Origin of the sequence: Mariniflexile gromovii, from assembly GCF_017814435.1 — a bacterium.
Taxonomy (GTDB): Bacteria; Bacteroidota; Bacteroidia; order Flavobacteriales; family Flavobacteriaceae; genus Mariniflexile; species Mariniflexile gromovii.
The window spans coordinates 173015-230685 of the sequence record NZ_JAGJCB010000003.1; the positions used below are offsets into that span (position 1 = coordinate 173015).

Here is a 57671-nt window from a genome sequence, read left to right on the forward strand (position 1 = left end):
TTTAGATTTAAAATCAATTTCTGTACATGCTAAAGCTGCAGGTGTACCATTTATTGTAGATAATACTGTAGCAACACCCGCTTTATTAAACCCTATTGAGCATGGGGCAAACATCGTTATACATTCCTTAACCAAGTATATTGGCGGACAAGGAACATCGTTAGGTGGAGCCATCATTGATGCTGGTACGTTCGATTGGGCTAACGGGAAATTCCCAGAATTCACCGAGCCTTCAGCAGGATACCACGGTTTGGTTTATCACGAAGCTTTAGGCGCAGCAGCTTATACATTTAAATTAATTTTAGAAGGATTAAGAGATTTTGGAGGTGCTTTAAGTCCGTTTAACGCCTTCCAAATCATTCAAGGTTTAGAAACTTTACCAGTAAGAATTAAGCAACACAGCCAAAATGCTTTAGAACTTGCAAAATGGTTGGAGGAACAAGATGAAGTAGCTTGGGTAAACTATCCTGGGCTGGGCTCTAGTAAATATAAAGATTTAGCAGATAAATATTTACCAAAGGGACAAAGCGGCATCATTACCTTTGGAGCAAAAGGTGGATTTGATGCAGCTAAAACCATAGCAGATAATTCTAAATTATTTTCATTGTTGGCAAATATTGGAGATACCAAATCGCTTATCATTCACCCAGCAAGTACCACGCACCAGCAATTAACGGATGCTGAACAAGATGCAGCAGGTGCACCAAAAGATTTAATTCGTTTGTCTGTTGGATTGGAAGATATTGAAGATTTAAAAGCCGATTTAAAAGAAGCTTTTTCGAAAATTTAATTCAAATTAATAAGACCTGTCAGGTTTTTAAAACCTTGTAGGTCTTAAAAATAAAAAAATCGTTGAAAGTAAATTTGCAACATATCATTATTAAAAACTTTACCACCGAAAGTAAAGTGCTTAATCCCGAAATAAAGTTAAGTTACCAACTATTTGGTAAGCCTTTAGGTACGGCACCTGTGGTGTTGGTAAATCATGCCTTAACAGGGAACAGCAATGTAGCTGGTGAAGATGGTTGGTGGAGCGACTTGGTGGGCGATGATAAGGTAATCGATACGAAACTTTACACCATATTATCTTTCAATATTCCAGGAAATGGGTTTGATGGTTTTGTAATAGAAAACTATAAAGATTTCGTAGCGCGCGATATTGCAAATATCTTTTTAATTGGGTTGAAAGAGCTTAAAATTGAAAAATTGTTTGCACTCATTGGTGGGTCGTTAGGTGGTGGTATTGCTTGGGAAATGGCGGTGTTGAACCCAGATATTACAGATAATTTAATACCTGTGGCAACCGATTGGAAATCCACCGATTGGTTGATAGCCAATTGCCAAATTCAAGAGCAATTTTTATTGAATTCTAGAAATCCGGTGCACGATGCCAGAATGCACGCTATGTTGTGTTACCGCACACCAGAATCTTTCAACGAACGTTTTCAGCGTTCTAAAAACGAGGAATTAGAGATTTTTAATGTAGAAAGCTGGTTGTTGCATCACGGTAATAAACTGCAAGAACGGTTTCAACTTTCTGCTTATAAATTAATGAATCAGTTGTTAAAAACCATTGATGTTACCAAAAACAGACCAACCGATTTCAATGTGTTGGAAAATATACATGGTAATATTCATATAGTGGGAGTTGATTCCGATTTATTTTTTACAGCTGAAGAAAACAGGCAAACACACAAGCAATTGGCGGTGTCAAACCCGAATGTTACGTATAATGAAATACATTCGGTGCACGGGCACGATGCTTTTTTGATGGAATACGAGCAATTAGAAAAAATAGTAGAAGGCATTTTTGTGCCAAGTTCTAAAAAGAGAAGAATGAAAGTATTAAAGTTTGGAGGGAAATCGTTAGCAAATGGCGATGGTTTGAATACCGTTATTTCCATCATAGAAAATAAGGTGAAGGAAGGTGAGAAAATTACGGTAGTAGTTTCGGCAAGAAGTTCCGCTACCGATGATTTAGAGGACATTCTGAACAAAGCCGCTAAAGGGCATCCGTATAAAGAAATATTGCAAGTATTTAAAAACTATCAAACGGAACCATTAAAGGATGTTGATTTTTCAGCTGAATTTTCAGTTTTAGAAAAATTGTTCGAAGGGGTTAGTTTATTAGGCGATTACAGCAAAAAAACCAAGGATGAAATTTTAGCTCAAGGTGAATTGCTATCGGTAAAATTGATTGCTAGTTTGTTGAATAAGAAAAACATAAAGGCTGCAGTAGTTGATTCCAGAACCTTAATTAAAACAAATGATGCCTTTGGAAATGCACAACCTATATCGCAACTTTCAAAAGACAACGTTAAAAAATATTATAAAGAAGCAGGTAACGATGTTGTAAATGTGGTTACTGGTTTTATAGCGTCTAATTCAAAAAATGAAACCACGACGTTAGGTAGAAATGGCAGTAATTATACAGCGGCACTTTTAGCAAATTATTTAGATGCTGAAGAGTTACAAAATTACACCCATGTTAACGGTATATATACAGCAAACCCCGATTTGGTGGAAGATGCCAAAAAAATACGCGAATTATCGTTTAGTGAAGCCAATGAGTTGGCTAATTTTGGCACCACCGTACTGCATGCCAAAACCATCATTCCGTTGGTTGAAAAAAACATCAATCTTCGTATTTTGAATACGTTTAATCCTGAGGATGAAGGTACTTTAATTACGGCAAAACCAAATTCAAAAGAAGTAACATCATTATCGGTTTTAGATAATGTGGCGCTTTTAAATTTAGAAGGTCGTGGTTTGTTAGGGAAAAGTGGTGTGGATGCTAGAATATTTGGTGCTTTAGCGAGTAAGGATATCAGTGTGAGCATCATTTCTCAAGGCTCTTCAGAACGTGGTATAGGTTTAATTATTAATGCAGACCAAGCAACCCAAGCGGTCATAGCTTTGGAACGTGAGTTTGAAAACGATTTCTATTCACAAGACGTTAATAAAATTGCGGTGGTTGATGATGTTTCGGTCATTTCTATTATTGGTATCGAATTGAGTTCATTCCACAAACCATTCAACGCACTTATAAAAAACCAAATTACGCCGTTGTTGTTCAACAATACGGTTACTGGTAAAAACGTGAGTTTGGTGGTTAAAAAAGACCAACTTCATAAAGCTATGAATGTAATTCATGGTGAAATTTTCGGAATTTCAAAGAAAATAAACATAGCCATTTTTGGTCATGGTGGTGTTGGTAGCGCTTTGATTAATCAAATTTTAAAATCGAGAGACGATATTGAAAAACGAAAAGGCATCAACCTAAATGTTTTTGCAATAGCCAATTCTAAAAAACTACTTCTGAATAAAAGAGGTGCAGATAAAAATTGGAAGGAAGCCATAAAAACATCAGAATTGGAGAGTTCAATTGAAGATGTGATTGCTTTTGCTAAAACACATCATTTGGAAAATTTAATAGCGGTTGATAATACGGCTAGTCCTAAATTCCATAACAATTATGTGCCGTTGGTTGAGGCTGGATTCGATTTGGTGTCTTCTAACAAAATAGCCAATACCATTTCGCATAAATTTTATACCGATTTACGAGCACAGTTAAAAGAACACAATAAGCAATATTTATATGAAACCACGGTTGGCGCTGGTTTACCGTTGATAGATACTATTAAATTATTACACGAATCTGGTGAAAATATTACCAGAATTCGAGGGGTTTTCTCTGGAACATTGAGCTATTTGTTCAATAACTTTTCGGTACAGGACAAACCATTTAGCAGCATTGTACAAGAAACGATTGATAAAGGTTTTACTGAACCCGACCCAAGAGAAGATTTTTCAGGAAACGATGTGGCTAGAAAATTATTAATTTTGGCGCGCGAACTGGATTTACAAAATGAATTTGAAGATGTGTCGGTTCAAAATTTAATTCCAGAAGCTTATAGAGATATTTCCGTGGCTGAATTTTTAAGTCTGTTGAACGTGTTAGATGCTGAATTTCAAAAGATAAAAGAAGCCCAAAAACCTGGATATGTTTTAAGATATATAGGCGACTTATCGGGCGATTTGTCTCAAGACAAAGGAAATTTAGAAGTAAAATTAGTTTCCATTCCAGGAGATAGCACATTGGGGCAAATTAAAGGAAGTGATGCTATTTTTGAAATATTTACAGAAAGTTATGGGGAGCAACCTATCGTTATTCAAGGTGCAGGCGCAGGGTCCGAAGTAACAGCAAGAGGCGTTTTTGGTGATATTTTAAGATTGTCTAAGCATATAAATTAATACAATTTAAGGGTAGTTGAGACCTAAAAGAAGATAAAAATGAGCGAGGAAAGAAAAAAATTTGAAACTTTAGCAGTAAGAACGCAATCGGAAACAACTCAGTTTTCTGAGCATTCTGTACCGTTATATTTAACATCAGGATTTGTTTTTGACGATGCCGAAGAAATGAGAGCTTCTTTTGCAGAAGAAAAACAGCGCGACTTGTACAGTCGTTATAGTAATCCAAACGTTAACGAGTTTGTTGATAAAGTATGCTTAATGGAAGGCGCAGAAGCTGGTTTTGCTTTTGCTAGTGGTATGGCGGCAGTTTTTTCAACGTTTGCAACATTACTGGATGCGGGCGATCATGTGGTGTCTTGCAGTTCAGTATTTGGTGCTACCCATGGTTTATTTACAAAATACTTTCCGAAATGGAATATAGAGTGTTCTTATTTCAATGTAAATGAAGTAGAAACCATTGAAAGTTTAATTAAATCGAATACCAAGTTTTTGTATGCAGAAACACCAACCAACCCTGGTGTTGATGTGTTGGATTTAGAATATTTAAGTACTATTTGTAAAAAACACAACATTTTGTTGGTGGTTGATAATTGTTTTGCAACACCTTATTTGCAACAGCCTATAAAATTTGGTGCCGATTTGGTAATCCATTCTGCTACAAAACTCATGGACGGACAAGGACGTGTACTTGGTGGCGTTACGGTTGGAAAAAAAGAATTGATACGAGAAATCTATCTGTTTTCAAGACTTACAGGGCCTTCAATGAGTCCTTTTAATGCATGGGTGCTGTCAAAATCATTAGAAACATTAGCAGTTAGAACCGAAAAACATTGTGAAAACGCGCTGAAATTGGCAACATTTTTAGAAGCCCACCCTAAAGTAACATGGGTGAAATATCCATTCTTAAAGTCGCATCCTAAATACGACATTGCAAAAAAGCAAATGTTGTTAGGTGGGAATATCATAGCGTTTGAGGTAAAAGGAGGTTTAGAAGGCGGAAGGTCTTTTTTTGATACCATAAAAATGTGTTCACTGTCGGCGAATCTAGGGGATACGCGAACCATTGTAACCCATCCAGCAAGCACTACACATGCTAGGGTAGAACCTGAAGTAAAAGCTGCGGCTGGTATTACCGATGGTATGGTACGTGTTTCGGTAGGTTTAGAGCATATAGATGATATTATTTCCGATTTGAAACAGGCTTTAAATTAAAAACCGACTTGGTAAATGACTAAAATCTTGATTTTTATATTGTCTTTATCTTTTATGCAGTGTAAAAGTCAAGTGAATTTGAATACGGTAGCTTCTGAAAGCATAAGAAAAAAACAAGATTCGATAATTAAAAAATATGTTACTAATTGTGCAGAAAAGTTTAATTATAAGCATCAAATGTTTGAATGGCAAAATTGTTTAGATGAAGGCTTAAAAGCAGATAGTACGATTGCTTATTTATGGCAGCAAAAAGCAATGCCATATTTTAAAGCCCGTAAGTATGAAATTGGAATGAACTATTTGGATAAAGCTGTTTTTTATGATTCAAGAAGATGGTTAAGTTACAGAGCATTCATTAAATGTATTTTTGCTAAAACCTATCAAGATGCTATCATAGATTTTGAAAAATGCATCGATACAGAAGGAAATTCATATGTTATGGATCATACCTATCAATTTCATATAGCGCTTTGTAATTTGCAACTTAATCAATTTAAGAAAGCTGAAACTATTTTTTCAAAAGACATAGAAGAACAAGAAAAAGAATGGGGAGAAGCGCATTATCTTGATCTTTTTTACTACGGAATAAGTAAATATGAACAAGGGAAATGGAAAGAAGCTATTGTTCAATTTGATAAATCGTTAAAACAATATCCTAAATTCTCTGAAGTAAAATATTATAAATCTATTTGTTTGTTGAGATTGAATGATTTAGAGAATTCAAAAATTCTTTATGAACAATCCAAAGAAGATGCTATCAATGGTTATTCAATTAATGAAGATAATAACATCTATGAAACTTATCCTTATCAAGTAAGATGGTAAAATAATTATCTTATTTTTTTCTAAATTAATTACCTTAGCACCATGCTATCTAAAAAAACAAAATACGGATTAAAAGCGCTCACTTTTATTGCTAGAAGTGGAAGCGATACGCCAGTTCAGGTTGGAGAAATTGCCAGAGAAGAACAAATACCCCAAAAATTTTTAGAAAGTATTTTACTCAGTTTAAGAAAAACCGGCATTTTAGGTTCCAAAAAAGGGAAACACGGCGGTTATTATTTAAGAAAAGATCCTTCGGAAGTTTTTATGACCGAAGTAATGCGCGTTCTAGAAGGTCCTATAGCCATGGTGCCTTGTGTAAGTCTGAATTTCTATGAGAAGTGCGACGATTGCCCTGATGAAGACCGATGCAGTGTTAATAAACTCATGATTCAAGTACGGGATAGCACACTGGAAGTCTTTAAGAATACAACATTAAAAGACTTATCCGATAGGTGAAATGAAAAAAAATAAAAATATTGTTTGATAAGTAATAAAAAGTATTAAATTTGCAATTCCTACTAAATCGATAGGATTAATATAATGCTAAGTAAAATGATTGGGCACGTGTTAACAAATTCAAATCAAAACGAGAAAACTACTTATAAAACAGATAGCGCTAAAGAAAAGCCGCTTAGAAGTATTGTGAAGTCTATTAGTTGGAGAATTATAGGTACTTTAGATACTATTTTAATTTCATGGGTAATAACAGGGGAATTAGCCTTGGCGTTCTCTATAGGTTCTGTAGAGTTGGTAACTAAAATGGTACTGTACTTCTTTCACGAACGTATTTGGAATAACATTAAGTGGGGGAAATAAGTTAATAGAGATAGATGATAACGCAAGAGAACATAAACGAATTAAATACGCTTTTAAAAAACGCTAAGCCATCTGAAATTATCCAGAAGGCTTTTGAGCTTAATAAAGAAGCGGTAGTAACTACTAATTTCAGACCTTACGAAGCTGCTATTTTGCACGCCGTAAGTTCGGTTGAAGCTAATATACCAGTAGTTTGGTGCGATACGGGTTATAATACGCCACAAACGTACAGACATGCTGAGCAAGTAATAAAAGATTTAAACTTGAATATCTTTTTATATGTGCCCAAGCAAACTACGGCGCATCGCGATGTGGTTTTGGGTATTCCAAGCGTGGATGCTCCAGAACATGCTTTGTTTACCGAACAAGTGAAATTGGAACCTTTTAGACGTGCCATGGATGAGCATAAGCCAAAAGTGTGGTTTACAAACCTACGTCAAGGGCAAACCGCATTTAGAGATAGTATCGGTATTTTTAGCCTTAGTAAAGACGGTGTTTTAAAAGTGAGTCCGTTTTATTATTGGTCTGATGCCGATTTAGATAAATATTTAGAAGAAAACAAATTGCCTAACGAATTTAAATATTTCGATCCCACAAAAGCTTTGGAAAACAGAGAGTGTGGGTTGCATGCTTAAATGAGTTTGAAAGTAAAAAGTTTAAAAGTAAAAAGTCATAAATCGGAAACTATTCATGACGAGAAAAATAAGATTATGAAGAAAGACACATCAAAAATAAATTCACTAGAAAACGAAGCAATATACATTATTAGAGAAGTTGCGGCGCAGTTTGAAAAACCTGTATTGTTATTTTCTGGAGGAAAAGATTCTATCACATTGGTAAGATTAGCGGTAAAAGCTTTTTATCCGGCTAAAGTTCCATTTCCTTTAATGCATATTGATACGGGGCATAATTTCCCTGAAACTATTGAATTTAGAGACCGTTTGGTTAAAGAATTAGGTTTGGAATTAATTGTTAGAAACGTGCAAGATTCTATTGATGCTGGAAAAGTAAAGGAAGAATCTGGTAGATACGCTAGTAGAAACCAATTGCAAACTACAACACTTTTAGATGCTATTGAAGAATTTAAATTTGATGCTTGTATAGGTGGTGCGCGTCGTGATGAAGAAAAAGCAAGAGCAAAAGAACGTATTTTTTCGGTACGTGATGATTTTGGTCAATGGGATGAAAAAAACCAACGTCCAGAGTTGTTCGATATGTTGAATGGTCAAATTAATTTAGGGCAAAACGTTCGTGTGTTCCCAATTTCAAACTGGACAGAATTAGACGTGTGGTCTTATATAGAACAAGAAAATATCGAAATTCCATCTATCTATTTTGCGCACAAACGTAAAGTATTCTTAAGAGATGGCATGATTTGGTCTGCAGAAGATGAAGTTGTTTATAGAGATGATAACGAAGAAGTGATTGAAGAAATGGTGCGTTTTAGAACGGTAGGGGATATGAGCTGTACAGCGGCCGTATTATCGGAAGCTTCCACAATTTCTAAAGTAGTAGAGGAAATTAGAGATTCTACTATTTCAGAACGTGGTGCGCGTATTGACGATAAACGCTCTGAAGCAGCCATGGAAAAACGTAAACAACAAGGGTACTTTTAGCCGTAAGCTATAGGCAATAAGCCATAAGCAAATAAAAATTAAGATAAAGTCAGATTGCTTAAAGCGTAAAGCCTAAAGCATAAAGCATAAAAAAAATGGAAGTATTAAAAATTGCAACAGCAGGAAGTGTAGATGATGGAAAAAGCACCTTAATTGGGCGCATACTTTACGATACAAAATCATTAACTACCGATAAGTTAGAAGCTATTGAAAAAACAAGTAAACAAAAAGGGTATGATTACTTAGATTTTTCATTGGCTACCGATGGATTAGTGGCAGAAAGAGAACAAGGTATCACCATTGATGTGGCACACATATATTTTTCAACAAGAAAGAAAAGTTACATTATAGCCGATACACCTGGCCATGTGGAATACACACGTAACATGGTTACTGGTGCTTCAACATCACAAGCATCCATCATTTTAATTGATGCAAGAAAAGGGGTTATCGAGCAAACCAATCGTCACTTCTTCATCAATAATTTATTAAGAATTAAAGATGTTGTTGTTACCATTAACAAAATGGATTTGGTAGATTATTCTGAAGATGTTTACAATAAAATAAAAGCAGATTTCTCTGAATTAATGAGCAAGCGCGATTACCAAGACCAAAAAATCACCTTCATTCCGGTAAGTGCTTTAAAAGGAGATAATGTTGTAAACCGTTCAGAAAACATGCCTTGGTATAAAGGGGAATCTTTATTAGAGCATTTAGAAGGCTTGGATAAAAAAGATATTTACAATGTAGGTACGCCACGTTTTCCGGTACAGTATGTTATCCGTCCTAAAACCGAAGATTTTCATGATTTTAGAGGCTATGCAGGGAAAGTATACGGTGGCGAGTTAAGTGTTGGCGACAACATTTTAGTATTGCCATCAAAAACAAGATCAAAAATCAAGGATATTTATTTCTACGATGAAAAATATCAAACAGCTTCAAGACGTTCGTCGGTTACTATCACTTTAGAAAATGATATTAATGTAAGCAGAGGTGATATGATTGTTAAGGAAGGCGATTTACCAACCATTGATAAACAATTTACTGCAAATATTTGCTGGATGGATTCAACACCTTTAGAAGCGGGTTCAAAATATATGTTACAACATGGCGTGAACAAAGTGTTGGCTAGAGTAGAAAAAATTAACCATAAAATAAACCCTGATTATTCAGGTATTGAAAAAAACGTTCAAGGTTTAGGTGTAAATGATATTGCTTCGGTAACATTCAAATTCAATAAACCATTGTTCTTCGATCAATTTAAAAATCACAGAACAAACGGGTCGTTTATCTTAATTGATACTCAAAACAATCATACCGTAGGAGCAGGCTTCATTCAATAAAAAAACAAAAGTTAAAAGTTTGAAAGCGAAAAGTTAAAAAGCCATTTACTTTTCAACTTTAAAAACTTTCAACATTAAAACTTAAAAAAGAAATGCAAACTTTTAGAACAGAAATAGAAAATCCAGTTGTTGAAACCGAAATTTTAGAATTAGCTAAAAAAATCGAATTGTTCAACACAGGTAAAATTGATGAAGAAAAATTTAGAAGTCTTCGTTTAGCTCGTGGTATTTACGGTCAGCGTCAAGAAGGTGTGCAAATGATTCGTATCAAATTGCCTTACGGAAAAGTAAAAAGCAACCAATTACGCAGAATTTCTGATGTGTCAGATGAATATTCTCGTGGGCGTTTACACATTACCACCCGTCAAGATATCCAAATCCATTATGTGGATTTAAACAGAACTCCAGAGTTGTGGTCTGAATTGGATAAGGATGATATTACCTTAAGAGAGGCTTGTGGTAACACCGTTCGTAATGTAACTGCTTCAGAATTGGCTGGTATTGATCCCAACGAACCTTTTGATGTATCGCCTTATGCCGATGCGTTGTTTCGCTTTTTCTTAAGAAACCCTATCTGTCAAGAAATGGGACGTAAGTTTAAAGTATCATTTTCATCTTCTGATGAAGATACCGGACTTTCATACATGCACGATTTAGGTTTTATTGCTAAAATTGAAAATGGAGTTCGTGGTTTTAAAGTAATGATTGGTGGTGGCTTAGGTTCGCAACCGCGTCATGCCGACACTTTGTATAACTTCTTGCCTTCAGATAAAATCATTCCATTAATGGAAGGTGTGGTACGTGTTTTCGATCGTTATGGCGAACGTAAAAGTCGTGCAAAAGCAAGAATGAAATTCTTAATAAAAGACATCGGTTTAGATGGTTTTAAAGATTTGGTAGAGCAAGAACAAACGGCTATTGAGTTTAAAACAGTTGCTATTGATGCCGATGCTTATGTGGCTTCAAAACCAGTATCGGTGGAAGCACCTCAAGTAGAAATTAAAGATCAAGCGGCATTTGATTTGTGGAAATCTACCAACTTGATTCCTCAAAAACAAGCAGGTTATGTTGCTATTGGTATTAAAGTCCTTTTAGGTGATTTTTATACGGATAAAGCACGTTTGTTAGCCGATTTAGTAGAAAAATATGCAGCAGGCGAAATTCGTTTGTCATTGCGTCAAAATATAGTAATCCCTTTTGTAAAAGAGGATTTAGTGCCGTTTTTCTATACAGAATTAGAAAAATTAGGTTTTGTTGAAGCTGGTTATAACAAAGCAGTTGATATTACAGCATGTCCTGGGACAGATACTTGTAACTTAGGTATTGCAAGTAGTACAGGTATTGCCGATGAGTTGGAGCGCGTTATAAAAGCAGAATACCCACAGTATTTAAAAAACGACGATGTTGTTATAAAAATTAGTGGTTGTATGAATGCCTGTGGACAACACAATATGGCGAATATAGGTTTCCAAGGTATGTCGGTTCGTACACCAGATAAATTGGTAGCACCTGCGTTACAGGTATTATTAGGTGGTGGCAACTTAGGAAATGGAAACGGTTTGTTTGCCGATAAAGTAGTAAAAGTACCAAGTAGAAGAGGGCCAGAAGCGCTACGAAGAATTTTAAATGATTATGAAGCGAATGCCGATGGAAAATCGTTTGTAGAATATTATAAAGTAACTGGAGATAGATATTTTTATGACCTATTGAACGATCTTCAAGATGTTTCGAACTTAACCCAAGAAGATTTTATCGATTGGGGAACAGAAGAAAAATACGAGAAAGAAATTGGTATTGGTGAGTGTGCTGGTGTGGTGATCGATTTAATTGCTACCTTATTTTTAGAGAGCGAAGAAAAAATTGAAAATGCACAAAAAGCATTAAACAATAAAGTGTATTCAAGTGCTATTTATCATGCCTATACGTCTATGGTAAATTCTGCAAAAGCGATGTTATTGGCAGAGAATAAAAACACCAATACGCATGCAGGTATTGTAAGCCAGTTTGATGAATTGTTTGTAGAGAGTGGTAAATTGGATTTAGGAACTTCTTTTTCAGATTTAATTTATCAAATAAACAAAAATGCACCAACGGAAGCGTTTGCTGCTGAATACATAAAAAGTGCCAATCAGTTTTTAGAAAAAGTAAGAGCTTTTAGAGAAACAGATACAAAGCTTGAAAACAAAGCGGTTTAAATAAAAGATAATGAGTTTGAAAACCCCAAAATTAACGGTAGTAGGTGCAGGACCAGGCGATCCAGATTTAATAACGCTTAAAGCAATTAAAGCGATTGAATCGGCCGATGTGATTTTGTACGATGCACTTATAAACGAAGTGCTTCTTAAATATGCTTCGGCACATGCAGAGCTTATTTTTGTGGGGAAACGAAAAGGTTGTTATGCGTTTCAGCAAGAACAAATTAACGAACTTATTGTAACGAAGGCGAAAGAAAAAGGGCATGTAGTACGCCTAAAAGGTGGCGATCCCTTTATTTTTGGAAGAGGTGCTGAAGAGATAGACTATGTACAACAATTTGGGTTGGAAACCTTTATGGTACCCGGTATTTCATCATCTATTGCAGTACCCGCGTATCAAGGTATTCCGTTAACAAAACGTGGTGCTTCCGAAAGTTTTTGGGTCATAACTGGAACTACCAAAGCGCACCAATTGTCTGATGATGTTGCTATTGCTGCAAAATCAACCGCAACAGTTGTTATTTTAATGGGCATGGGAAAATTGGATGAAATTGTTCAAATTTTTTCAGATGAAAATAAACAGGATACACCAGTAGCTATCATTCAAGAAGGTACTACCGAAAACGAAAAATTTGGTTTTGGAACCATCAGTACGATTAGTAAAGTGGTGGAAGAAAAGAAGTTGGCAAACCCAGCAATCATTGTTATTGGCGATGTTGTAAAAGAACGCGTTCAGTTAACAGCCATTTATAAAGAATTAAACAAAGCATAGCCCTAGGCTTCATTATGGAAAGGAATAATTTATATCCTATTTTTTTAAAGCTCAACAGTCTTAATGTGCTTATTGTAGGTGGAGGCCATGTGGCTGAAGAAAAGTTAACATTCCTATTAAAATCAAGTCCCGATGCTAAGGTAACTATGGTGTCACCCATGTTTAGGGAAGCTACTGTTGAACTGGCAAAAAAAGGTGATGTTAAGTTAATAAAAAGACGTTACAATAAACGTTATTTGAAAGGAAAACACATCGTTATTGCAACTACCAATGTGCCAAGCGTCAATGTAAAAGTACACAAGCATTGTAGAAAGCGCAGTATTTTGGTGAATGTAGCCGACAACCCACCGTATTGCGATTTTTATATGGGAGGTATTGTAACAAAAGGCAATGTGAAAGTGGCAATTTCAACCAATGGAAAATCGCCAACAACAGCTAAACGTTTACGTCAATTTTTTGAGGATGTTATTCCAGAAAATGTAGACGATTTGGTTAAAAATTTAAACGAATACAGAAAAACAATAAAAGGTGATTTTGAACAAAAAGTGGAAACGCTTAACGAATTTACCAAAGGATTAATTGAAAAAAAATAAAGTTGACCTGAAAGGTTTTTAAAACCTTGTAGGTCTAAATTACAAACAAAATGATTAAGACAGATATACTTATAATAGGTGCTGGACCAACGGGATTATTCACAGTTTTTGAAGCAGGATTGTTAAAACTTAAATGCCATTTAATTGATGCGTTACCACAACCAGGAGGACAATGTTCAGAAATTTATCCTAAAAAACCTATTTACGATATACCAGGATTTCCAGAAGTATTAGCGGGCGATTTAACTAAAAACTTGCTTGAACAAGGAAAACAGTTCGAGCCAGGATTTACTTTAGGTGAGCGTGCAGAAACCATTGATAAGTTGGAAGATGGTACTTTTATTGTAACAACCAATAAAGGCACCAAACACCATGCGCCTGTGGTTGCTATTGCTGGTGGTTTGGGTTCTTTTGAACCAAGAAAACCAGGATTGGATAACCTAGAAATCTATGAAGATAACGGACTGGAATATTTCATTAAAGATCCAGAGGTTTATAGAGATAAACGTGTGGTTATTTCTGGTGGAGGTGATTCTGCTTTAGATTGGAGTATCTTTTTAGCTGATGTGGCTTCAGAAGTAACATTAATCCATAGAAGAAACGAATTTAGAGGTGCTTTAGATTCTGTGGAAAAAGTAGGCGAATTAAAAGACGCTGGAAAAATCAATTTAATAACACCTGCTGAAGTTACCGAATTACATGGTGATGGAAAAATTGAAGCCTTAACAGTTAATAGAGATGGTGAAGATTTTCGTTTAGAAACTGATCATTTTATTCCATTGTTCGGTTTGTCACCAAAACTAGGCCCTATTGCCGATTGGGGATTGGAAATCGAGAAAAATGCCATTAAAGTAAATAATGCATTAAATTATCAAACAAACATACCGGGTATTTTTGCTATTGGAGATGTGAATACCTATCCGGAAAAATTAAAACTAATTCTTTGTGGTTTTCACGAAGCTACTTTAATGTGTCAAGCAGCATACAGAATTATCAATCCAGGTAAAAAGTATGTTTTAAAATATACAACCGTTAGTGGTATAGATGGTTTTGATGGAACCCGTAAAGAAGCACCTAAAGCGGTTGTTCAGTCCATTTAACAATTTTTTTTTTTAAAAGTCTTTTATTGTTGTAAATTTCACACGTCAAAAGCGACAATGATAGATAATTTAAAATACTTTATATGGATTTGTACCATGAGTTAAATGATAGATTAGTTAAAAAGAAATATAATGTTCGTTTAAAGGACGTTGTAAGAATATTTACAAAACGATTGTTTTATTATATATTTGATGCACACGAAAATGAACTACAACCTTTAAGGAAAACTTTTTTAGATATTACAAACAATCTTGATATTAGTGATGCTGAAGCAATTTGGGATGAATTTCAAAGCAAGTTTCACAGTATTAGAACTAAGTTAGATTTAGATGCGATTGCCGTGGTAAATTTCGACCCCGCAACCAAAAGTTTAGAAGAAGTTTATTTAGCATGTCCAGGGTTTTACGCCATTTCAATTTACCGTTTAAGTCATGAACTATATGTACAAAACGTACCCATTATTCCTAGAATGATGAGTGAGTATGTACATGGTATTACAGGTATCGATATCCATCCGGGAGCAACCATTGGCGATTCGTTTTTCGTAGATCACGGAACGGGAATTGTTATAGGTGAAACATCCATTATAAAAAATAATGTAAAGATTTTTCAAGGTGTTACTTTAGGAGGTATTCAAGTGAAGAAAAGCTTGGAGTCCACCAAGCGTCACCCAACTATTGAAGACAATGTAACCATTTATGCTAATGCTACCATTTTAGGTGGCGATATTGTAATTGGCGCAAACAGTACCATAGGGGCTAACGTTTGGATTACCGAATCGGTTCCAGAAAACTCATTAGTAACTTACCAAACCGAAATAAAAATCAGACCCAAAAAGAATGGCATCCGTTAAAGGTATTTTAGATCAAATAGGCAATACGCCGCTTGTAGAAGCAAGTCATCTTATTTCAAAAAAAGGCGTAAAGCTATATCTAAAGCTGGAAGGCGATAACCCTGGTGGAAGCGTAAAAGATCGAGCAGCTTTTAATATGATTAATGAAGCCTTAAAACGAGGCGACATAAAAAAAGGCGATTACTTGGTAGAAGCAACCAGTGGTAACACAGGTATTGCTTTGGCATTCATTGCTAATCTATTGGGAGTACATATGGTATTAATCATGCCCGAGAATTCTACGGAAGAACGTGTTAAGACCATGCGTGCCTATGGTGCTGAGGTTATTTTAACACCTGCCGATACAGGAATTGAAGGCTCCAGAGATGTCGCATTTCAATTAAGGGATGAAAAAGGATACACGCTTTTAAATCAGTTTGAAAATGATGATAACTGGAAAGCACATTATAAAACTACAGGGCCTGAAATTTGGAGAGATACCGATGGCGAAATCACCCATTTCGTGTCGGCTATGGGAACTACAGGTACTATTATGGGAACCTCAAGGTTCCTGAAAGAAAAAAATAAAAACATCACAATTGTTGGTGCACAACCAGAGGATGGTGCCAAAATACCCGGCATAAGAAAATGGTCGCCCGATTATGTTCCTAAGTTTTTTGACCGTTCTAGAGTGGATGTGGTTGTAGATGTTAGCGAAAAAGATGCCAAAACCACAACCCAACGATTGGCAAAAGAAGAAGGTGTATTTGCAGGAATGAGCAGCGGAGGTGCCGTATATTGCGCTTTAAAAATAGCAGAGTCTATAGATGAAGGTGTTATTGTAGCCATTATCTGTGATAGAGGCGATCGTTATTTGTCTTCAACATTATTTGAATAACGATTTTATTTGAAACCTGTCAGGTTTTCAAAACCTGACAGGTTTGATATAGAAATTATGTAGGATAACAAAAATATAGTTAGTATTTTTGTCCACGAGTTCATAAACGTATTAATTGTGTTATCAAGAAAGGTAGAGGGAATAGACCCGTTGAAGCCTTGGCAACCTCCCGAATTTTCGGGAAAGGTGCTACGTTCTACTAGTAACTTTTAATACTAGAAAGATAACGAAAAGTGTATTTTTTTACTTTTCTTGATGACATTTAAATAGACCTATCAGGTGTTCAAAACCTGACAGGTCTGGAAATATAAAATAAAATGTCAAACATACATAAAGCTTTACAAGAACGTATTTTAGTGCTAGACGGTGCTATGGGAACCATGCTTCAACAGTATAAGTTTACTGAAGAAGATTTTAGAGGCGAGCGTTTTAAAGATTATCCCACGCCATTGCAGGGAAATAACGATTTGCTTTCTATTACCCAACCAGAAGCTATTAAAACCATTCACGGAAAATATTTTGAAGCGGGAGCCGATATTGTTGAAACCAATACCTTTTCGGGTACAACCATTGCTATGGCCGATTATCAAATGGAAGATTTGGTATATGAACTAAACTTTCAATCTGCTAAAATAGCCAAAGAAGTAGCTGAAGAATTCACAAAACGCGAACCAAACAAACCACGTTTTGTAGCAGGTTCTATTGGGCCAACAAACCGTACAGCAAGCATGTCGCCCGATGTAAATGATCCTGGTTATAGAGCCGTAACCTTTGATGAATTACGTATTGCCTACAAACAACAAGTGGAAGCGTTGATGGATGGTGGTGTTGATTTGCTGTTGGTTGAAACCGTTTTTGATACCTTGAATGCCAAAGCAGCTTTATTTGCTATTGAAGAAGTAAAAGAAGAACGAAACATTGATATCCCCATCATGTTAAGCGGAACCATTACAGATGCTTCAGGAAGAACATTGTCAGGGCAAACCGCGGAAGCATTTTTAATTTCAGTATCGCATATTCCGTTATTGTCTATCGGCTTCAACTGTGCTTTGGGTGCTAATTTGTTACAGCCCCATTTAGAAGCCATTGCCAATAAAACCGATTTTGCAATTTCTGCACACCCCAATGCTGGCTTGCCAAATGCTTTTGGAGAGTATGATGAATCTCCAGAAGAAATGGGTGAACAAATTGAGGAATATTTAAAGAAAAATTTAATAAATATCATAGGCGGCTGCTGCGGAACCACTCCAGAACATATTAAAGTAATTGCGCAAATAGCTGCTAAATATAAACCTAGGGAGTCTGTCACCCTGAGCGCAATCGAAGGGTCACATTAAGAGTTATGAAAATCAAACAAACAAAATACATGCGTTTATCCGGTTTAGAACCTCTGGTTTTAAACGAAAACAGCAATTTTATTAATGTTGGTGAGCGTACTAATGTAGCGGGATCTAGAAAATTTCTTCGGTTGATTAAAGAAGAAAAATTTGACGAAGCCTTAGATATTGCACGTCACCAAGTAGATGGCGGTGCGCAAATTATCGACATTAATATGGACGACGGACTTATTGATGGCAAAGAATCGATGGTTCGTTTTCTAAATTTAATCGCAGCAGAGCCCGATATTTCTCGTGTTCCTATCATGATTGATAGTTCCAAATGGGAAATTATCGAAGCTGGACTTCAAGTGGTTCAAGGTAAATGTGTGGTTAACTCTATTTCCTTGAAAGAAGGTGAAGAGAAATTTATTTGGGAAGCAAAACAAATAAAACGTTATGGAGCCGCGGTGGTTATCATGGCTTTTGATGAAGTTGGACAAGCCGATAATTACGAAAGACGCATCGAAATCTGTAAACGTTCTTACGATATTTTAGTCAATAAAGTAGGATTTCCTTCCGAAGATATTATTTTCGATTTAAACATATTTCCTGTAGCAACGGGAATGGATGAGCATCGTAGAAATGCCATCGATTTTATAGAAGCCACCCGTTGGGTGCGCGAAAACTTGCCAAACGTAAGCGTAAGTGGCGGTGTAAGTAACGTATCGTTTTCATTTAGAGGAAATGATGGCGTTCGCGAAGCCATGCACTCGGTATTTTTATACTACGCCATTCAAGCGGGTATGAATATGGGTATTGTAAATCCAGCCCTTTTAGAGGTTTATGATGATATTCCAAAAGATTTATTAGAGCATGTTGAAGATGTTATTTTAGACAGACGCGACGATGCTACAGAACGTTTACTGGATTTTGCCGAAACCGTAAAAGGTTCTAAAGTTGAAAAAGGAGTTGATTTAAGTTGGCGAGAAAACCCTGTTCAAGAACGCATCACCCATGCATTGGTAAAAGGAATCGATGCGTTTATTATTGAAGATGTTGAAGAAGCTAGGTTACAAGCTGAAAAACCTATCGATGTTATTGAAGGTCATTTAATGATTGGAATGAACGTGGTAGGCGATTTGTTCGGAGCTGGAAAAATGTTCTTGCCACAGGTAGTGAAGTCTGCACGAGTAATGAAAAAAGCCGTTGCATATTTAAATCCATTTATCGAAGCCGAAAAAGGTGAATTCCAAGAACCTGTTGGGAAAGTCCTGATGGCAACCGTAAAAGGCGATGTGCACGATATTGGAAAAAATATTGTGAGTGTGGTTTTGGCGTGTAATAATTACGAAATAGTCGATTTAGGGGTAATGGTACCACCAGAAAAAATTATTTCAGAGGCCAAAGCACATAATGTTGATGTAATTGGTCTGTCGGGGTTAATTACCCCATCGCTGGACGAAATGGTGTATTTGGCAAAAGAAATGGAGCGCCTAAATTTTAGTTTGCCATTACTTATTGGAGGTGCCACAACATCAAAAGCACATACAGCCGTAAAGATAGATCCGCAATATAAAAACGCGGTGGTTCATGTAAACGATGCCTCTAGAGCCGTAACGGTTGTGGGTGATTTACTGAATAAAAAATCGGCTAATGCATACGTAGCCAATTTGAAAAAGGATTATGATGAGTTCCGTACCAAGTTTTTAAAACGAGGTAAAGAGAAATCATATATTTCAATTAATGAAGCGCGTAAAAGAAAATATAAAATAGATTGGGAAACCTCTGAAATTGTAAAGCCTAACGAAATAGGTGTTCAAGTTTTAAAACAATTAAGTTTAAAGGAATTAGAACCTTTTATAGATTGGAGTCCGTTTTTTAGAAGTTGGGACTTGCATGGGAAATTCCCAGATATATTGACGGATGAGGTTGTGGGTGAGCAGGCTACTATTATGTATCATGAAGCCCAAGCTATGATAAAAGAAATTATAGCGAAGCAATTATTAAAACCAAGAGCGGTTTTCGGATTGTTTGAAGCAAACAGCATCAATCATGATGATATTTCGGTACAGAAAAAAGGAAAGGAAATTGCGGTATTTAGAACCTTGCGTCAGCAATTAAGCAAGCGCGATGGGATTCCAAACATAGCTTTGGCCGATTTTATTGCGCCGAAAGAAACAGGGAAAACCGATTATATGGGAGCGTTTTGTGTGGCTATTTTTGGTGCACAAGAACTGGCAGATAGTTATAAGGCCAAAGAAGATGATTACAATGCGATTATGGCCCAAGCCATTGCCGATAGGTTTGCCGAAGCTCTAGCGGAGTATCTGCACAAGCAAGTGCGAACCAAACATTGGGGTTATGCTGCCGATGAAGATTTAAACAATGATGATTTAATTAAAGAAAGTTATAAAGGCATTCGTCCGGCGCCAGGGTATCCAGCATGTCCTGACCATTTAGAAAAAGAAACCATTTGGGAGTTGTTGGAGGTTGAGAAAATTATAGGTGTTACCTTAACCGAAAGTTTAGCCATGTGGCCAGCAGCAGCGGTTTCAGGATATTATTTTGGAAACCCAGAAGCGAAATATTTTGGGTTAGGTAAAATTACAGACGACCAAGTAACGGATTATGCGGTTAGAAAAGGTATTACCAAAGAAAAGGCTAGAAAATGGTTGCATCCAACGATTGCCGATGAGTAATTCAACCTGCAAGGTTTTTAAAACCTTGTAGGTTTAATAAAGGCTAGACCTCACAGGTTTTCAAAACCTGTGAGGTCTGGTAAAAAAACAATATGAAAGATAAATTTATAGAATTAACATTAGGTAGTTATATTATTTCTCACGGTTATAACGCGAAGCATAAAGAAATGATGGAACATATTCCTTCGGATAATTTTTCGAAGAAATTGATACCGGTTTCTAGAATAAAATCGATTAGCGAGAAATATATTTTAACCGACTATGTTGATGGACGATGGATTTATTGGGAATATGCAGAAGACTATAATGAGTTGAAAAAACTCTTGGTTTAGTCTGCGTTAGCGATTGAAGCGACATCCTTTTTACCAAAGTAAATAGGCGTCATTACTAGGAGGTACGACGACGTAATCTGTTCAGATAAAGAGATTACCACAGAAAATCAGTAATTTTCTTCGCAATGACGTAAAAAGATATAGCGTAAAGCGCGACCCTTGTGGTAACGCCAAAAAAAGTATTAATATTAATAAGATTCCTGCTTTCGCAGGAAAAAGGAATGAAAGTAACAGATCACATAAAAAAAGCCAACGGAAAAACATTGTTTTCGTTTGAAGTAGTACCGCCTCAAAAAGGTAAAAACATTCAGGATTTATACAATAATATCGATCCGTTAATGGAGTTTAAACCACCGTTTATTGATGTAACTACATCTAGAGAAGAGTTTATTTATGTTGATAAAGGCAACGGACTTTTTGACAAACGTATTACCCGTTTACGTCCCGGAACCGTTGGTATTTGTGCGTCTATTATGCATAAATATAATATTGATGCCATTCCGCATTTGTTATGTGGAGGTTTTACAAAGGAAGAAACCGAGTATGTTTTGGTAGATTGCCATTATTTAGGTATTGATAATGTGGTGGCATTGCGAGGCGATTCTAGAAAAGATGAACCATATTTTGTTCCAACTGAAGGAGGGAATTGTTATGCTAGTGAATTGGTGCAGCAAATAACAGACTTAAACAATGGTAAATATTTGCACGACGAAATAGAGGTGGAACACAATTATGATTTTTGTGTTGGTGTGGCTGGATATCCAGAAAAGCACATGGAAGCACCGTCGTTTCAAACGGATTTAAAGCGCTTAAAAGCCAAGGTGGATGCGGGTGCAGATTATGTAGTTACCCAAATGTTTTTTGATAACAAAAAGTATTTCGATTTTGTAGATGAAGCCAGAAAAATTGGTATTACCGTGCCTATTATTCCAGGTATAAAACCTATTGCCGTAAAACGACATTTGCAAATTTTGCCACAAGTTTTTAAAATAGATTTACCAGAAGAACTTATAGAAGCAGTTGAGGCTTGTAAAGACAACGTTGCCGTAAGACAAGTGGGTATTGAGTTTGCCATTCAGCAATCGAAAGAGTTAAAAGCTGCGGGTGTGCCGTTTTTACATTATTACTCTATGGGTAAAAGCGATAATATAAAAGCCATAGCATCGGAGTTGTTTTAATTATTCTGTTACTTTTGCGTAACAGCAAACCTTTTAATGAAGCGTTTTTTAACCTACACCTTTTTTATAGTGACTTGTTTTGTTTTTTCACAAGAAAAGCAACATACATCTTACCTAGACCTTAACTATTTTAGAGGAAACATCGCGTTGCATAATAACGATATTCTGCATTTAATAAAAGGGCATCCTGAAGGTTATATTTTAAGTTGGAACAAAAAAACCTATGGATTTAATGCTTGGGAACAACGCTATAATTATCCCGATTATGGTATTACTTATATTTATCAAAACTTAAAAAATGAGGTTTTAGGGAGTAATGCATCTTTGTATGCCCATTACAATTTCTATTTTTTTAATAGGAATTTAATGTTCAGAATTGGGCAAGGTATTGGTTACGCTCCAAATCCGTACGATAAAGAAGAAAATTATAGAAACATTGCTTTTGGTACGCATTTGTTAAGTAGTACTATGGTGATGCTAAATTACAAAAAGGAACGCATTATTGATAGGTTTGGGGTACAGGCAGGATTTTCGTTAATTCATTATTCCAACGCCAATGTAAAAGCGCCGAATGCGAGTGTTAATACTATTGCTCTTAACTTGGGTGTAACATACGGTCTAGATGAAGAAGAGCCTAAATATATTACAACCATAGCCGATGGTGAAAAGGAAAAATTCACCCAAACCATAAAATATAATATCGCTTTTAGAGGTGGTGTGAACGAAAGTGATGTGGTTGGAAGCGGTCAGTTTCCGTTTTATATTGTTTCAGCTTATGCCGATAAACGTATAAACATTAAAAGCGCTTTGCAGTTGGGGGCGGATGTATTCTTTTCAAACTTTTTAAAAGAGCTTATTTATTATCAAAGTGTATCGTTTCCTGAAGAAAATGTTTCTGGTAATGAAGATTATAAACGTGTGGGCGTATTTGTGGGGCATGAACTGTTTATTAATAAAACGTCATTAGAAACTCAATTGGGATATTACGTGTATTATCCATTTGATTTTGAAGGTCGCACTTATTTTAGGGCAGGCTTAAAACGATATATTAATGATAAATGGTTTGGAGCCTTAACACTAAAATCGCACGGAGCAAAAGCCGAAGCAGTAGAGATTGGAATAGGGGTTCGATTATAATTTATATGAAAAAACTAGGTTACATATTAATTTCTGTTTTGATGATGGCTTGCAATAGTGAAAATGTAGGCGATTGTTTTCAAACTACGGGAAGTATTGTTCAGCAAGAAATAAGCGTGTCTACTTTTGATAAAATATTAGTGAATAGAGATATCGAATTAATAATTAAAGAAGGTATCGAACAAAAAGTAATTATTGAAACTGGCAAGAATTTGCTTAACGATGTTAAAGCAGTTGTAGAAGAAGGGAAATTGATTCTTACCGACAATAACACATGTAATTATGTGCGCGATTATGGGGTTACAAAAGTGTATGTAACGTCACCAAATATTACAGAAATTAGAAGTTCAACACAATACAATATTATCTCAGATGGGGTCTTAACTTACCAAAATTTAACTGTCTTAGCTGAAGATTACAGTGCACCCGATAGTTTTACAAATGGAAATTTTAAGTTGCAACTGGATAATGATAATTTTAATTTAGTATTTAACAACTTATCCAATTGTTATATTTCTGGGAAAACAAATAACTTAAATATTACTTTGGCAGCTGGCACTTCACGTTTTGAAGGTGCTAATTTAATTGCCCAAAATGTGGTATTTTGGAACCGAAGCTCAAATGACATTATTGTAAATCCACAACAATCTTTAACTGGAAGAATATCGGGAACTGGAAATGTTATTTCGGTAACAGAGCCTCCCATTGTAGATGTTCAAGAAGTATATAAAGGACGCTTAATTTTTAATTAATTCCATTGCTTGTTTCGCAATTTCTAATTCTTCGTTAGTAGGAACAACCAAAATTTTAGACTTAGACTCTTTCTGATTTATTTCTCGTATTTCTTTTGAACGTGTATCGTTTTTTTCAAAATCTAATTTGATTCCAAAAAAGTCCAAATCTTCACAAATTAACTGACGCATAAAATTTGAGTTTTCTCCAATGCCAGCGGTAAATACAATTGCGTCCAATCCGTTTAGGGCTGCAGTATAACTTCCAATATATTTTTTAATGCGATAAGCATTCATTTGTAAAGCCAAAACACAATCTTTGTTGCCTTTTGCCGCCATGGTTTCAATATCCCTTAAATCGCTGTAACCTGTCAGCCCTAGCATCCCACTTTGTTTGTTTAAAAGCGTATTTATATCTTTTAGACTGTATTTTAATTTGTCTTTCAAATAGAAAACAATCGAAGGGTCAATATCTCCAGACCGTGTTCCCATTATTAATCCATCTAATGGAGAAAACCCCATGGAGTGATCGATGCTTTTTCCATTTTTTACAGCCGTCATACTGCAACCGTTACCTAAATGAATAGTGATAATTTTAGATTCTTTTTTATCTAAAAATTCAATCGCTTTTTCTGAAACGTATTTATGGCTTGTTCCATGAAAACCATATAAACGTATATTGTGTTCGGTTAAAAATTCATTTGGAATGGCATATTTATAAGCTTTCTCAGGAATAGATTGAAGAAAAGCTGTATCAAAAACAGCTACTTGTTTAGCGTTTGGGAAAATATCTTCGGCAACTACAATACCTTCTAAATTTGCAGGATTGTGTAAGGGTGCTAAAGACGAAAGTGTTTTTATTTTTTCTTTAACTTCAGTGGTGATTTCTGTAGTGTTACTAAAATAAATACCACCGTGAACAACTCTGTGCCCAACTATTTCAATGTCTTCAGCCGATTTTACAACACCAATATTTTTATCAAAAAGATGTTGAGCTACTAATTTTAAAGCTGATTTATGGTTTGAAATTTGCGATTCCAATTCCACAGCATCTTTATCAGTTTTAAATTTAAAAATGGAATCATTAAAACCAATACGTTCTACAATTCCAGAACATAAAATGGTTTCTTTAGGCATTGAAAATAATTGAAATTTTAAGGAAGAACTCCCTGAATTTAAAATGAGTACTTGCATATTTAGTTTTCTTGAGCTTGAATGGCGGTTATAATAACGGTGCTATAAATATCGTCTACGGTGCAACCTCTACTTAGGTCGTTAACGGGTTTGTTTAAGCCTTGTAACACAGGGCCAATAGCGAGGGCCCCCGTTTCACGTTGTACGGCTTTATAGGTATTGTTACCGGTATTTAAATCGGGAAAAATTAAAACGCTGGCACTTCCTGCAACTTCAGAATCGGGTAATTTACTTTTTCCAATACGCATATCAACGGCTGCATCATATTGTATTGGGCCTTCAATTTTTAAAGTGGGTGCTTCAATTTTAACTATTTCTGTAGCTTCTCTTACTTTTTCTACATCGGCACCTTTTCCTGATGAACCTGAGGAGTAAGATAACATTGCAACTTTGGGTTCAATACCAAAATCTTTAGCAGTTTGTGCAGATGAAATGGCAATTTCAGCCAATTCTTGTGCATTTGGGTTTGGGTTGATGGCACAATCACCAAAAACCGAAATCCTGTCCGCCAAACACATAAAGAAAATAGATGATACAATGTTTACACCTGGTTTGGTTTTTATAAACTGTAAAGCAGGGCGTAAGGTGTGTTGCGTGGTGTGTACTGCGCCAGATACCATGCCATCGGCATGCCCTTTGTAAATCATCATCGTTCCAAAATATGATACATCAGACATGGCGTCTCTTGCCATTTCTAAGTTCACATTTTTATGCTTTCTTAATTCATAAAAAGTGTTTACGTAATCTTCAAAATATGGTGAACTTTGCGGATTTACAATATTTATATCATTAATGTCTAAAGGGATATCCAATTTTTCAATGCGCTCTTTTATTTTATCTACATCGCCTATCAAAGTTAAATTAACAACTTGTGCAGTAATTAATCTAGCTGCTGCATGGAGAACGCGCTCGTCGTAACCTTCAGGCAATACAATGTGTTTTTTGTTTTTTAAAGCACGTTGCAATAAATTATATTGAAACATTCTAGGTGTGAATATACCAGATTCAAAGGTTATCAATCTGTCCGCAAGTTTATCGGTATCTACGTGTTTTTCAAATGTTGAAATGGAGGTGGTTATCTTTTCATCGTTTTCAGCATATATTTTAGATTTGATATTGCCAATTTTATTGGTTACCGAATAAGTGCCTTCGTTAACACTAATAATGGGCACCACGCTAGAAAGCCCTTCAATGAGTTTTAAAATAGGCTCTTCAGGAATTAATCCACCCGTTAAAATGATACCAGAAATTTTAGGATAATTTTTGGATATATTGGCTTGTAACGCCCCTAGAATAATATCGGCTCTATCTCCTGGGGTAATTACCAACGCATTTTCTTTTAAATGGGTAAGATAGTTGCGTAGTTGCATTGCGCCCACACTAAAACTGTCTATGAGGTTGTTTAGCATGTCTTTGCCAAAAAGTACTTTGCCATCAAGTGATTTTACCACTTCTTTCACCGTAGGGCTTGATAGGGTGTGTATTTTTGGAATAACCGTAATGTTTGTATTGGCACTAATACGTTTCTGTAATAAATCTTTTAAAGCAGAAATTTCATTTGCATCTACTTTATTGGTCATGATGGAAAGTACATCAACGGAGGTTCTAAACGTATCATAAGCCAACTGAACGCCATCTACAATTTCTTTGTTTTCTTTTTTGTCGCCCTGCATCACGATAATAACGGGTAGACTTAAATTTTTGGAAATCAGGATATTCAAATCCAGTTCAATGCTAGAGTTTTCATGCGAAAAATCGGTACCTTCAACTAAAACAAAATCAAAGCGTTCTTCAAGGTATTTGTATTTTTTAATGATTTCATCCAGTACCTCGCCCGATTTTCCTTGATTGTATAAATCTAAAACTTCATTTCTGGTAAAGGCATGGGTTTTTTTATAATTGATGTCTATTTCAAAATGCGATAAAACGGTACTAATGTGGTTGTCCATTTCATCAGCATCTAAATCTCCTATAATAGGTCTGAAATAACCAACTTTGGCTGTTTTTCCTAAAAGCATACGCATTAAACCTAAAACAACAACCGATTTACCGCTGTTTGGTTCCATGGTAGCTACATAAATTCCTTTGCTCATCTTGTGTTTTTGTAGTTTTATAAAGATAATTGTTACACGCTTTTAAATATAACAATTATGCTTATTTTATTGTTAAAAATGTTGTAGCAAAGTTAATGTGTGCATTTTTTAGTAAAGATGATATTGGTCATACTTCTACTAATATTAAAAAAATGACTAATAGATTTATGAAACTATTTTGAAGTTAAATCTCTAAAAAGTGATTCTAGACTCGCGTTTTTTTGGTTCAATTGTAAAATCTTTAATTTATTGTCGTGAGCAAAATCAAATACATGCGAACGCATATCTTCGGAAGTTGAAAAGGTTATTTCATAAACAAAATCGTGGGTATTGACCACGGTTTTAACTTTTGGCAACTTTAATAAAAATGCATCTTCAACGCGGTAATCAAATTCAACAATAACAACTTGTTCTTTGTTTTCGTGTAAATCTTTAAGTTTTTTATCGGCTATAATTTCACCTTTATTGATGATGATAACGCGGTCGCACATAGCTTCAACCTCTTGCATAATATGGGTAGAAAGAAATACGGTTTTGGTTTTGCCAATGTTTTTTATGAGGTTTCTAATTTCAACCAATTGGTTGGGGTCTAAACCTGTGGTAGGCTCATCTAAAATCAAAACATCAGGATTGTGTAACAAAGCATTGGCTAAACCAACACGCTGGCGATACCCTTTGGAGAGTTGCCCAATTTTTTTATGGGCTTCAGGTGTTAATCCGGTAAGTTCGATGACCTCTTCAATGCGCTCTTTTTTAATTTTGTAAATACGCGCATTAAAAGCCAAATACTCCTTAATATACATGTCTAAATAAAGTGGATTATGCTCCGGTAAATAGCCCACACTTTGTTGTACTTGCTGCTTATTTGTGTTTACATCAAAACCATTTACGGTAGCAATGCCTGCGCTGGAATCTAGGTAAGTGGTTAAAATTTTCATCATGGTCGATTTTCCCGCACCATTAGGACCTAAAAAACCAACAATTTCTGGTTTTTCAACTTTAAAAGAGATGTTGTTCAACGCTTTTTGGTTTCCGTAAAGTTTAGAAACGCCTTCTACCTGTATTGACATATTTAAAATTATTTATTCAAAAATAATGATTATCTAATGTAATGTATGTTTTGCTGTAAAATATTTAAAACTTTTAATAAATATGAAAAAAAGGTTTTAAGCTGTTTTGATTTCTTAAAATATTAATTACTTTAGCCACATAATTATGAAGACAACAGTAGGTTATACATATTTTAGCGGTTTTTATTTTTTCTTTAGCAGAAAAAACGAGGCGTTGTATGTGTAATTTATAAACATAAATTTTAATACTAAGTCTCGATGAAAATCGGGACTTTTTTTTGTATATGATAAAAACAGTGGCCATACAGGGCGTAAAAGGATCTTTTCATCATATTGTGTCGCAGCAATATTTTGATAAGCCTGTTGATGCTATAGAATGTTCAACATTCGATCAAGTAGTCGATTCTTTAATAACCAAAGAGTGTGATGCTGCTATTATGGCTTTGGAAAATTCTATAGCAGGTTCTATCATTCCTAATTATGCTTTAATAAACAAATTTGGATTGCACATTGTGGGTGAACATTATTTAGATATTCAGCACAATTTAATGGCATTGCCCAATCAAAATATAAAGGAAATTAAGGAAGTCTATTCGCACCCTATGGCGTTGTTGCAGTGTATGGAATTTTTCAAACTGCATCCGCACATTAAATTGGTCGAAGATAAAGATACGGCCGAGGTTGCCCAACGTATACAAGAAAAACAGCTTAAAGGTGTTGGTGCGATTGCCAGTGCTATGGCTGCCGAAATTTTTGAACTGGATATTTTAGCACCTAGTATTCAAACCATAAAGCATAACGAAACCCGTTTTGTTATTGTAAAACGTTTGAATTCTGAAATACCTGAAAACCAAATAAATAAAGCGTCGGTAAGGTTTGAAGCCGATCATAAACGAGGCAGTTTAGCTGCTATTTTAAATGTGATGAGCGATTGTAAGTTGAATTTAACCAAAATACAATCCTTACCAATTGTTGAAACACCTTGGAAGTATGCCTTTTTTGTGGATGTTACTTTTGAAACTTATGAAGAGTTTAAAAAAGCTAAATCTATCATTGAGATTATGGCTCAAGGATTTAAGGTATTAGGTGAATATAAAAATGCAAAAAAATGATTCAGGCAGCAAACAGATTACATACCGTTGAAGAATACTACTTCTCAAAAAAACTGAGAGAAGTGAATTTGCTTATTGCAAGTGGCAAGCCTATTATAAATTTAGGAATTGGAAGCCCTGATATGCAGCCGCCGCAAAAAGTGGTTGATGCTTTAAATGAAGGTTTCTCAAACCCGAGTGCCCATAAATACCAAAGCTACCAAGGTTTGCCTGAATTAAGGGAAGCGATTGCTGGATTTTATAAAACACATTTTAAAGTAAATTTAAGTCCTGGAACAGAAATATTGCCTTTAATGGGGAGTAAAGAAGGTATTATGCATATTTCTATGGCATATTTGAATGAAGGCGATGGTGTATTGATACCAAACCCAGGCTACCCAACGTATGCATCGGTTACTAATTTAGTGGGTGCAGAACCTGTGTTTTATGAGCTTGATGAAGCCAATAATTGGTTGCCCGATTTTAAGGCTTTAGAAAAATTAGATTTAACTAAAGTAAAATTAATGTGGGTAAATTACCCGCACATGCCAACAGGTGCGCAACCAAGTAAGTCTGTATTTGAAGAATTGGTGGCTTTTGGAAAAAAACATAGTATTTTAATTGTTAACGATAACCCCTACAGTTTTGTTTTAAACGATAACCCAAAAAGTATTTTAGAAGTTGAAGGCGCTAAAGAGGTTTGTTTAGAATTGAACTCTTTAAGTAAAACTTTTAACATGGCGGGTTGGCGCGTAGGCATGGTAGTAGGTGATAGCAAACACATAAACAATGTTTTAAAGGTAAAAAGCAACATGGATTCTGGGATGTTTTATGGCATTCAAAAAGGAGCCGTAGAAGCATTAAAATGTTCCAATATGTGGTTTAGCGCATTAAACAGCGTTTACAAACAGCGTAGGGATTTGGTATGGCAATTGGCCGATGCATTAAATTGTACCTATGATAAAAATGCGACCGGATTATTTGTTTGGGCAAAATTACCAGCTTTTGTAAAATCGGAGGAATTCATAGATTTGATATTGAAAAACAACCATATTTTCATTACACCGGGAACTATTTTTGGTAGTAAAGGTGAAGGATACATACGCTTTTCGTTATGTGCCTCAACCGAAGTTTTAGAAGAAGCAATTGCACGAGTAAAATGAAGAACATATACATCATAGGAGTTGGTTTAATAGGCGGAAGTCTTGCTATTGATATTAAAAAGAAATATCCAGAAGTGGTTATTCACGGTATCAGTAGAAAAGATACAACGCTTGATGAAGCTTTGGCTCTTAATTTAATTGATAAAAAGGCAACCTTAGATGATATTGTTAATGCCGATTTAGTTATTATTTCCATTCCAGTTGATGCTACGGTAAAACTATTGCCATCTATTTTAGATAAAATTCCTGATACAGGTTTGGTGGTAGATGCAGGCTCTACAAAAGCCGATATTTGTAAAGTGGTAGAAAACCACCCAAAACGTAGAAATTTTTTAGCAATGCATCCTATTGCTGGAACGGAACATTCTGGACCAAGTGCTGCTATTCCCGATTTGTTTGTTGGGAAAACGAATATTGTTTGTGAGGTTGAAAAAACAACCTTCAAGCTTCAAGAAAAAGCTTTGGAGCTTTTCAAATCTATTGGCATGCGTATTCGTTATATGAATCCGGAGGCGCACGATAAGCACATTGCATACGTATCGCATTTGTCGCACATCAGTTCGTTTATGCTAGGAAAAACGGTGATTGAAAAAGAAAAAAACGAACGTGATATTTTTGATATGGCAGGCAGCGGATTTGCATCAACCGTGCGTTTGGCAAAAAGTTCGCCAGAAATGTGGACGCCAATTTTTAAACAGAACAAACAAAATGTTATAGAAACATTAGAAGAATACATCACAAACCTAACACATTTTAAAGATCTAATGAAAGGGGATGATTTTGATGCTATTTTTAATGAAATGAAAGAAACTAATCATATAAAGGATATTTTAAACGGCATTGTTTAAGGCCCCACCTAACCTCCCCAAAGGGGAGGGATGTATAGGAAGGAGTAAGTATTCCCCTCCTTTGGAGGGGTTAGGGGAGGCTTCCGCGTTAGGGATTGCAGCGGAAAACCCACAGCGACGCAGGAGCGAGGACTTGTAGCGAAAAGCCCGACCCCATAGGGGTAACGCCCAAAAGAAATGAAAAAGAGTAAATATTAATTATAAAAAATTATTTCGAAAACATGTGAACCCTCACATAGAGTAGATTTAAAGTAAATCAAAAAAAATGGAAAACAAAAAAGAAATGAGAACGTGGTTAGATGACTTGAATTTGAGTCATCCGTTGGTAATTGCAGGACCTTGCAGTGCTGAAACAGAAGAGCAAGTATTAAAAATAGCGCACGAGCTAAAAAATACAGATGTAAGTTATTTTAGAGCAGGTATTTGGAAACCAAGAACACGTCCAGGAATGTTTGAAGGTGTTGGTGCTTTAGGCCTAAAATGGTTACAAAAAGTAAAAGCGGAAACTGGTATGAAAATTTGTACCGAGGTTGCAAACGCTGCCCATGTAAAATTAGCTTTAGAGCATGATGTAGATTTATTATGGATTGGTGCACGTTCTACGGTTAGCCCATTCATTATGCAAGAAATTGCAGATGCTTTAGAAGGAACTGATAAACCTGTGTTGATTAAAAACCCAGTGAATCCAGATTTAGCCTTGTGGTTAGGTGGTATTGAGCGTATTTACAAAGCAGGTGTTAAAAATATTGGTGCTATTCATAGAGGGTTTTCAACGTATGAAAAAACGAAGTATAGAAACAACCCAGAATGGCAATTGGCTATTGAGTTTCAAAACAAATATCCAGATATTCCTTTAATTAACGATCCGTCGCATATTACTGGAAAACGTGATATGATTTTTGATGTGTCTCAAACGGCTTTAGATTTGAATTTTGATGGATTGATGATTGAAACACATTACGATCCAGATAACGCTTGGAGTGATGCATCGCAACAAGTAACGCCAGCAAGCTTAATTCAAATTATGAAAGATTTGAAAATAAGAAAAGAAACCGATCAGGAAGCAGATTACAACAAGCAATTAGATAATTTAAGAGCACAAATTGATGTGGTTGATAACCAGATTATAGAATTACTTGGAAAACGTATGAAAGCTGCCGATAGCATTGGAGCACTTAAAAAATCTAAAAACGTTGCTGTATTACAAAGCAAACGTTGGAACGAGATTTTGGGTAAAATGGTTATTGAAGGTGAGTCTCAAGGCTTGAGTGAAGAGTTCATTTTAAAAATGTTTAAAGCTATTCACCAAGAATCAATCAATCACCAAGAGAAAATTATTAACGGATAATATCAATAGAAAAACGCCCCACAACTGTGGGGCGTTTTTTTTATGCTTTATTGTTGCTTGTTTCTTTTAAAAATATATCGGGTAATAAAGATGCCTTGTCCGTCATCTTTACCACTATCACTTTCAACTGCACTGGTAACAAAGGCTAAATCCCAACCTTCTTCTACCATCGTATTTATTTTAGAAGTAATTACAGCATCATTGGCTGCAATATTCTGAAAACGAATTCCTGCTATGTTGTAAAAATTCAACAATTTAGTTTCATCAAAATCTTTTACACGAATGTCGCCACGATCCGATTTATTTCGGCTGTTGTCATCTTCCGTTTGTGTTGAGGTGTATTCTTTGTAATTTTTGTCTTCATTGGCACTAATAATTCTAGAACGCCCCAGTCCGCTGGGTACTATAGATTCTACACTTGTAATGACTTTGTATTCTACTTGAGAATAGGAGTCGAGGCATAAAACCAGCCCGAAAGCAATAAATAATAATAATTTTTTCATGATTGTTTTTGATTTTTGAAATTATGCACCTAATATACACTTTTAGTTAAATTGAAAAGTTGTTAATTTGTAATACTTAAATAAATTGAATGACAGGACTCGTTTATAAATCTACAGGAAGCTGGTACACCGTTAAAACCGAACTGGGCGAAACGTATGAATGCCGTATAAAAGGTAAATTTAGAATACAAGGCATAAAAAGTACCAATCCCATTTCGGTAGGCGATGTTGTAGATTTTGAGTTGGAAACAGATAATAATCAAGTATCGGGTGTTATTTATAACATACATGATAGAGCCAATTACATTGTTCGGAAATCGGTTAACCTTTCCAAGCAAACCCATATTATAGCCTCTAATATCGATCAGGTTTTTTTAATGATTACCATTAATAACCCGCCAACCTTAACAAGTTTTATTGATAGGTTTTTAGTAACTGCCAATGCCTATTCCATAAAAACCGTATTGCTGTTCAATAAGATTGATGCTTATGATGAAGAAACTTTAGATGAAGTTCGGTATTTAGCACATGTTTATCGAAATATTGGTTACGAATGTATTGGTGTTTCCGCGGTTACGGGTAAAAATGTGGATAAGGTAAAAGCGTTAATGCACAATAAAGTGAGTATGTTCTCGGGCCATTCAGGAGTTGGAAAATCTACCCTTGTAAACACGATTGAACCTACATTGAATCTTAAAACCAAAGAAATTTCAACACTTCATAGTCAAGGGCAACACACCACAACCTTTGCAGAAATGTTCGATCTTAGTTTTGGTGGAAAAATTATAGACACGCCAGGGATAAAAGGTTTTGGGGTTGTTGATATGGATAAAGAAGAAATTGGCGATTATTTCCCGGAAATTTTCAAACTAAAACGAGATTGTAAGTTTAACAATTGTTTGCATATCCAGGAACCTAAATGTGCTGTAAAAAAGGCCTTGGATAATGATGAAATTGCATTTTCGCGCTACCGCAGTTATTTGCAAATTGTTGAAGGTGAAGATGAGCATTACAGAACGGATAATTGGGAGAAGGAATGAAGATCGTTATTCAAAGGGTTTTAAAGGCTAGCGTAACTATTGAAAAGGTGAAGGTTGCCGAAATTTCAAACGGACTCCTTGTGTTATTGGGTATTGTGGATGATGATACTCAAGAAGACATCAAATGGTTATCAAACAAAATAGTAAATCTTCGCATATTTGGTGATGATGATGGTGTTATGAACAAATCTTTATTAGATGTAAATGGCGATGTGATTGCCGTAAGCCAATTTACCCTGCATGCAGCAACTAAAAAAGGCAATCGCCCCAGTTATATAAAGGCAGCAAAGCCAAATATTGCCATTCCGCTTTACGAAGCTTTTGTAAAACAAGTAGAAGCCGATTTAGGAAAACCCATTCAAACTGGCCAATTTGGTACCGACATGAAAGTGGAATTACTTAACGATGGCCCCGTAACCATAATCATCGATTCTAAAAACAAAGAATAATGGCTTCCATTTTCGGCCATAGTGTGGTTGGTTTCACCTTAACAAAAGTTATGGACACCAAACATACAAAATGGTTACTCTTAGCAGCTATTTTTTCAACCATTTTACCGGATTTTGATGTTATAAGCTTTCATTTCGGTATTCCGTATCTACACCCTTTAGGGCATCGTGGGTTTACACATTCCATATTGTTTGCCTTTTTATGGGCATGTGCTTTAACTTTTACTTTGGGTAAACAACGTAAACTCATTTGGTTTTCGGTTATTTTTTTATCAACGCTGTCTCATGGCGTTTTAGATGCTTGTACCTCAGGTGGGAAGGGTGTTGGCTTTTTTATTCCTTTTGATAATGTGCGCTACTTCTTTCCTTTTAGGGAAATAAAAGTGTCGCCACTTGGTATTGGTAAGTTTTTTTCAGAACGGGGATTGAAAGTAATTTTTAGTGAATTCAAGTATATAATGCTACCTTGTTTTATCATATTGATTGTAAGATTTTTAGTTTTTAAGCCAAAAGACAGGTATTACAACCAAAACTGATTTTTCTCATGTAAATTATTGAAGTAATATTTTATATTTAGGACTTTAACCAACCTAAACTTAATATATGCAGGTAAAGCACATTGTATTATACTTTATTTTATTCGCTAGCATACAAATTTATTCACAAGAAAATTTATACACCAGTTTTTCAATTCCTATTAATTTAAAGGAAAATGCCAATGCTGTTATTCGTTCCAGCGAATTAAATATCACCATGAATGCCATTGATGATATGACGGTTTATGAAAAACGGATTATAACCATTTTAAATAAAGAAGGGAATGGTAGCTTAGACGCTTTTGTGCATTATGATAACAATGTGAAAATTAAAACCTTGGAAGTTTTAGTTTTTAACCAACTTGGAGCTGTTATTAAAAAAATAAAAAAGAACGATTTTAAAGATGTAAGCGCTGTTGATGGCGGTACATTGTATAGTGATTCTAGGGTTAAATATTTAGAGTATACGCCCATTTCGTACCCTTATACGGTTGAGTTTATTTGCGAAATAAATACTAAAAACACTGCCTTTATACAGTCTTTTACACCCGTTAATGATTATTTTTTAAGTGTGGAAAAGAGCTCGTACACCATAAATTTTCCAAGTGATATAACTATTAGAACCAAAGAGAAAAATTTAGAAGGGTTAGATGTGTTTAAAGAAGAATTACCAACTAAAATAATCTATAGTGTAAAAAACATGGAAGCTATTAAGCCAGAACAGTATAGTCCAGCTTTAATTGATGTGCTTCCAACAGTGATATTTGCTTCTAATCGATTTGTGTATGAAGGAGTATCGGCAACGGCGGATAATTGGATGAGTTTTGGAAAATGGGTTTATCAAGATTTATTGAACGATACAAGTGATTTACCAGAAAGCACTATTAATATGATTCAAAATCTTGTTAAAGAAGAAGAGAATGAAATAGAAAAAGCAAAAAAAATATATCAATATGTTCAAGATAAAACACGTTACATAAGTGTGCAAGTAGGTATTGGTGGATGGAAGCCTTTTAAAGCTTCAGAGGTTGATAAACTTAGTTATGGCGATTGTAAGGCTTTGACTAATTATACAATGACTCTTTTAAAAGCTGTGGGAATTGAATCTTATTTTACCTTGCTTTTTGCAGGGAATTCGCAACGAAGTATGGATGAAAATTTTGCTTCTATGCAGGCTAACCATGCTATTCTTTCTATTCCAAATAATGGTCAAACTATTTGGTTGGAATGTACAAGTCAAAAAGCCCCCTTTGGTTTTATCGGCGATTTTACAGATGATAGGGATGTACTAGTTGTTACGCCAGATGGAGGTGTGATTAAACATACTAAAAAATATACTACTGAGGAAAATTTACAAATAATTAAAGGAAGTTATAGTGTATCTAATAATGGTGATATAGATGTAAGAACAAATGTAAACTCCAAAGGGATTCAATATGATAATAAATATTTATATGAAAGTGATACAGAAAGAGATCTAGATGTTTATTACAAAAAGCGATGGAAATATATTAATGGAATTAATATTAATAAAATGCACCTCAATAATGATAAATTAGCCATTGAATTTATTGAAGATATTAGTTTCTTTGCACCCAATTACTCTAAAATAGTAGGCAATAGAATGTTGCTAACGGTAAATGCCTTAAATAGAAATACCGATGTTCCAGACCGTTATAGAGATAGAAAATTGCCACTTAAAATAAAAAGGGGCTTTAAAGATATAGATGAAGTTGAAATTAAGCTGCCACCCGATTTTACTTTAGAATCGCAACCTGATAATGTTTTAATAGAAAATAAATTTGGCAGCTATAAGGCAGAAATTGTTGTTAAAGATGAATCAACATTACTCTATAAACGCGAATTGGTAATTAATGATGGTGAGTACCCAAAAGAAGATTACGAAACTTATAGAGAGTTTTATAAGGAAGTAAATAAATATGACAATTCAAAAATAGCATTAATTAAAAACCAACAATAAATGAAAATTACAGCCTTTTTATTAAGTATATGCTTTTGTACAAGCATGTTTGCCCAAAATTTTGATTTTGGAAAAGTTTCAAAAGAAGAATTGGAAGAAAAATTTAATCCTTTAGATTCATCTGCAAATGCCACTTATTTATATAAGTTTAGAAAAACTTATTTTGAATACCGCCAAGAAAAAGGTTTTGTGTTGGTTACTGAAATTCATGAACGTGTTAAAATTTACAATCAACAGGGGTTTGAATACACCACAAATAAAGTAAATCTTTATAAAAGTGGTGGTGATGAAGAAGAGGTTAGTAGCCTTAAAGCATCTACATATATTTTAAATGAAGGTAAAATTGAAGAAACCAAACTTAAAAATGATGGTATTTTTAAAACAGAGCTATCTAAATATTTTGATGAAACCAAATTCACTATGCCCAATGTTAAAGAAGGTTGCGTTGTAGAGTATAAGTATAAAATTTATTCACCGTTTTTTTGGAACGTAGATGATTTTATATTTCAGGAGGATATTCCAATAAAAAAGTTAGACGCTACATTTTCAGCACCAGAATACTATAAATTTAAGGCAAATACCAAAGGTTTTCTCTCTGTAACGCCTAAAATGAGTAAAAAAAATGATAGAATAACGTTTAACAACAAAACAAGACATGTAAGTGGTAATACTGAATTCAGTACATCAAATGTCGATTATTATGCAAATGTTTACGAGTTTAGTTTATCAGATATCCCAGCCCTTAAAGATGAACCCTATGTAAATAATATTAATAATTACCGTTCTGCTATTAACTATGAATTATCTTATACAGATTTCCCGCAAACACCAATGAAATATTATTCTACAACTTGGGAAGATGTTGTAAAATCCATTTACGATAACCCAAACTTTGGTTCAGAATTAAATAAATCGGGTTATTATGAAAAAGAAATAGATGAAATTATAGGGACTATTTCAGACCCTGTTCAACGTACGTCGTTAATATTTGATTTTGTAAAAAACAAGGTAAAATGGAATGGGTATTATGGTTATTACACAAATGAGGGTGTAAAAAAAGCCTATAAAGATCAAGTAGGTAATGTAGCCGAAATTAATTTAATGCTAACTTCTATGTTGCGCTATGCAGGTTTAAAAGCGTTTCCCGTATTAGTAAGTACACGCCAAAATGGGGTTCCATTATTCCCTACAAGGGAAGGGTATAATTATGTAGTGTCTTATGTTAAATTGCCAGATGGAATCATTTTGTTGGATGCCACAAATAAGTACTGTACACCCAATACGCTTCCTTTTAGAGCATTAAATTGGCAAGGCAGGGTTATCGCAGAACATGGCGGTTCAGAGTTAATTGATTTGTACCCTAAAGAACCATCTAAAAATACCATATCGATGTTAGCTGCTATTTCAGAAAACGGCACTTTAAATGGGAGCTACCGAGGAATAAAATACAACCACGATGCACTTTCTTATAGAGAAAAATATAATGATGCGAAAAAAGAAGATTTTTTAGAGAAATTGGAAAATAAATACGGCGGTATGGAAATTTCGGATTTTGATATTAAAAATGATTTTGATATTTCTAAACCTATTGTAGAATCTTATAAATTTTTGAAAGAAAGTCAAGCAGATGTTATTGGAAATAAATTATACTTTTCACCACTGTTCTTTTTGAAAACTAGCGAAAACCCCTTTAAATTAGAAAAAAGAGAATTTCCAGTTGATTTTGGATACCCTTCAAGTACAAAATACTTGATAAATATAGATTTACCGGAAGGGTACAAAGTTGAATCTGCTCCAACGCCCGTAGTATTAGCGTTGCCAGATAACTTGGGTTCATTCAAATATAATTTATTGGCATCCGATACAAAAATTCAATTGGTTATAGATGTAGAAATAAACCAATCCATTATATCACCTATTTATTATGATGCCTTAAAAGCGTATTTTAGCAGCTTAGTAGAAAAGGAAGCAGAACAAATTGTTTTAACAAAAGTATAATGAACATTCAAAACGCACAACAAGAAGTAGATAATTGGATTAAAGATCATGGCGTTCGCTATTTTAACGAGCTTACCAATATGGCACAACTAACCGAAGAAGTAGGCGAGGTAGCCCGTATTATTGCCCGTCGTTATGGAGAACAAAGCGAAAAAGAAAGTGATAAAGACAAAGACTTGGGCGAAGAACTTGCCGATGTATTGTTTGTGGTATTGTGTTTAGCAAACCAAACAGGGGTAGATTTGCAAGAAGCTTTCAACAAACGCATGGATAAGAAAGGCAAACGGGACCACGATAGGCATCATAATAATGAAAAACTAAAATAAATTATAAGTATATTTGAACGCTTCTTTTAAGAAGCGTTTTTTTATTGTCAGTTCGAGCGTGTCACACTGAGCTTGTCGAAGTACCGTCGAGAACTATTTGTTAGTTTTTTAAATTATAAAATGAATATCACACTTCAAAAATCGAAAATCGAAAATCGTCATTCTGAAATCACTATTACAGGTTCAAAAAGCGAATCGAACAGATTGTTGCTTTTACAAGCCTTATACCCAACCATAAATCTAGAAAATGTATCTAATTCAGATGATAGTTGTGTAATGACGGATGCTTTAAAATCATCGTCCAACTTAGTCGATATTCATCACGCAGGAACCGCCATGCGATTTCTAACAGCCTATTTCTCCATTCAAGAAGGGCGCGAGGTAACTCTTACCGGTTCTAAACGCATGAAGGAACGCCCCATTCAAATTTTAGTGGAAGCTTTAAAAGAACTTGGTGCAGAGATTAGTTATGTAGAAAATGAAGGGTTTCCGCCTATAAAAATTACAGGAAAAAAATTAACTAAAAACAAAGTTTCCTTAAAAGCAAATGTTAGCAGTCAGTACATTTCAGCTTTATTGTTAATTGCTTCCAAACTAGAAAACGGTATTGAGTTAACTTTGGAAGGCGAAATTACCTCCGTGCCTTATATAAAAATGACCTTGAGTTTGTTGGATGAAATAGGTGTAGAATCTTCATTCATAGGGAACACCATAACCGTTAAACCCAACACCAAAAACATAACACCAAAGACATTAACCGTAGAATCCGATTGGTCTTCAGCGTCTTACTATTTCAGTATTGCGGCACTTTGCGAGGTTGGAACAGAAATAACCTTGTCATCTTACAAAGAAAATTCGTTGCAAGGCGATTCGGTTTTAGTAGATATTTATAAATCTTTTGGGGTTGAAACAACATTCAAAAACAATTCAGTAACTCTAAAAAAAGTGTCAACCATCAATCGTGAATCTGTAATCGAATTCGATTTGGCAAACGCTCCAGATATTGCCCAAACCATTGCGGTAACCTGTTTTGCATTAGGTTTGCCTTGTAATTTAACAGGGCTTCACACCTTAAAAATAAAAGAAACCGATAGATTGGTTGCTTTAAAAACCGAAATTGAAAAATTAGGCGGAACCGTAGAAATAACAGATAAATCTTTACATCTGTCCGCTTCAAATACCATAAAGGAATATGTGCCAATTGCCACTTATAACGACCATAGAATGGCCATGGCGTTTGCACCAATAGCCCTCAAAGCGCCTATAGTTATTGAAGATGCTGAGGTGGTTTCAAAATCGTATCCAACCTTTTGGGACGACCTAGAATCCATTGGTTTTAAAATAACTAAATAATAATCACGTATTTACTTGACAACGCCTATTTCACAATCGTATATTTGCACCCGTTTATAATTTCAGTATTGGTTTATAAACGGATAAACAAATAAACACATAAACTTTTTTTAAATGAACCATTCAATTTCTATGTTTTTTATATAGTTTAGAAATGTCTTATTGAATGTGCCATTTGACAATTAATAAAAATAAATTTTAGCAAATGAAATTATCACACTTTGGTTTTAATTTACCGGAAGAATTATTAGCAGAATACCCAGCAGAAAATAGAGATGAATCTCGTTTAATGGTTTTAGATAGAAAAAAACAAACCATCGAGCATAAAATGTTCAAGGATATTATCGAGTATTTTGATGAAGACGATGTTTTAATTCTTAACAACACTAAAGTATTTCCTGCCCGTTTATATGGTAATAAAGAAAAAACAGGAGCAAGAATCGAAGTGTTTTTATTGCGCGAATTAAACGAAGAACAACGCCTTTGGGATGTTTTGGTAGATCCAGCCCGTAAAATAAGAATTGGTAATAAATTATATTTTGGTGATGATGATACCTTAGTAGCAGAGGTTATAGACAACACCACATCAAGAGGTCGTACCTTACGTTTTTTATATGACGGTTCTTATAAAGAATTCCGAAGAAAATTAAACGAACTTGGTGAAACACCACTTCCTAAATACATAAAAAGAGAAGTGCAACCAGAAGATGAAGAGCGTTACCAAACCATTTATGCTAAAAATGAAGGTGCCGTAGCAGCTCCAACAGCAGGTCTACATTTCTCTAAGCACCTATTAAAACGTTTAGAAATTAAAGGAGTGAAATTTGCTGAGGTAACCTTGCACGTTGGTTTAGGAACTTTCAATCCAGTAGAGGTAGAAGACCTTTCTAAACATAAAATGGATAGCGAAGAGCTTAAAATTGAAAGCAAAGCGGTAGAAATAGTTAATGCTGCCAAAAAAAGAAAAAAACGTATTTGCGCAGTAGGTACTACGGCTATGCGTGCTATAGAAAGTTCGGTGTCTTCAAACGGCGAATTAAACGAAATAGATGGATGGACAAACAAATTCATTTTCCCTCCATACGATTTTAGTATCGCAAATTGCATGATTACTAACTTCCATACGCCAAAATCAACACTTTTAATGATGGTTTCAGCATTTGCAGGACACGATTTCATTAAAAAAGCATACGAAGAAGCTGTAAAAGAAAAATACAAATTCTACAGTTATGGCGATGCCATGTTAATCATATAAATTCCAAAAAAGCCTTGTTAATTCAAGGCTTTTTCATTCCTGCCAAAGCAGAAATCTATTTTTATTTGGGCATTCCCCTATCGGGTCGCGTTTTCCATTGCAAGTCCTCGCTCGTACCTCGCTGTGGGCTTTCCATTGCAACCGCTAATGCAAATTCCAACATCAATTCATAATTCGTAAATCAAAAACCATAATTCGTTATTTGTTTATGAGTTTATAAGGTTATTAGGTTTTTCGTAAACCGTCAATAGTAATTCATAATTCATAATTCGTAAATCAAAAACCGTAAATCGTAAATCGTTTCACTATTTTTGCATCATATATGGCAGCAACAAAAAAAGACATTCGCGCATTAACCAAAGAGCAACTTCGAGAATTTTTCGAAAAACAAGGAGATAAAGCCTTTCGTGGCAACCAAGTTTACGAATGGTTGTGGCAAAAAGGAGCGCATTCGTTTGAAGATATGACCAATGTTTCAAAAGAAACACGCCAAATGCTGGAAGATAACTTTGTTATCAACCATATAAAAGTAGATACCATGCAGCGTAGTAACGATGGTACGGTTAAAAATGCGGTACGTTTACACGATGGACTGATTGTGGAGTCGGTTTTAATCCCAACGGCCACTAGAACCACCGCATGCGTGTCCAGTCAAGTAGGGTGTAGTTTAGATTGCAGGTTTTGTGCCACGGCGCGTTTAAAACGTATGCGTAATTTAAACCCCGACGAAATTTACGATCAAGTAGTAGCCATCGATAACGAAAGTAAATTGTATTTCAATCGTCCATTAAGCAATATCGTGTTCATGGGCATGGGCGAACCGCTTATGAACTATAACAACGTTATCAAGGCCATTGATAAAATTACATCTCCCGAAGGCTTGGGCATGTCGCCAAAACGTATTACCGTTTCCACATCGGGCGTACCAAAAATGATTAAAAAAATGGCCGATGATGATGTGAAGTTCAATTTAGCAGTGTCGTTACATTCCGCAATAGATGAAGTTCGAACTACCATCATGCCGTTCAATGAAACCTTTCCTTTAGAAGATCTACGCGAAGCTTTAGAGTATTGGTATGCTAAAACCAAACGAAAAATTAGTTATGAATATGTGGTTTGGAAAGGTATTAACGATACCCAAAAAGATATTGATGCCTTTGTTAAGTTTTGTAAATATGTACCATGTAAAGTCAATATTATAGAATATAACCCTATTGACGATGGCGAGTTTCAACAAGCATCCAACGAAGCTTTAGAAAATTATATAAGTCATTTAGAAAAAAACCGAATTGTTGTAAATGTACGCCGAAGCAGAGGTAAAGATATAGATGCCGCTTGCGGGCAATTGGCTAATAAGAGTTAAAAAGTAAAAAGCTGTATGGACAACAGCTTTTTACTAAGTTTGAAACGAATTAATTTTTTATAAACTTCTTAGTAGTTTTACCTTCAGTTGAATATATATTTAATAAATAAACACCACTACTTAATTCTGAAACTGATATTTGATTTCTTATGTTTTTATCAATTAAGGTTTTAACTATTCTTCCATTGATGTCGGAAATTTCAAACCTATCAGGTTTAATCGTGTTGGGCATTGTTAAATTAATAACATCATTTACAGGATTTGGGAATAATTTAATTGATTTGGATATCTCATTATTATCCACTCCTAATAGTAACATCTCAGTAGCAACGGCTCGTACCTTAAAATCGTCAAAATAAGATGTTGTTGAAACCGTATTATCTGTGCCAGGATAAACTACTATATCAGTTTCAAAAGGAGTATTGCCCATAGCGCTTCCATTATAAGCCAAGTAAAAATCACTGCTCCTGTACGTAACTTCTCCGGTTGTTACATCAAATGCTATTCCTGCTTTATACCAAGTATCTTCTAATAGTACCACATCTGCTGTACCTCCATTGCCTAAAAAGACATAATATGTGCCCAGGCCACTACTGCCATTAGCATAAAGTAAACCCTCAATGATTTTAGTTTCTGGAAAAAAAACAAGTCCTGCAATGATTTTCGTGTAACCAGTATCATATATTTCTACACTTATTTCATTTTTACTTGTTGTTGTAGAGCCAGTAAAAAACCAAAACTCCACTTCAATGATATTATTTGTTGGTGTTCTGGTATTATTCCAAAAATCATTCAATCCATCTTTCCAAATATATCTCGTACCACTTCCATTACTTGATCCAGTGATTTGTAAAACATTGTCGCCTCCACCTGCATCAACTATTTGAAAATCGGAATTTAAACCAGTATTTGTAATAGTATAGAAGTTACCTTGGCCAGCTACTGTACCAGTAGTATTGGTGCCAATATTTCCCGCAGTTAGGGCATTAAAGTTTTCAGAATCAAAAATTTGGGCATTGCTTTGAAAACTAAAAAAAAGAGATAAAGTAAGCCATAACAAAGTAAAATTTTTCATAAGCAAAGAGGGTTTTTAAGATTAATTAATTAACAATATATAAAATATCGAGAAAGTATTCAAACTTAAAAAGTTAATTATAAGTGGGTTGTAATTATTTATGTAGTTCAAGTATTTTTTTAGTACGTTTGTTGTTATAAAGTAATTTTTTAATTTGAAAATAGTAGAGCAAATAAAATACCCCATAGCCTTTGAGATGGATCTTTTCGAGCAAAAGTTCCTACTTTCAATGTCTAGTAAAGTGGCGTTGCTTAATAGAATTACAACGTATATAGTAAACCGAAAAGGGAAGCAAATGCGCCCTATGTTTGTTTTCTTAGTTGCTAAAATGGTGTCCAATGGCGAGGTGAGCGAACGTACTTATAGAGGTGCTTCGGTTATTGAACTTATACATACCGCCACCTTGGTTCATGATGATGTGGTAGATGATAGCAACCGCCGCCGTGGGTTTTTCTCTGTAAACGCTCTTTGGAAAAATAAAATAGCGGTTTTAATTGGCGATTATTTGCTGTCAAAAGGCTTGCTTTTAAGTATCGATAATAACGATTTTGATTTGCTTAAAATCATTTCCATTGCCGTACGGGAAATGAGCGAGGGTGAATTGCTTCAAATTGAAAAAGCTAGAAAACTTGATATTACCGAAGCTGTTTACTACGAAATTATACGCCAAAAAACAGCTACTTTAATTGCTGCTTGTTGTACTTTAGGTGCTGCTTCCGTAAAACCAGAATCTCAACACGTGGAAACGATGCGAAAGTTTGGCGAACTTATTGGTATGGCATTTCAAATTAAAGATGATTTATTTGACTATAGCGACGACCAAATTGGCAAACCTACCGGTATTGATATTAAAGAGCAGAAAATGACCTTGCCTTTAATTTATGTACTGAATCAAGCGGAAAAGAAAGATAAAAAGTGGTTAATCAATTCCATAAAAAACCACAATAAGGACACAAAACGTGTTAAAGAAGTGATTGCTTACGTGAAAAATAATGGCGGGTTGGATTATGCCATTGCCAAAATGAAGCAGTTTCAAGAAGAAGCTTTGCAATTACTTAAAACTTACCCAGATTCAGATTATAGAAATTCACTGGAATTGATGGTTAATTATGTGATTGATAGGAAGAAGTAGTTTTGGTTTTTTAAGTTTCGTTTAATACAAAGATAAAGTTCCGTTTCAATGAACTTTATCGGTTGTTAAATGTTAAACGAAGTTAGTAAAAATTTCTCACAAAGTCGAGTCTGAAAAATAGTGTTTTTCAAATTATAAAAGAGGAGCTAAAAACCTGTTATTGCTGTTGCTGTTGTTGATTTTGATGTAGTTGTTGTTGTTGATGCTGTATGCGATCTAAATTTTGCTGATAGCTATTATGGGTTTTAGAATCGGAAAATGTATTTGGTGGCAGTTCATAACTTTCTTTGTTTTTTGTGGAACTTATTTCAACTTTAACAAACAAATCTGAATCTACTTTTCTTTTAAAAACACCTTTTACAGGAGAACAATCGGCATAGTTTCTGCCAACGGCTAACCGCACATGGTTTTCATTTGCAATAGCGTTGTTTGTGGGATCTACACCAAACCATCCATAAAAAGGAATGTAAGCTTCAATCCATGCATGGGTAGCTCCTAAGCCTCTTGTGTTATCTTCCGCAGGACAAATATACCCGCTAACGTAGCGCGCAGGAATACCGCACATTTTTACCATTTGAAGTAAAATGTTTGTAAAATCCTGACAAACACCAGCTTTTAATTTCCAAACATCGTCTATCGTAGAATCTACATCTGTTACACCTTTTATGTAATTAAAGTTGTTATATACATATTCACAAAGTTCTAAAACAACTTTGGTAGGTGTTTTTTCATATAGGTTTTTTGATGCAATTAAATTTAAAATATCCTCAGAGCCACTAAATGGAGTTGGTTTAATAAAATCGATAATGTCTGCATCGTATTTTTTTGTCTTTAATTCCTCCCATTGGGTTTTTAAATCTATGGTATCTTCTGGAAATAACTTATCGTAGGTTACTACTTCAACATCTGAAGTAATAGTTAATTCATCATGTTGTTCTGTAATTAAAAAAGTGCCGACGCGGTTGTTATAAAAATCATTAAACGATTCCACAAATGGATTGTTTGTAACCGAAATAAAATGAGAATTCACTTTTTGATATTGATCATTTATTGGGTACAGCCTAATTAAATTTGCGCCATCAATTACGTTATTGCTATAACTGAATTTTGTAATATGTTTTATATAGAATGTTGCCATGATGTTTTTTTTATCAGTTAATATTAGAAAGATAAACGGAGTTGACATTCATTGAGATATTTCTAATATCTTGTTTAATGTCAGCTATGTATTTGTGTAATCCTTGTTCTTTTATAGCTTCAACAGTTGTATATTTTATGTTGCTTTCTAGCTTTCCAATTAAAAACTCCAAGTTTGTTTTTTCAAGCTCGTTAGCGTCAATAAGTTTAGTAATATACCAGCTTAATTTATTGACACAGTAATATACCGATCTGGGGAATAATTTATCTTGAAAAACCATTCTGATAATGTGTTCTTCGTTAAAGGTCGATTTATGGGTTTTTAAATACAATTGATACCCGCCAATAGAAAGCAATAAATTTTTCCAGTAAAAACTTTTTTCCAAACTATCAGAAGTGTTTCCAATTTCCATGAGTTTAAATTCTGTGAAATCAGATATTTGAATAACACGTTCCAAAAATTTGCCAATACTCATAAAATAGTATGAAGGACCTCGTTCTTGGGTATTATCGGAAGTTCCGTAATATATCAAGTGGTGATTTCTTAAATCTTCTAAAAATTCTACAGGATCTTCTTCCCGTAGCCGTCTTGGTAAATCTTTATCTGTTAGATATAAATAGTAATTATTGATACATAACCATAATTCTCTCGAAATATGTTCTTGTACACTTCGGGCGTTTTCTCTGGCTTTTGTAACAATATTCAAAACAGAGTTTGAATTATCGGTATTAAATACCATAAAATCGATACATTCTATGGCATCTTCTGTGTAAAACTCGTTTTCAGAAGTTGTAAAATTTTTAATAATTGGGGTCCATGAAAATAATTCAGGAGAGTCTTGATTGGCGTAAAAGTTCACTTTAAGCAAACTTAAAATACCATTACCTCGTTCCATATATCTATCCAACCAAATTAGGTTATTTGCTACTCTACTTAACATATATTATTTTTTTCTGAATTATTTTAATACCCAAGTGTCTTTACTGCCTCCGCCCTGTGAACTGTTAACCACCAACGAGCCTTTTTTAAGCGCAACTCTTGTAAGTCCGCCAGGGCAAATATCGATACCGTCTTTCCCTGCTAGGGCAAAAGGACGTAAATCGATACAACGAGGTGATAATTGTCCGTTAATATAACATGGCGCTGTTGATAGCCTAAGTATGGGTTGTGCAATAAAGTTTTCAGGTTTTTTCTTAACGTTGTCCAGATAATCTTTTATTTCTTCATCTGTTGCTTCATGGCCCATTAGCATGCCATAACCACCGCTACCATCGGTTTTTTTAATAACCATCTCTTTTATGTTTTTGGTTACATACTCCAACTCGTCTGGCCTTCCTAATTGATAGGTTTCAATATTTTTTAAAATGGGTTCTTCATTTAAATAATATTTAATCATATCTGGTACATAAATATATATAGCCTTATCGTCTGCTATACCAGTTCCAGGAGCATTTACAATGTTTACATGGCCTTTTCTGTACGCTGCCATAATACCTGCAACGCCTAAAACGCTTTTCGCATTAAACTCTAAAGGGTCTAAGAAGTCATCATCAACACGCCTGTAAATTATATCTACCTGTTTTAAGCCGTTGGTGGTTTTCATGTAAACAAAATGGTTTTTAACCACCAAATCGCTGCCTTCCACCAGTTCAATACCCATTAAACGGGCCAGTGTGGTATGCTCGTAATAAGCTGAATTGTAAATTCCCGGTGTTAATAATACAATGTTAGGGTTGCTTAGGTCTGAAAGTTCCTTAAGCTTCTTGTAAAGCATGTTAGGGTAATTTGATACCGATCGCACATGGCTTTTAGGTAGAATGCCCGGAAACAATCGTTTGGAAATTTCTCTGTTTTCCAACATATAACTCACACCTGATGGGGTTCTTAAATTATCTTCAAGTACATAAAATTCACCATCGTTATTTCTTATCAAATCAACTCCGGAAATGTGTACATATACATCGTAAGGCACTTTAACACCTTTCATTTCCCTTAGGAAATTGGGGCAGGAGTAAATTAAATCGGCAGGAATTAAACCGTCTTTAATAATAAACTGTTCGTTATAAATATCTTTTATAAATAGATTTAATGCCTTAAGACGTTGCTTAATACCTGATTCAATTTTATCCCATTCGGGTGCAGTGATAATTCTGGGAACAATATCAAAAGGAAATATTTTTTCAATACCCTCATTGTCATTATAAACCGTAAAAGTAACCCCCTGACTCATAAATAGCTGTTTAGAAAGGTCTTCTTTCTTAGTGAGTTTTTCTGGAGATGTGTTTTCAAGATATTGAATAAAGCCCTCATATTGAGCTCTGAATTTCTTGTTATCACAGTACATTTCGTCCCAAGTACTAGGGAGCTTGTCGTAAGACGAGAAAAGATGATTGTTATCCATATATTATAAGCTATAGAACCAAATATAATAAATTGGTAAAAGATTTTTAAGGAATTAACTATATAAGTAAATAAAATTCAGTCTTTATATTAATTTATTAAAAATTATTCGAAATTTTAAAAACTAGCCTATTATTTGCTATTTATATTGTGTAATAAATAATTTTAGTAAGAAAGCATGTGTTTAAATTAGTAAATTATATTGACTATTTGAACAACATTAAATTATATTTAATAAAAATTTTTACATCAGGCAACCATTGGTGTAAAATAAGCGTCTTTATAAATAGAAGACTAAATGAACTCAGTTTTGAAAGTAATACAACTCCATAAAGACGAGCCTACACTTATTAAAAGTGCAGCGAAAGGCAATAGGGAAGCACAACACCTCTTGTTTGAGTTGCATGCGCCAAAAATGTTAAGCGTTTGTAGGTATTATATTAAAGATGTTCAGCATGCCGAAGAAGCGATGCTTAACGGGTTTTTTAAAGTGTTTTCTAATTTGAACAATTTTAGGGCAGATGGTAGCTTTGAAGGTTGGATACGCCGCATTATGGTTAGGGAGTCCATTTCGTTTTTACGACGGCAAAAAGAGGTTGAATTTCCAGTTGAAGACTTTGAAAATGTAAATGAGTATAGCGATGATATTAACACAAGCGTTGAAGTAGCTCAAATACAACAATTAATTGACGCACTGCCCGAAGGCTATAAAATGGTATTTGTTATGTACGCCATTGAAGGTTATAAGCATCATGAAATTGCAGACATGTTGAAAATTACCGAAGGCACATCAAAATCACAATTATTTAAAGCACGAAAAATGCTGCAAGAACGCTTACAGGAACTGAATAAAAATACAGGTTATGGAATTAAATAAATTTGATAATAATATAAAGGAAAAGTTAGAAGCTAGAAGTTTACAGCCATCTAGCCATGCGTGGAAAAAACTTTCAGAACGTTTAGACCACCAAGATAAAAAACAGAATAAGAAAACCTTTTGGTGGCTGGGTATAGCAGCTAGCATGGTGGGTGTTTTATTTGTAGCATTTCAGTTTTTTAATACTGAAGCAGTAAAGCCTAAACTAGTAGACTCGCCAACAGTTATTCAGAAAAATGAAAATATTCAGGTGGCGGTTGATGAGGTTGAAACGCAAGAAAAGGTGATAAAAGAACCTGAAAATAAAAGTAATCAGGAAAAGCTTCCACAAAAAGAAAAGCTTATGCATCATGCAAATGAACATCCAATAGCCATTTCCAGAGAAAACAATTCAGTTAAAGCGGAAAAGCCTATTCAATTAGATAAAGTAAATGAAGAAAGCTTAACGTTGGAAGAACAAAAAATACAAGATGTTGTTGCTAAAGTACAAGTATTGAAATCACAAAATATTGAAGTTACCGATGCTGTTATAGACAACTTGTTGCTTGAAGCTCAAAAAGAAATCCGATTTAAAAGAATGTACAATACCACCACTGGCATCGTGGATGCCAATATGTTGCTTCAGGAGGTTGAGGAAGATCTGGACCAATCGTTTAGAAGCAAAGTATTTGAAGCCATCAAAGCCAGTTATAGTACTGTAAAATCGGCGGTGGCACAACGGAATAATTAGTTGTCATTCCTGCGAAAGCAAGAATCTCATTAATAAAAAATAAAATTTTTATCATTCAAAAATCAATCACTAACGCTCCTTAGGAGCAAAAAACGAACAGTTATGCAAACAATTACCAAGTATTTAGCACTAGCAGTGCTAAGTTTAAGTGTGCAAATCATCAATGCACAAGACAGTATTCCAAATGGAAAAAATAAAGACAAAATTGAAGTCTTAGAAAATCTTAAAGAACAAATTCAAAATGAAGAACGTAATTTTTTAAAAGCAGAAGTTGAAGCTATTAATATAAGGTTGGATAAGGGTGAAATTACAAATGTAGAAGCAGAAATATTGAAGAAAGAATCTGCTAAAAAACGGGCATTAAATATTGAAAATCGATTAGCTATAATTGATAATAAAATTATGCTCATGAAACGTAATGATGAAGGCTATCGTATTAATAATGAAGAAGATTTATCGCGAGTTGGTTTTAGCATAGGCGGCAATGATGAAAGTTTTGCTGGTGTAAAGATTAATTATAAGAACAAACCAAAAAAATATGATTTAAGAACATCCAGCGATTTTGTTCTAGCTTTCGGTTTAAACAATGCTATTATTGATGGTGAAAAATTAGACGATTCACCTTATAAATTTGGAGGTTCCCGTTTTTTTGAAATAGGTTGGGCTTGGAAAACCCGCATTTTAAATGAATCTAATTTTATGCGTTTAAAATATGGTTATTCGTTTCAGTTTAATGGTTTAAAACCAAATGATAATCAATACTTTGTTCAAGATGGAGACCAGACCTCTTTAGAAGTATTTCCCGAAAATCTTAAAAAATCCAAACTTACCGTAACCAATTTAGTGTTTCCTGTGCATTTTGAATTTGGACCATCTAAAAAAATAGAGAAAGACACTTATTTTAGATATTCTACCGACAATCAATTTAAAATAGGACTTGGCGGATATGGCGGTTTTAACATAGGCACACGCCAAAAATTAAAATACGAGTTAGATGGCGATAGAAAAAAAGACAAGCAAAAGCAAAGCTTTAACACCAGTAATTTAGTGTACGGTTTAAGCGGATATATTGCTTTTGATGATGTGGCGTTGTATGTTAAATACGATTTGTCTCCTATTTTTAAAGATCAAACCATCAAACAGAATAATATATCTATCGGTTTACGGTTTGATATGGATTAGTTGAAAGGTGTTGAATAAACAAAAAAAGCTTCTGATTCAGAAGCTTTTTTCATTTAATGTTTGCAAATAGGCAAAGACGCCTTCTCAAATGTAATGCTTTTGGCGCTTTTGTTTATTTGCTGTTAGGTGCTTTCTTTTTCATCAGTTTATCATATTCAAAAAAGTCCTTGGTTTCCTGAATAAGCAGTTTATTAACCTTAATCACTTCCTCTATCGATAGTTCATGATTACATAAATGTTTCATATCATTAGCAACCATTTGTTGATCTTTCAAAATATCCTTGTCTAACTCCAAACCTACTATTCGTCCATCTTTATTTATTCTTTTAATTGACTTTAATTCACTAAACCTGTCGTGAAATGCGGTAATTGAAGAATAGTGTTCCATTAATAATAAGATTCCATAAATCTTGTTAAGATTTTTCTTTGATAAATTACTGCCATATGCAAGTGTGTGCTCATACATAACATCGACACCTATCCTTTTTATCTCAATTTTAGACCTGTTAATCACAGAAAATAAATTTTGAAGATTTAGAAGGACCGCAAATGCTACTCTGTACTGAACAGTATTCTGATGCTCCTTGAAATCTTTCTCAAATCTGTTTAAGAATTCTGGCAAGGTTAAATGTATTTTCTCAGGGTCATCCTTAATACTCGGAATGTGGTACTCAATTTTGTCATAGGTTAGAATATTGAATAAGACACCAAGGTATTTTTTGATATACAATTTAAAACTAATTCGCGCTTTCCATTCTTCATATTTTCTTTGAGCGAATGGAGTTGCAACGGAAACTATGACCGCTACAATCGCGATTGTTAATGTTAGAATTTCGTTTTTATTCATATCGGTTATTAATTGCACCTAATACAAAAATAAAGTTCCATTTCAATGAACTTCATCTACAGTTAAACGAATTTACTAAATTTTCCCACAAATACAAATTTTCAAAAGAAAGGTATATTTCACTAATCAATAGTTTATAATTATCTTTACATTCAAAAATAATTTTCCATAATTGATATCAGCAGCAACCATAGATTTAGTTTTTGAAACCGCCAGGGTAGAGGAGGTTATTGGCGATTTTGTACAACTAAAAAAATCGGGAAGTAACTTTAAAGGTTTGAGTCCGTTTAGCGAGGAACGTTCGCCTAGTTTTATGGTATCGCCCGTAAAACAAATATGGAAAGATTTCTCAACGGGCAAAGGTGGTACAGCGGTTTCGTTTTTAATGGAGCATGAGCATTTTACCTACCCTGAAGCTATAAAATACTTAGCTAAAAAGTATAATATTGAAATTGAGGAAACCGAGCAAAGTAACGAGCAAAAAGAAAAGGCTAGCGAACGTGAAAGTTTGTATTTGGTAAGTGAATTTGCAAACACGTATTTTCAAAAAATACTGCATAAAACCGATCAAGGAAGATCGATAGGGTTAAGTTATTTTAAAGAACGTGGTTTTACTGAAGAAACCATTAAGAAATTCGATTTAGGATATTCCTTAAATGAATGGCAAGCTTTTACAGATGAAGCGTTAAAACAAGGCTATAATATCGATTTTTTAGAAAAAACAGGACTTACCATTGTAAAGGATGATAAGCGCTTCGATAGGTTTAAAGGGCGCGTTATGTTTCCTATAAAAAGTATGAGTGGTCGTGTTTTGGGTTTTGGTGGCCGTATTTTAATAACCGATAAAAAAGCCGCTAAATATGTAAACTCGCCCGAAAGCGATATTTACCATAAAAGTAATGTGCTGTATGGTATTCATCATGCAAAACAAAGCATTGCCAAAGAAGATAATTGTTTTTTGGTTGAAGGTTATACCGATGTAATTCAGTTTCACCAAACAGGTATTACAAATGTGGTATCTTCCTCTGGAACCGCTTTAACTTCGGAGCAAATCCGCTTAATAAATAGGCTTACAAAAAACATCACCGTACTTTTTGATGGTGATGCAGCTGGTATGCGCGCTTCCCTGCGTGGTATCGATTTAATTTTGGAACAAGGTATGAACGTAAAAGTTTGCACGTTCCCTGAAGGTGAAGACCCCGATAGTTTTGCAAAACAAAATACCTTGGAAGAGCTTTCTGCTTATTTAAACGACAATGCCAAAGATTTTATTCAGTTTAAAGCCTCTATTTTATTTGAAGAGTCTAAAAACGACCCCATTAAAAAAGCAGAAACGGTTCGAGATATTGTAAACAGTATTTCAAAGATTCCAGACCGTATTAAAAAGGAAATCTACGTTCAGGAGTGCGCCCGAATTATGGATATTAGCGAGGAAGTGTTGTTTAGTACACTGGCTCAAATTAACAAAAAGGAATTTCAAGAAGAAAACAAACAATACAAAGCGGAACAAAAGGCGTTTGATGTTATTAAACACGAGCAACCTGTTAAAAAGGTGGATGTTCAATATCTTTTAGAGCGTAAAATTATTGAGGCTTTATTGTTATATGGGAATAGAACCGAAGATTTTGAAGATTTGGTTTTAAAAGAAAATGAAAAAAAGGAATTGGTGTTAGAGCCCGTTATCCATCGTGCAAAGGTGTTTGAAAAAATATTTTTAGACCTTCAGGATGATGAAATGCAATTTACCAACCCACAATTTAAAAGCCTATATTATACCATTATTGATACGCTTAATCAGAATCCGGATTTTGAACTTAAAAATTTTATAAATTCAGTAGATGCCGAAATGGGTAATGAAATCACCCATATTTTAATGGAAGATGAGCGCTATGCTTTAGATAATTGGCAGCGTATGAATATTTTTCCCAAAGAAAAAACACATAGTGTGGCACAATTGGTAAGCGAAACCATATTAAGTCTGCGCTGTTTTTTAATAGACCAAAAAGTGAAGGAGTTTCAACAGGAAACCTTACAAAACAAAATAGACACGAATAGAAATGTACTTGAAGAAGTAAAAGACTATTCGGGTCTAAAAATGTTGTTGTCTAGAAAACTAAATCGTGTATTATAACAACGATTCGTTAAGCTTAGCTTGACTAACTAAATCAACTAAATTGGTAACTTTTAATTTACGCATTAAACGTGCTTTGTAAGTACTAACCGTTTTTTCGTTAATGTCAAGTTCTTTAGAGATTTCTTTGTTTTTTCTACCAATAGTTAAAAGCTTTAAAACTTCAGCTTCTCTAGTTGATAGTTTTTTGTAGAACGATCCGCCTCTATTAACTCTGTTTCCAAAAGCTAATTGTTGGGTTAAATCGTTGCTTAAATAAATACCACCATCGGCTACTTTTAAAATAGCTTCATTAATGGTAATAACGTTAACTGATTTGTGTATGTAACCATGTGCACCAGCTTTAATGGCGTTTACAGCATACACTTCTTCTGGTTGAGCACTAAGAATAATGGTTTTAACATCTGGATGGTCATTTTTTAAATAACGTAACACGGTTAAACCATTAAGCTTAGGTAGGTCAGCTTCAGTTAAAATAATGTCAACAGGATTTTTTTTGACATACTCTAAAATGGCATCGCCATTATCAACACTTGCAACAATTTTAATGTTGGAAGATGCTGAAAATAGTACTTCAAGTCCTTTCCTTGTAATTGGGTGGTTGTCTGCTATCAATAATTTTATCATAATGTTTTAGGCCTATTTTTAATATTAAGTTAGAGAGAGTTATTGTTGAGAGAATAGGCTTGCCGTAAAAGTAGTAAACTTTTAAACAATCTGCAAGAATTACAAGATATTGTTGGGGATTTCGCAAATGGGTATGGGTATCATCTTGTGTTTGTTGGCATTATTAAACTTTTTGTATATTTTAAAAGCTGTTTGTTCCCTACCTGTAAAGTCTTCTGATTTTTTGCCAGCCTCATCCATTTTCATGGCCCATTCCAATTCTGGGTACGATGCGCCTATTTGATCTTCATCACTTCTGGAGTCTCCAAATAATCCATCACTAGGTTGTGCTTTCATAATGGATTCTGGTATATTTAAGAAGCTTCCTAATTCGTAAACTTGAGATTTCAATAAATCGGCAATCGGACTTAAATCTACCCCGCCATCACCATACTTGGTGTAAAAACCAACTCCAAAATCTTCTACTTTATTGCCAGTACCGGCTACTAACAATTTATATAAGCCAGCATAGTAGTAAAGCGTTGTCATGCGCAAACGTGCTCGGGTATTTGCAAGCGCCATATCAACAGTAGCTTGGTCACCATCAAAAAAAACTTCACTTTTAAAAGCTTCAAAAACGGGGGTTAAATTGGTTCGAGTATCACTTACGTTATCAAACTGTTCTGTTAGTTGCTTGATATGTTCTTGTGCTCTGGTTACGTGACTTTCTGCTTGATGTATGGGCATTTCTATACACAAAACATCTAAACCGGTTTTAGCGCATAATGTAGATGTTACCGCAGAGTCTATGCCACCAGAAATACCAATAACAAAACCATTTACGCCTGCTTTGGTTGCGTAATCTCTTAACCAATCAACTATGTAATTTACAACTTTATCTGTTTGCATTTTTAAATGAATTTAAATCCAAGAATTGTACCTTTGCAAACAAAAATAAACGAAACACTTTATTAATAAAAATTTATGACGATTAAGTTTTATATGAAGTATGCAGTAATTTTCCTAATCGCTATGCTTACGGCTTTTTCTTGTAAAAATGAAAATAGGTTGGAAAATGAAATTGCCAAGATTAATTTAGACGCCAAAATAGAACGATTTGATTTATTATTTGCTGAAATTGATAATACGAACCTTCCAAAATTAAAACAGGCGTATCCGTTTATGTTTTCAGAAGAATATCCAGATTCTTTTTGGATTGAAAAAGTACAGGATACCTTCCAAAGGCTATTATCTAAAGAGGTTGAGAAAACCTTTTTAAGTATAAATGAAACGGAATTGGATATAGAATCCTTATTCAATCATTTAAAATATTATTTTCCCGAGTTTCGTACCCCAAGAATTATCACCACAACCAGCGATGTGGATTATAGAAGTCGCGTTATAGTAACCGATACTATTGTGGTTATTGCTCTAGATAATTACTTAGGAAGTAGTCATGAATTTTACGAAAACATTCCTAAATATTTAAGAGAAGATCTAAAAAAAGGACAAATAGTTGTCGATTTGGCTTCAGAGTATGCTAAAAAATATATATATCAAGCACCAAGTAAAATGTTTTTAGATGAACTAATTTATTTTGGCAAGGAATTATATTTTAAGGATGCCGTGATTCCTTTTAAATCTGAAGCAGAACGCATTGGGTACACCAAAGAACAACTAGATTGGGCGCTAGCCAACGAAAGTTATATTTGGCGGTATTTTGTAGAACGGGAATTGTTGTACAGCACCGACGCTAAATTAGCAGGCAGGTTTATTTCCCCTGCGCCTTTTTCCAAATTCTATTTAGAAGATATTGACACCGATTCGCCTGGGCGTTTAGGGCAATATATAGGTTGGCAAATTGTAAGGGCTTATATGGAACAAAATGAAGTGCCATTAAAGGATATGTTGATAAAAAGCCCAGAAGAAATTTTTAATAATTCAAAGTTTAAACCAAGAAAATAATGTCGAATATTACATCTAAAATAGAGTTAACCGTAGAACTTGATGCCAACAGAGTGCCTGAAAAACTGCAATGGACTGCTGAAGATGGTGGTATTACCAACGAAGAAGCTAAAGCAATGATGTT

General features: G+C 34.6%; 52 protein-coding genes and 1 riboswitch (2 of these 53 running past the window's edge). Of the genes, 41 read left to right on the forward strand and 11 right to left on the reverse strand.

Annotation, left to right across the window (positions count from 1 at the left end):
* From J8H85_RS04405 to J8H85_RS04505, 21 genes are all read left to right on the forward strand, one after another.
* Nucleotides 1–790: the 3' portion of an O-acetylhomoserine aminocarboxypropyltransferase/cysteine synthase family protein gene (locus J8H85_RS04405; RefSeq protein ID WP_209653045.1), read on the forward strand. Its footprint begins 485 nt before the window's first position; the window shows 790 of its 1275 coding nt (coding positions 486–1275); the start codon falls outside the window, past its left edge; its stop codon occupies nucleotides 788–790.
* 62 nt (nucleotides 791–852) lie between these two features.
* Nucleotides 853–4254, forward strand: a complete 3402-nt coding sequence (thrA, locus tag J8H85_RS04410) for a bifunctional aspartate kinase/homoserine dehydrogenase I (protein WP_209653047.1) — start codon at nucleotides 853–855, stop codon at nucleotides 4252–4254.
* Nucleotides 4255–4293: 39 nt separating this feature from the next.
* Nucleotides 4294–5466 carry a trans-sulfuration enzyme family protein gene (locus tag J8H85_RS04415; protein ID WP_209653048.1) on the forward strand — a complete coding sequence of 391 codons (1173 nt, stop codon included), beginning with the start codon at nucleotides 4294–4296 and terminating at the stop codon, nucleotides 5464–5466.
* Between the two features lie 15 nt (nucleotides 5467–5481).
* Nucleotides 5482–6291, forward strand: a complete 810-nt coding sequence (locus J8H85_RS04420; protein ID WP_209653050.1) for a tetratricopeptide repeat protein — start codon at nucleotides 5482–5484, stop codon at nucleotides 6289–6291.
* Nucleotides 6292–6333: 42 nt separating this feature from the next.
* Complete coding sequence (locus J8H85_RS04425) at nucleotides 6334–6747, forward strand: RrF2 family transcriptional regulator (protein ID WP_209653052.1); 414 nt, start codon at nucleotides 6334–6336, stop codon at nucleotides 6745–6747.
* A gap of 96 nt (nucleotides 6748–6843) precedes the next feature.
* Nucleotides 6844–7107, forward strand: a complete 264-nt coding sequence (locus tag J8H85_RS04430; protein WP_209653392.1) for a DUF2061 domain-containing protein — start codon at nucleotides 6844–6846, stop codon at nucleotides 7105–7107.
* 14 nt (nucleotides 7108–7121) lie between these two features.
* Nucleotides 7122–7742, forward strand: coding sequence for a phosphoadenosine phosphosulfate reductase domain-containing protein (locus J8H85_RS04435; RefSeq protein ID WP_209653054.1), 621 nt, complete (start codon nucleotides 7122–7124; stop codon nucleotides 7740–7742).
* Between the two features lie 51 nt (nucleotides 7743–7793).
* A complete protein-coding gene (gene cysD / locus J8H85_RS04440; RefSeq protein WP_317194985.1) occupies nucleotides 7794–8723 on the forward strand; it encodes a sulfate adenylyltransferase subunit CysD in 930 nt (309 codons plus the stop codon).
* A gap of 95 nt (nucleotides 8724–8818) precedes the next feature.
* Nucleotides 8819–10066, forward strand: a complete 1248-nt coding sequence (locus J8H85_RS04445; RefSeq protein ID WP_209653058.1) for a sulfate adenylyltransferase subunit 1 — start codon at nucleotides 8819–8821, stop codon at nucleotides 10064–10066.
* A 92-nt stretch (nucleotides 10067–10158) separates the two neighbouring features.
* Nucleotides 10159–12261 carry a HEPN domain-containing protein gene (locus J8H85_RS04450; RefSeq protein WP_209653060.1) on the forward strand — a complete coding sequence of 701 codons (2103 nt, stop codon included), beginning with the start codon at nucleotides 10159–10161 and terminating at the stop codon, nucleotides 12259–12261.
* Between the two features lie 10 nt (nucleotides 12262–12271).
* On the forward strand, nucleotides 12272–13033 hold the full coding sequence (gene cobA, locus J8H85_RS04455; protein ID WP_209653062.1) for a uroporphyrinogen-III C-methyltransferase: 762 nt from the start codon (nucleotides 12272–12274) through the stop codon (nucleotides 13031–13033).
* Between the two features lie 14 nt (nucleotides 13034–13047).
* Nucleotides 13048–13626, forward strand: a complete 579-nt coding sequence (locus J8H85_RS04460; RefSeq protein ID WP_209653064.1) for a precorrin-2 dehydrogenase/sirohydrochlorin ferrochelatase family protein — start codon at nucleotides 13048–13050, stop codon at nucleotides 13624–13626.
* A 50-nt stretch (nucleotides 13627–13676) separates the two neighbouring features.
* Entirely contained in the window at nucleotides 13677–14726 is a 1050-nt protein-coding gene (locus J8H85_RS04465) for an NAD(P)/FAD-dependent oxidoreductase (protein WP_209653066.1), read from the forward strand.
* Nucleotides 14727–14809: 83 nt separating this feature from the next.
* Nucleotides 14810–15580 carry a serine O-acetyltransferase EpsC gene (epsC, locus tag J8H85_RS04470; RefSeq protein ID WP_209653068.1) on the forward strand — a complete coding sequence of 257 codons (771 nt, stop codon included), beginning with the start codon at nucleotides 14810–14812 and terminating at the stop codon, nucleotides 15578–15580.
* Nucleotides 15567–16457: a cysteine synthase CysM gene (cysM, locus tag J8H85_RS04475; RefSeq protein WP_209653070.1), complete on the forward strand. Its 891-nt coding sequence runs from the start codon at nucleotides 15567–15569 to the stop codon at nucleotides 16455–16457. The genes epsC and cysM overlap by 14 nt, the downstream gene beginning before the upstream one ends.
* A 117-nt stretch (nucleotides 16458–16574) precedes the next feature.
* Nucleotides 16575–16687: riboswitch (SAM riboswitch) on the forward strand.
* 87 nt (nucleotides 16688–16774) lie between these two features.
* Nucleotides 16775–17794: a homocysteine S-methyltransferase family protein gene (locus J8H85_RS04480; protein ID WP_209653072.1), complete on the forward strand. Its 1020-nt coding sequence runs from the start codon at nucleotides 16775–16777 to the stop codon at nucleotides 17792–17794.
* 5 nt (nucleotides 17795–17799) lie between these two features.
* Nucleotides 17800–20475, forward strand: a complete 2676-nt coding sequence (metH, locus tag J8H85_RS04485) for a methionine synthase (RefSeq protein ID WP_209653074.1) — start codon at nucleotides 17800–17802, stop codon at nucleotides 20473–20475.
* A 92-nt stretch (nucleotides 20476–20567) separates the two neighbouring features.
* Nucleotides 20568–20807, forward strand: coding sequence for a hypothetical protein (locus J8H85_RS04490; protein WP_209653076.1), 240 nt, complete (start codon nucleotides 20568–20570; stop codon nucleotides 20805–20807).
* A 221-nt stretch (nucleotides 20808–21028) separates the two neighbouring features.
* Nucleotides 21029–21985 carry a methylenetetrahydrofolate reductase [NAD(P)H] gene (gene metF, locus J8H85_RS04495; RefSeq protein WP_209653078.1) on the forward strand — a complete coding sequence of 319 codons (957 nt, stop codon included), beginning with the start codon at nucleotides 21029–21031 and terminating at the stop codon, nucleotides 21983–21985.
* A gap of 36 nt (nucleotides 21986–22021) precedes the next feature.
* Complete coding sequence (locus J8H85_RS04500; protein ID WP_209653080.1) at nucleotides 22022–23122, forward strand: acyloxyacyl hydrolase; 1101 nt, start codon at nucleotides 22022–22024, stop codon at nucleotides 23120–23122.
* Nucleotides 23123–23127: 5 nt separating this feature from the next.
* A complete protein-coding gene (locus tag J8H85_RS04505) occupies nucleotides 23128–23874 on the forward strand; it encodes a head GIN domain-containing protein (protein WP_209653082.1) in 747 nt (248 codons plus the stop codon).
* On the opposite strand, the gene J8H85_RS04510 is transcribed toward J8H85_RS04505, so the two are convergent.
* From J8H85_RS04510 to gldA, 3 genes are all read right to left on the reverse strand, one after another.
* Entirely contained in the window at nucleotides 23860–25047 is a 1188-nt protein-coding gene (locus tag J8H85_RS04510) for an acetate/propionate family kinase (protein ID WP_209653084.1), read from the reverse strand. The genes J8H85_RS04505 and J8H85_RS04510 overlap by 15 nt on opposite strands.
* Nucleotides 25048–25049: 2 nt before the next feature.
* Complete coding sequence (gene pta / locus J8H85_RS04515) at nucleotides 25050–27140, reverse strand: phosphate acetyltransferase (RefSeq protein ID WP_209653086.1); 2091 nt, start codon at nucleotides 27138–27140, stop codon at nucleotides 25050–25052.
* A gap of 173 nt (nucleotides 27141–27313) precedes the next feature.
* Entirely contained in the window at nucleotides 27314–28210 is an 897-nt protein-coding gene (gene gldA / locus J8H85_RS04520) for a gliding motility-associated ABC transporter ATP-binding subunit GldA (RefSeq protein ID WP_209653088.1), read from the reverse strand.
* Between the two features lie 284 nt (nucleotides 28211–28494).
* Between gldA and J8H85_RS04525 the strand changes: the two genes are divergently transcribed.
* The 4 genes from J8H85_RS04525 (at nucleotide 28495) to J8H85_RS04540 (ending at nucleotide 32660) form a co-directional block, all read left to right on the forward strand.
* A complete protein-coding gene (locus J8H85_RS04525) occupies nucleotides 28495–29322 on the forward strand; it encodes a prephenate dehydratase (RefSeq protein ID WP_209653090.1) in 828 nt (275 codons plus the stop codon).
* Entirely contained in the window at nucleotides 29319–30464 is a 1146-nt protein-coding gene (locus tag J8H85_RS04530; protein ID WP_209653091.1) for a pyridoxal phosphate-dependent aminotransferase, read from the forward strand. Before J8H85_RS04525 ends, J8H85_RS04530 begins: the two co-directional genes overlap by 4 nt.
* On the forward strand, nucleotides 30461–31312 hold the full coding sequence (locus J8H85_RS04535) for a prephenate dehydrogenase (protein WP_209653092.1): 852 nt from the start codon (nucleotides 30461–30463) through the stop codon (nucleotides 31310–31312). Before J8H85_RS04530 ends, J8H85_RS04535 begins: the two co-directional genes overlap by 4 nt.
* Before the next feature lie 265 nt (nucleotides 31313–31577).
* Nucleotides 31578–32660, forward strand: a complete 1083-nt coding sequence (locus J8H85_RS04540) for a bifunctional 3-deoxy-7-phosphoheptulonate synthase/chorismate mutase type II (protein WP_209653093.1) — start codon at nucleotides 31578–31580, stop codon at nucleotides 32658–32660.
* A 47-nt stretch (nucleotides 32661–32707) separates the two neighbouring features.
* On the opposite strand, the gene J8H85_RS04545 is transcribed toward J8H85_RS04540, so the two are convergent.
* Entirely contained in the window at nucleotides 32708–33163 is a 456-nt protein-coding gene (locus tag J8H85_RS04545) for a hypothetical protein (protein ID WP_209653094.1), read from the reverse strand.
* 89 nt (nucleotides 33164–33252) lie between these two features.
* On the opposite strand from J8H85_RS04545, the gene rsgA reads away from it, so the two are divergent.
* From rsgA to rlmN, 9 genes are all read left to right on the forward strand, one after another.
* A complete protein-coding gene (gene rsgA / locus J8H85_RS04550; RefSeq protein WP_209653095.1) occupies nucleotides 33253–34203 on the forward strand; it encodes a ribosome small subunit-dependent GTPase A in 951 nt (316 codons plus the stop codon).
* Nucleotides 34200–34652: a D-aminoacyl-tRNA deacylase gene (gene dtd / locus J8H85_RS04555; RefSeq protein WP_209653096.1), complete on the forward strand. Its 453-nt coding sequence runs from the start codon at nucleotides 34200–34202 to the stop codon at nucleotides 34650–34652. Before rsgA ends, dtd begins: the two co-directional genes overlap by 4 nt.
* Nucleotides 34652–35188: a metal-dependent hydrolase gene (locus tag J8H85_RS04560; RefSeq protein WP_209653097.1), complete on the forward strand. Its 537-nt coding sequence runs from the start codon at nucleotides 34652–34654 to the stop codon at nucleotides 35186–35188. The genes dtd and J8H85_RS04560 overlap by 1 nt, the downstream gene beginning before the upstream one ends.
* A 67-nt stretch (nucleotides 35189–35255) precedes the next feature.
* On the forward strand, nucleotides 35256–37169 hold the full coding sequence (locus J8H85_RS04565; protein WP_209653098.1) for a DUF3857 domain-containing transglutaminase family protein: 1914 nt from the start codon (nucleotides 35256–35258) through the stop codon (nucleotides 37167–37169).
* Nucleotides 37170–39167, forward strand: coding sequence for a transglutaminase domain-containing protein (locus tag J8H85_RS04570; protein ID WP_209653101.1), 1998 nt, complete (start codon nucleotides 37170–37172; stop codon nucleotides 39165–39167).
* Complete coding sequence (locus J8H85_RS04575; protein ID WP_209653102.1) at nucleotides 39167–39493, forward strand: nucleotide pyrophosphohydrolase; 327 nt, start codon at nucleotides 39167–39169, stop codon at nucleotides 39491–39493. The genes J8H85_RS04570 and J8H85_RS04575 overlap by 1 nt, the downstream gene beginning before the upstream one ends.
* Before the next feature lie 120 nt (nucleotides 39494–39613).
* Complete coding sequence (gene aroA / locus J8H85_RS04580) at nucleotides 39614–40846, forward strand: 3-phosphoshikimate 1-carboxyvinyltransferase (protein ID WP_209653104.1); 1233 nt, start codon at nucleotides 39614–39616, stop codon at nucleotides 40844–40846.
* A 205-nt stretch (nucleotides 40847–41051) separates the two neighbouring features.
* Nucleotides 41052–42101 (forward strand): tRNA preQ1(34) S-adenosylmethionine ribosyltransferase-isomerase QueA, encoded by a 1050-nt coding sequence (queA, locus tag J8H85_RS04585; protein WP_209653106.1) that lies wholly within the window; start codon nucleotides 41052–41054, stop codon nucleotides 42099–42101.
* Between the two features lie 322 nt (nucleotides 42102–42423).
* Entirely contained in the window at nucleotides 42424–43464 is a 1041-nt protein-coding gene (gene rlmN, locus J8H85_RS04590) for a 23S rRNA (adenine(2503)-C(2))-methyltransferase RlmN (RefSeq protein WP_209653108.1), read from the forward strand.
* A gap of 49 nt (nucleotides 43465–43513) precedes the next feature.
* On the opposite strand, the gene J8H85_RS04595 is transcribed toward rlmN, so the two are convergent.
* Nucleotides 43514–44539, reverse strand: a complete 1026-nt coding sequence (locus tag J8H85_RS04595; RefSeq protein WP_209653110.1) for a T9SS type A sorting domain-containing protein — start codon at nucleotides 44537–44539, stop codon at nucleotides 43514–43516.
* A gap of 154 nt (nucleotides 44540–44693) precedes the next feature.
* Between J8H85_RS04595 and J8H85_RS04600 the strand changes: the two genes are divergently transcribed.
* Nucleotides 44694–45671 (forward strand): polyprenyl synthetase family protein, encoded by a 978-nt coding sequence (locus tag J8H85_RS04600; protein WP_209653112.1) that lies wholly within the window; start codon nucleotides 44694–44696, stop codon nucleotides 45669–45671.
* Nucleotides 45672–45828: 157 nt separating this feature from the next.
* Here the strand turns inward: J8H85_RS04600 and J8H85_RS04605 are convergent, their stop codons facing one another.
* The 3 genes from J8H85_RS04605 to J8H85_RS04615 are packed head-to-tail and all read right to left on the reverse strand — an operon-like array spanning nucleotide 45829 to nucleotide 49210.
* A complete protein-coding gene (locus J8H85_RS04605; RefSeq protein WP_209653114.1) occupies nucleotides 45829–46809 on the reverse strand; it encodes a transglutaminase family protein in 981 nt (326 codons plus the stop codon).
* A gap of 13 nt (nucleotides 46810–46822) precedes the next feature.
* Complete coding sequence (locus tag J8H85_RS04610) at nucleotides 46823–47749, reverse strand: alpha-E domain-containing protein (protein ID WP_209653116.1); 927 nt, start codon at nucleotides 47747–47749, stop codon at nucleotides 46823–46825.
* A gap of 18 nt (nucleotides 47750–47767) precedes the next feature.
* Nucleotides 47768–49210, reverse strand: coding sequence for a circularly permuted type 2 ATP-grasp protein (locus tag J8H85_RS04615; protein ID WP_209653117.1), 1443 nt, complete (start codon nucleotides 49208–49210; stop codon nucleotides 47768–47770).
* Nucleotides 49211–49519: 309 nt separating this feature from the next.
* Between J8H85_RS04615 and J8H85_RS04620 the strand changes: the two genes are divergently transcribed.
* From J8H85_RS04620 to J8H85_RS04630, 3 genes are all read left to right on the forward strand, one after another.
* Nucleotides 49520–50086, forward strand: coding sequence for an RNA polymerase sigma factor (locus J8H85_RS04620; RefSeq protein WP_209653119.1), 567 nt, complete (start codon nucleotides 49520–49522; stop codon nucleotides 50084–50086).
* Nucleotides 50073–50816, forward strand: coding sequence for a hypothetical protein (locus J8H85_RS04625; protein WP_209653121.1), 744 nt, complete (start codon nucleotides 50073–50075; stop codon nucleotides 50814–50816). The genes J8H85_RS04620 and J8H85_RS04625 overlap by 14 nt, the downstream gene beginning before the upstream one ends.
* 102 nt (nucleotides 50817–50918) lie before the next feature.
* Entirely contained in the window at nucleotides 50919–51998 is a 1080-nt protein-coding gene (locus J8H85_RS04630) for a hypothetical protein (RefSeq protein ID WP_209653123.1), read from the forward strand.
* Between the two features lie 112 nt (nucleotides 51999–52110).
* On the opposite strand, the gene J8H85_RS04635 is transcribed toward J8H85_RS04630, so the two are convergent.
* Nucleotides 52111–52845, reverse strand: coding sequence for a hypothetical protein (locus J8H85_RS04635; RefSeq protein WP_209653125.1), 735 nt, complete (start codon nucleotides 52843–52845; stop codon nucleotides 52111–52113).
* 172 nt (nucleotides 52846–53017) lie between these two features.
* Here J8H85_RS04635 and dnaG point away from each other — a divergent pair, with 172 nt between their 5' ends.
* Nucleotides 53018–54976 carry a DNA primase gene (gene dnaG, locus J8H85_RS04640; protein ID WP_209653127.1) on the forward strand — a complete coding sequence of 653 codons (1959 nt, stop codon included), beginning with the start codon at nucleotides 53018–53020 and terminating at the stop codon, nucleotides 54974–54976.
* Here dnaG and J8H85_RS04645 read toward each other — a convergent pair.
* Both J8H85_RS04645 and nadE read right to left on the reverse strand, forming a co-directional pair.
* Nucleotides 54971–55603: a response regulator transcription factor gene (locus J8H85_RS04645; RefSeq protein ID WP_209653129.1), complete on the reverse strand. Its 633-nt coding sequence runs from the start codon at nucleotides 55601–55603 to the stop codon at nucleotides 54971–54973. The two genes, dnaG and J8H85_RS04645, sit on opposite strands and share 6 nt — an antisense overlap.
* 99 nt (nucleotides 55604–55702) lie before the next feature.
* Nucleotides 55703–56491 carry an NAD(+) synthase gene (gene nadE / locus J8H85_RS04650; protein WP_209653131.1) on the reverse strand — a complete coding sequence of 263 codons (789 nt, stop codon included), beginning with the start codon at nucleotides 56489–56491 and terminating at the stop codon, nucleotides 55703–55705.
* Between the two features lie 93 nt (nucleotides 56492–56584).
* Between nadE and gldB the strand changes: the two genes are divergently transcribed.
* Both gldB and gldC read left to right on the forward strand, forming a co-directional pair.
* Nucleotides 56585–57547, forward strand: coding sequence for a gliding motility lipoprotein GldB (gene gldB, locus J8H85_RS04655; protein WP_209653133.1), 963 nt, complete (start codon nucleotides 56585–56587; stop codon nucleotides 57545–57547).
* Nucleotides 57547–57671, forward strand: partial view of a gliding motility protein GldC gene (gene gldC / locus J8H85_RS04660; protein WP_209653135.1) — the 5' end (the start) only. It continues 208 nt past the right edge of the window; the window shows 125 of its 333 coding nt (coding positions 1–125); it begins with the start codon at nucleotides 57547–57549; the stop codon falls past the right edge of the window. Before gldB ends, gldC begins: the two co-directional genes overlap by 1 nt.

Coding starts and splice junctions, on each gene's coding strand:
- J8H85_RS04560 (WP_209653097.1), top strand. CDS start 34,652: ATGGCTTCCATTTTCGGCCATAGTGTGGTTGGTTTCACCTTAACAAAA.
- J8H85_RS04460 (WP_209653064.1), top strand. CDS start 13,048: ATGGAAAGGAATAATTTATATCCTATTTTTTTAAAGCTCAACAGTCTT.
- cobA (WP_209653062.1), top strand. CDS start 12,272: ATGAGTTTGAAAACCCCAAAATTAACGGTAGTAGGTGCAGGACCAGGC.
- J8H85_RS04625 (WP_209653121.1), top strand. CDS start 50,073: ATGGAATTAAATAAATTTGATAATAATATAAAGGAAAAGTTAGAAGCT.
- metH (WP_209653074.1), top strand. CDS start 17,800: ATGAAAATCAAACAAACAAAATACATGCGTTTATCCGGTTTAGAACCT.
- J8H85_RS04645 (WP_209653129.1), bottom strand. CDS start 55,603: ATGATAAAATTATTGATAGCAGACAACCACCCAATTACAAGGAAAGGA.
- J8H85_RS04545 (WP_209653094.1), bottom strand. CDS start 33,163: ATGAAAAAATTATTATTATTTATTGCTTTCGGGCTGGTTTTATGCCTC.
- aroA (WP_209653104.1), top strand. CDS start 39,614: ATGAATATCACACTTCAAAAATCGAAAATCGAAAATCGTCATTCTGAA.
- J8H85_RS04540 (WP_209653093.1), top strand. CDS start 31,578: ATGGAAAACAAAAAAGAAATGAGAACGTGGTTAGATGACTTGAATTTG.
- J8H85_RS04635 (WP_209653125.1), bottom strand. CDS start 52,845: ATGAATAAAAACGAAATTCTAACATTAACAATCGCGATTGTAGCGGTC.
- J8H85_RS04510 (WP_209653084.1), bottom strand. CDS start 25,047: ATGCAAGTACTCATTTTAAATTCAGGGAGTTCTTCCTTAAAATTTCAA.
- gldA (WP_209653088.1), bottom strand. CDS start 28,210: ATGTCAATACAGGTAGAAGGCGTTTCTAAACTTTACGGAAACCAAAAA.
- rlmN (WP_209653108.1), top strand. CDS start 42,424: ATGGCAGCAACAAAAAAAGACATTCGCGCATTAACCAAAGAGCAACTT.
- J8H85_RS04570 (WP_209653101.1), top strand. CDS start 37,170: ATGAAAATTACAGCCTTTTTATTAAGTATATGCTTTTGTACAAGCATG.
- J8H85_RS04480 (WP_209653072.1), top strand. CDS start 16,775: ATGTCAAACATACATAAAGCTTTACAAGAACGTATTTTAGTGCTAGAC.
- nadE (WP_209653131.1), bottom strand. CDS start 56,491: ATGCAAACAGATAAAGTTGTAAATTACATAGTTGATTGGTTAAGAGAT.
- J8H85_RS04525 (WP_209653090.1), top strand. CDS start 28,495: ATGATAAAAACAGTGGCCATACAGGGCGTAAAAGGATCTTTTCATCAT.
- J8H85_RS04435 (WP_209653054.1), top strand. CDS start 7,122: ATGATAACGCAAGAGAACATAAACGAATTAAATACGCTTTTAAAAAAC.
- J8H85_RS04500 (WP_209653080.1), top strand. CDS start 22,022: ATGAAGCGTTTTTTAACCTACACCTTTTTTATAGTGACTTGTTTTGTT.
- J8H85_RS04610 (WP_209653116.1), bottom strand. CDS start 47,749: ATGTTAAGTAGAGTAGCAAATAACCTAATTTGGTTGGATAGATATATG.
- J8H85_RS04565 (WP_209653098.1), top strand. CDS start 35,256: ATGCAGGTAAAGCACATTGTATTATACTTTATTTTATTCGCTAGCATA.
- J8H85_RS04615 (WP_209653117.1), bottom strand. CDS start 49,210: ATGGATAACAATCATCTTTTCTCGTCTTACGACAAGCTCCCTAGTACT.
- J8H85_RS04430 (WP_209653392.1), top strand. CDS start 6,844: ATGATTGGGCACGTGTTAACAAATTCAAATCAAAACGAGAAAACTACT.
- J8H85_RS04415 (WP_209653048.1), top strand. CDS start 4,294: ATGAGCGAGGAAAGAAAAAAATTTGAAACTTTAGCAGTAAGAACGCAA.
- gldB (WP_209653133.1), top strand. CDS start 56,585: ATGAAGTATGCAGTAATTTTCCTAATCGCTATGCTTACGGCTTTTTCT.
- J8H85_RS04445 (WP_209653058.1), top strand. CDS start 8,819: ATGGAAGTATTAAAAATTGCAACAGCAGGAAGTGTAGATGATGGAAAA.
- J8H85_RS04595 (WP_209653110.1), bottom strand. CDS start 44,539: ATGAAAAATTTTACTTTGTTATGGCTTACTTTATCTCTTTTTTTTAGT.
- J8H85_RS04575 (WP_209653102.1), top strand. CDS start 39,167: ATGAACATTCAAAACGCACAACAAGAAGTAGATAATTGGATTAAAGAT.
- J8H85_RS04535 (WP_209653092.1), top strand. CDS start 30,461: ATGAAGAACATATACATCATAGGAGTTGGTTTAATAGGCGGAAGTCTT.
- J8H85_RS04530 (WP_209653091.1), top strand. CDS start 29,319: ATGATTCAGGCAGCAAACAGATTACATACCGTTGAAGAATACTACTTC.
- J8H85_RS04450 (WP_209653060.1), top strand. CDS start 10,159: ATGCAAACTTTTAGAACAGAAATAGAAAATCCAGTTGTTGAAACCGAA.
- cysM (WP_209653070.1), top strand. CDS start 15,567: ATGGCATCCGTTAAAGGTATTTTAGATCAAATAGGCAATACGCCGCTT.
- J8H85_RS04420 (WP_209653050.1), top strand. CDS start 5,482: ATGACTAAAATCTTGATTTTTATATTGTCTTTATCTTTTATGCAGTGT.
- J8H85_RS04425 (WP_209653052.1), top strand. CDS start 6,334: ATGCTATCTAAAAAAACAAAATACGGATTAAAAGCGCTCACTTTTATT.
- rsgA (WP_209653095.1), top strand. CDS start 33,253: ATGACAGGACTCGTTTATAAATCTACAGGAAGCTGGTACACCGTTAAA.
- J8H85_RS04605 (WP_209653114.1), bottom strand. CDS start 46,809: ATGGCAACATTCTATATAAAACATATTACAAAATTCAGTTATAGCAAT.
- J8H85_RS04630 (WP_209653123.1), top strand. CDS start 50,919: ATGCAAACAATTACCAAGTATTTAGCACTAGCAGTGCTAAGTTTAAGT.
- epsC (WP_209653068.1), top strand. CDS start 14,810: ATGGATTTGTACCATGAGTTAAATGATAGATTAGTTAAAAAGAAATAT.
- pta (WP_209653086.1), bottom strand. CDS start 27,140: ATGAGCAAAGGAATTTATGTAGCTACCATGGAACCAAACAGCGGTAAA.
- dtd (WP_209653096.1), top strand. CDS start 34,200: ATGAAGATCGTTATTCAAAGGGTTTTAAAGGCTAGCGTAACTATTGAA.
- J8H85_RS04505 (WP_209653082.1), top strand. CDS start 23,128: ATGAAAAAACTAGGTTACATATTAATTTCTGTTTTGATGATGGCTTGC.
- queA (WP_209653106.1), top strand. CDS start 41,052: ATGAAATTATCACACTTTGGTTTTAATTTACCGGAAGAATTATTAGCA.
- J8H85_RS04465 (WP_209653066.1), top strand. CDS start 13,677: ATGATTAAGACAGATATACTTATAATAGGTGCTGGACCAACGGGATTA.
- J8H85_RS04490 (WP_209653076.1), top strand. CDS start 20,568: ATGAAAGATAAATTTATAGAATTAACATTAGGTAGTTATATTATTTCT.
- metF (WP_209653078.1), top strand. CDS start 21,029: ATGAAAGTAACAGATCACATAAAAAAAGCCAACGGAAAAACATTGTTT.